Annotated in this window: 35 protein-coding genes and 1 tRNA gene; 23 read left to right on the forward strand and 13 right to left on the reverse strand. The window is 61.7% G+C overall.

Annotation, left to right across the window (positions count from 1 at the left end; translation table 11 throughout):
• The first annotated feature begins 119 nt into the window (after positions 1-119).
• Positions 120-320, forward strand: coding sequence for an AlpA family transcriptional regulator (locus DXY04_RS07080; RefSeq protein WP_115161548.1), 201 nt, complete (start codon positions 120-122; stop codon positions 318-320).
• A 157-nt stretch (positions 321-477) separates the two neighbouring features.
• Here the strand turns inward: DXY04_RS07080 and DXY04_RS07085 are convergent, their stop codons facing one another.
• Complete coding sequence (locus DXY04_RS07085) at positions 478-1,392, reverse strand: serine hydrolase (protein ID WP_115161549.1); 915 nt, start codon at positions 1,390-1,392, stop codon at positions 478-480.
• 17 nt (positions 1,393-1,409) lie between these two features.
• Between DXY04_RS07085 and DXY04_RS07090 the strand changes: the two genes are divergently transcribed.
• Both DXY04_RS07090 and DXY04_RS07095 read left to right on the forward strand, forming a co-directional pair.
• Entirely contained in the window at positions 1,410-2,138 is a 729-nt protein-coding gene (locus DXY04_RS07090; protein WP_115161550.1) for a C40 family peptidase, read from the forward strand.
• A gap of 60 nt (positions 2,139-2,198) precedes the next feature.
• Entirely contained in the window at positions 2,199-3,161 is a 963-nt protein-coding gene (locus tag DXY04_RS07095; RefSeq protein WP_115161551.1) for a glycosyltransferase family 2 protein, read from the forward strand.
• On the opposite strand, the gene DXY04_RS07100 is transcribed toward DXY04_RS07095, so the two are convergent.
• Complete coding sequence (locus tag DXY04_RS07100) at positions 3,119-3,586, reverse strand: HEAT repeat domain-containing protein (protein WP_115080413.1); 468 nt, start codon at positions 3,584-3,586, stop codon at positions 3,119-3,121. The genes DXY04_RS07095 and DXY04_RS07100 overlap by 43 nt on opposite strands.
• A 90-nt stretch (positions 3,587-3,676) precedes the next feature.
• On the opposite strand from DXY04_RS07100, the gene DXY04_RS07105 reads away from it, so the two are divergent.
• From DXY04_RS07105 to DXY04_RS07120, 4 genes are all read left to right on the forward strand, one after another.
• On the forward strand, positions 3,677-3,793 hold the full coding sequence (locus tag DXY04_RS07105; RefSeq protein WP_006851672.1) for a photosystem I reaction center subunit VIII: 117 nt from the start codon (positions 3,677-3,679) through the stop codon (positions 3,791-3,793).
• A gap of 43 nt (positions 3,794-3,836) precedes the next feature.
• Positions 3,837-4,328, forward strand: coding sequence for a photosystem I reaction center protein subunit XI (locus DXY04_RS07110; protein WP_011363361.1), 492 nt, complete (start codon positions 3,837-3,839; stop codon positions 4,326-4,328).
• A 108-nt stretch (positions 4,329-4,436) separates the two neighbouring features.
• Positions 4,437-7,553, forward strand: a complete 3,117-nt coding sequence (locus DXY04_RS07115) for an efflux RND transporter permease subunit (protein WP_115161552.1) — start codon at positions 4,437-4,439, stop codon at positions 7,551-7,553.
• Positions 7,554-7,594: 41 nt separating this feature from the next.
• Positions 7,595-8,551, forward strand: coding sequence for a cupin (locus tag DXY04_RS07120; protein WP_115161569.1), 957 nt, complete (start codon positions 7,595-7,597; stop codon positions 8,549-8,551).
• A gap of 11 nt (positions 8,552-8,562) precedes the next feature.
• Here the strand turns inward: DXY04_RS07120 and DXY04_RS07125 are convergent, their stop codons facing one another.
• The 3 genes from DXY04_RS07125 to psaA form a co-directional block, all read right to left on the reverse strand.
• The gene (locus DXY04_RS07125) at positions 8,563-9,282 is read right to left on the reverse strand and encodes a DUF3598 family protein (RefSeq protein ID WP_244278616.1); all 720 of its coding nucleotides are present in this window, start codon (positions 9,280-9,282) and stop codon (positions 8,563-8,565) included.
• Positions 9,283-9,459: 177 nt separating this feature from the next.
• Entirely contained in the window at positions 9,460-11,673 is a 2,214-nt protein-coding gene (psaB, locus tag DXY04_RS07130; RefSeq protein ID WP_114987216.1) for a photosystem I core protein PsaB, read from the reverse strand.
• A gap of 22 nt (positions 11,674-11,695) precedes the next feature.
• On the reverse strand, positions 11,696-13,999 hold the full coding sequence (psaA, locus tag DXY04_RS07135) for a photosystem I core protein PsaA (RefSeq protein ID WP_115010450.1): 2,304 nt from the start codon (positions 13,997-13,999) through the stop codon (positions 11,696-11,698).
• A gap of 404 nt (positions 14,000-14,403) precedes the next feature.
• On the opposite strand from psaA, the gene DXY04_RS07140 reads away from it, so the two are divergent.
• Together DXY04_RS07140 and cobJ are read left to right on the forward strand one after the other, a co-directional pair.
• The gene (locus tag DXY04_RS07140) at positions 14,404-15,747 is read left to right on the forward strand and encodes a hypothetical protein (protein ID WP_115161554.1); all 1,344 of its coding nucleotides are present in this window, start codon (positions 14,404-14,406) and stop codon (positions 15,745-15,747) included.
• 69 nt (positions 15,748-15,816) lie between these two features.
• Positions 15,817-17,556 (forward strand): precorrin-3B C(17)-methyltransferase, encoded by a 1,740-nt coding sequence (cobJ, locus tag DXY04_RS07145; protein WP_115161555.1) that lies wholly within the window; start codon positions 15,817-15,819, stop codon positions 17,554-17,556.
• A gap of 67 nt (positions 17,557-17,623) precedes the next feature.
• On the opposite strand, the gene DXY04_RS07150 is transcribed toward cobJ, so the two are convergent.
• A tRNA-Pro gene (locus DXY04_RS07150) sits at positions 17,624-17,697 on the reverse strand.
• Positions 17,698-17,783: 86 nt separating this feature from the next.
• On the opposite strand from DXY04_RS07150, the gene lipA reads away from it, so the two are divergent.
• Positions 17,784-18,653: a lipoyl synthase gene (gene lipA / locus DXY04_RS07155; RefSeq protein WP_114987206.1), complete on the forward strand. Its 870-nt coding sequence runs from the start codon at positions 17,784-17,786 to the stop codon at positions 18,651-18,653.
• Here the strand turns inward: lipA and DXY04_RS07160 are convergent.
• Together DXY04_RS07160 and gltB are read right to left on the reverse strand one after the other, a co-directional pair.
• On the reverse strand, positions 18,631-18,939 hold the full coding sequence (locus tag DXY04_RS07160) for a YciI family protein (protein ID WP_114987204.1): 309 nt from the start codon (positions 18,937-18,939) through the stop codon (positions 18,631-18,633). The genes lipA and DXY04_RS07160 overlap by 23 nt on opposite strands.
• Before the next feature lie 15 nt (positions 18,940-18,954).
• On the reverse strand, positions 18,955-23,556 hold the full coding sequence (gene gltB / locus DXY04_RS07165; protein WP_115161556.1) for a glutamate synthase large subunit: 4,602 nt from the start codon (positions 23,554-23,556) through the stop codon (positions 18,955-18,957).
• Positions 23,557-23,658: 102 nt separating this feature from the next.
• On the opposite strand from gltB, the gene DXY04_RS07170 reads away from it, so the two are divergent.
• From DXY04_RS07170 to DXY04_RS07210, 9 genes are all read left to right on the forward strand, one after another.
• Positions 23,659-25,344, forward strand: a complete 1,686-nt coding sequence (locus DXY04_RS07170) for a phosphodiester glycosidase family protein (protein ID WP_115161557.1) — start codon at positions 23,659-23,661, stop codon at positions 25,342-25,344.
• Positions 25,345-25,378: 34 nt separating this feature from the next.
• Positions 25,379-25,705: an iron-sulfur cluster assembly accessory protein gene (locus tag DXY04_RS07175; RefSeq protein WP_114987195.1), complete on the forward strand. Its 327-nt coding sequence runs from the start codon at positions 25,379-25,381 to the stop codon at positions 25,703-25,705.
• A gap of 72 nt (positions 25,706-25,777) precedes the next feature.
• Positions 25,778-26,152 carry a 30S ribosomal protein S12 gene (gene rpsL / locus DXY04_RS07180; protein ID WP_006850614.1) on the forward strand — a complete coding sequence of 125 codons (375 nt, stop codon included), beginning with the start codon at positions 25,778-25,780 and terminating at the stop codon, positions 26,150-26,152.
• 41 nt (positions 26,153-26,193) lie between these two features.
• Positions 26,194-26,664, forward strand: a complete 471-nt coding sequence (rpsG, locus tag DXY04_RS07185; RefSeq protein WP_006849937.1) for a 30S ribosomal protein S7 — start codon at positions 26,194-26,196, stop codon at positions 26,662-26,664.
• Positions 26,665-26,753: 89 nt separating this feature from the next.
• The gene (fusA, locus tag DXY04_RS07190) at positions 26,754-28,829 is read left to right on the forward strand and encodes an elongation factor G (protein WP_115161558.1); all 2,076 of its coding nucleotides are present in this window, start codon (positions 26,754-26,756) and stop codon (positions 28,827-28,829) included.
• Between the two features lie 43 nt (positions 28,830-28,872).
• Positions 28,873-30,072, forward strand: coding sequence for an elongation factor Tu (gene tuf / locus DXY04_RS07195; RefSeq protein WP_114987190.1), 1,200 nt, complete (start codon positions 28,873-28,875; stop codon positions 30,070-30,072).
• A gap of 121 nt (positions 30,073-30,193) precedes the next feature.
• On the forward strand, positions 30,194-30,514 hold the full coding sequence (rpsJ, locus tag DXY04_RS07200; RefSeq protein ID WP_011363346.1) for a 30S ribosomal protein S10: 321 nt from the start codon (positions 30,194-30,196) through the stop codon (positions 30,512-30,514).
• A 56-nt stretch (positions 30,515-30,570) separates the two neighbouring features.
• Positions 30,571-31,206, forward strand: a complete 636-nt coding sequence (locus tag DXY04_RS07205; protein WP_115010442.1) for an LON peptidase substrate-binding domain-containing protein — start codon at positions 30,571-30,573, stop codon at positions 31,204-31,206.
• A complete protein-coding gene (locus DXY04_RS07210) occupies positions 31,206-32,138 on the forward strand; it encodes a methyltransferase domain-containing protein (RefSeq protein ID WP_115161559.1) in 933 nt (310 codons plus the stop codon). Before DXY04_RS07205 ends, DXY04_RS07210 begins: the two co-directional genes overlap by 1 nt.
• A 3-nt stretch (positions 32,139-32,141) precedes the next feature.
• Here DXY04_RS07210 and pheA read toward each other — a convergent pair whose 3' ends face one another.
• Positions 32,142-32,984, reverse strand: a complete 843-nt coding sequence (pheA, locus tag DXY04_RS07215) for a prephenate dehydratase (RefSeq protein WP_115161560.1) — start codon at positions 32,982-32,984, stop codon at positions 32,142-32,144.
• 31 nt (positions 32,985-33,015) lie between these two features.
• Between pheA and DXY04_RS07220 the strand changes: the two genes are divergently transcribed.
• Positions 33,016-33,612: a DUF1997 domain-containing protein gene (locus DXY04_RS07220; RefSeq protein ID WP_115161561.1), complete on the forward strand. Its 597-nt coding sequence runs from the start codon at positions 33,016-33,018 to the stop codon at positions 33,610-33,612.
• Here the strand turns inward: DXY04_RS07220 and DXY04_RS07225 are convergent.
• From DXY04_RS07225 to DXY04_RS07235, 3 genes are all read right to left on the reverse strand, one after another.
• Positions 33,559-34,158, reverse strand: a complete 600-nt coding sequence (locus tag DXY04_RS07225; protein WP_115161562.1) for a ribonuclease HII — start codon at positions 34,156-34,158, stop codon at positions 33,559-33,561. The two genes, DXY04_RS07220 and DXY04_RS07225, sit on opposite strands and share 54 nt — an antisense overlap.
• Positions 34,159-34,163: 5 nt before the next feature.
• On the reverse strand, positions 34,164-36,104 hold the full coding sequence (locus DXY04_RS07230; protein WP_115161563.1) for an Rne/Rng family ribonuclease: 1,941 nt from the start codon (positions 36,102-36,104) through the stop codon (positions 34,164-34,166).
• A 257-nt stretch (positions 36,105-36,361) separates the two neighbouring features.
• Complete coding sequence (locus DXY04_RS07235) at positions 36,362-39,025, reverse strand: TIGR03960 family B12-binding radical SAM protein (RefSeq protein WP_115161564.1); 2,664 nt, start codon at positions 39,023-39,025, stop codon at positions 36,362-36,364.
• Between the two features lie 53 nt (positions 39,026-39,078).
• On the opposite strand from DXY04_RS07235, the gene DXY04_RS07240 reads away from it, so the two are divergent.
• Genes DXY04_RS07240 through DXY04_RS07250 form a run of 3 tightly spaced genes read left to right on the forward strand, consistent with a single transcriptional unit; the run spans position 39,079 to position 41,550 of the window.
• The gene (locus DXY04_RS07240) at positions 39,079-40,305 is read left to right on the forward strand and encodes an LL-diaminopimelate aminotransferase (RefSeq protein WP_115161565.1); all 1,227 of its coding nucleotides are present in this window, start codon (positions 39,079-39,081) and stop codon (positions 40,303-40,305) included.
• Positions 40,306-40,352: 47 nt separating this feature from the next.
• Positions 40,353-40,673: an ATP-dependent Clp protease adapter ClpS gene (clpS, locus tag DXY04_RS07245; RefSeq protein WP_115161566.1), complete on the forward strand. Its 321-nt coding sequence runs from the start codon at positions 40,353-40,355 to the stop codon at positions 40,671-40,673.
• Between the two features lie 4 nt (positions 40,674-40,677).
• Complete coding sequence (locus DXY04_RS07250; RefSeq protein ID WP_115161567.1) at positions 40,678-41,550, forward strand: CPBP family intramembrane glutamic endopeptidase; 873 nt, start codon at positions 40,678-40,680, stop codon at positions 41,548-41,550.
• Here DXY04_RS07250 and DXY04_RS07255 read toward each other — a convergent pair.
• Positions 41,490-43,079, reverse strand: a complete 1,590-nt coding sequence (locus DXY04_RS07255; protein WP_115161568.1) for a photosystem II high light acclimation radical SAM protein — start codon at positions 43,077-43,079, stop codon at positions 41,490-41,492. The two genes, DXY04_RS07250 and DXY04_RS07255, sit on opposite strands and share 61 nt — an antisense overlap.
• Positions 43,080-43,210 lie beyond the last annotated feature (131 nt).

Here is a 43,210-nt window from a genome sequence, read left to right on the forward strand (position 1 = left end):
TCGCTGACATGACCCAAGGCATCCTCTGAACCGACGAGCGCAGAGGGCTAAGAACAGCTACTCAGCTCTGGCTTCCCAAGGAGGAGAGCTCTGTCATCAGGGCTCTCCTTTCCTCTCTCATGCCATCAGGCGATCGAGCTCAACGCCGCTTCCTCCGTATCTCAGAGGTCATCCGTCGCGTCGGCGTCAGTCGCCCCACCATCTACCGATGGATGAGAGAGGGCACCTTCCCCAAGCAAATCTCCATTGGTGCGAACTCCGTCGTCTGGTTGGAGTCCGACATCACCAAGTGGATGGACCAACGCATCGGGGCGGGATGAACTCCTCTCATCCCGTCTCATCCGAGCGCAGACCCCGTGTTGGTGGATGTGTTGGTGGATTTGGGCAATAAAGGGGTCAAACCTGCCTCAAGGCGTCTCATACCAGTGCATTTCGGACCACTCCGAATGACTCCCTCTCCGTTCCAAGTCAATCAACTCAATCCACCAGCTCCTCTGATCTGGTGAACAGGTTGAGTTGCCGTGCCAGCTCCGGCAAAAGAGCTGCGTCCCTGGCGCGATCAGGCCCCGTGGTGAACACCACCAGCAAGCTGGGCAGCTGCTGTTCAGACGCCTGGAACCAGGCGGCGTCATGACGGGCCTGACTCATCCAGCCGGCCTTGCTCCACAGCAGAGCGTCCTCAGGTAGGCCTTCGCCGAGGAAGCCATCCACCTGGTTTTCAGGATCAGCGCGACGCTGCTTTTGATCGAGCGAGCGCCGCAACAGACCCTGCAGCCGACGACAGGCCGGTGGAGATACCACCGCACCGGTCATCACCGCCTCCAGCATCCGGGCTGTCGCAACCGTGGACAAGCCATTGCGGTTGCCGTTGTCGGCCCCATAGAACATTTTCTCCCGGCCATAGGGACCATCACCCCAGGTCTTCTGGCAGCAATTCACCGCCTCAAGTTCCGGCCAGGCCAGGCTCTGCAACCAGCCATTGATCAAGCGACGCTGCTGCGTCCAAAGCTCCCAGCGTTCGCCATGGAGGGCAGGGCCGCTGGTGGTGCCTGTGAGCAGATCCACCACAAGTCCCGTGGCATCGTTGCTGGAATCAGCGATCATGTCGCGCATCGCGCGCCGCAATTCGTCGCTCTCAGGGATCAGGTCCCGTTGCAGCCACTGCTCAACGGCGACGGCATAGAACAGCTTCACCACGCTGGCCGGATAGAGGATCCGGTCCTGGTTCCAGGAAGCACCACGGCCTTGACCCGCCTCCGGTGCAGCGTCGTCGTACAGCACCCAGGTGATCGCCAGGCTGTTGCGCAGCCCCGGGCGACCTTCGGCATCGAGCCCATCGAGGGCCGCCTCAAGCCGAGCCGCCATTGCGGGATCGGGACGGTAGAACGCCATAGCGATTCGATTGGGCCATGGCGACGTTAGGCACCCTGCTGGCCCCGGACCTGATTCAGACAGGCTCCAGTTGGCAGCTGTGCGCTGACGTGAATGGTTATTTGCGATCTGACGGCGCGAGTCTGACCACCCAGGCCTGTCATGGACGCCGTTTTCGCATTCTGGAGAGGCAGCCCAAGAGGATCGCTGTTCAGCTGCTGGAGGATGGCTACCGCTGCTGGCTCGAACTCGAGGCGGTTCTGGGGCGAGCTGAGCGATGCGCAGCCTGGCGACCGTCGCCGCTGAGCGCGACGGAGATTGAACGACGCCTGCCCAGCGTGCTCGCCTGGAGCGAAACCGCCCAGCAGCGCCCCAATGTCTACCTCTGGGGAGGCACCACAGAACCGGACATGGATTGTTCCGGTCTGATGCAGATGGCCTTCGCCAGCCAGGGCATTTGGATTCCGCGAGATGCCTATCAACAGGAGCGGTTCTGCCAACCTGTTGCAGCTCTGCCCGACGATCACAGCCTGCTGCGCCCTGGAGATCTGCTGTTTTTTGGCACACGGCGGCGTTGCACCCATGTGGGGATCCATCTCGGCGAGGGCCGCTACCGCCACAGCTCAGGCCAGGACCATGGGCGCAATGGGATCGGCATCGACAGCTTGCACAGCAGCGATCAAGACCCGGTGGCTTGCCACTACAGGGCTGAATTCCGCGGCGCAGGCCGTGTGGTGCGTTGCCATGACGGATCGCATCTCTCCTGACGCTGGCTGCCGGATGAACCGGGCCCCTGCTTAAGTTGAGCGACTCACAGCGCGACCGGCATGAGTACACCCCTGAATCTCTCGGTGGTGGTGCCACTGTTCAACGAGGAGGAAAGCCTGCCTCATCTGGTTGAGCAGCTTCTTTCAGCGCTGCGTCCAACCGATGAGGCGTTTGAGCTGGTTCTGGTCGACGACGGATCCAGCGACCGCACCGCGAACGTGCTGGCCAAGCTCAGCGCCGAAGTGCCCGAAGTGGTGGCTGTGCTGCTGCGCAAGAACTATGGCCAGACCGCAGCCATGGCGGCTGGGTTTGATGTGGCTGGCGGAGAGGTGATCGTCAGCCTCGATGGAGATCTGCAGAACGATCCCGCCGACATCCCCATGCTGCTGGCCAAACTGCGAGAGGGGTACGACCTCGTCAGTGGCTGGCGCCATCAGCGCCAGGACGCCGCCCTCCAGCGCAAACTTCCTTCCCGGATCGCCAACCGCTTGATCGGCCGGGTAACCGGTGTGCGGCTGCATGACTATGGCTGCTCCCTCAAGGCCTACCGCCGCGAGGTGCTCTCAGACATGCGGCTCTACGGGGAGCTGCATCGCTTTCTTCCCGCCCTGGCCTTCATCGAGGGTGCACGGATCACCGAAGTGAAGGTGAACCACCGGGCGCGTCAGTTCGGGAGCAGCAAGTACGGGATCGATCGCACCTTCCGTGTGCTGATGGATCTGCTCACCGTCTGGTTCATGAAGCGTTTTCTGACCCGGCCGATGTACGTGTTCGGCTTCGGGGGGCTGCTGGCCATCGCCGCCAGCCTGATCACCAGCACCTATCTCCTTGTGATCAAGGTGATGGGAGGCGACATTGCCAATCGCCCACTGCTCACCCTGGCGGTGGTGCTTGGCTTGGCTGGCATTCAATTGTTCTGCTTCGGACTGCTGGGCGAACTGCTGATCCGCACCTACCACGAAAGCCAGGATCGCCCGATTTATCGCATCCGCGAAACATTGCGCGGCGGCCTAGCCGGCTGACGGATCGGGGCAGCGGCCGGCGCGCCGCGGAACGGTGCGATCGCAGCGGCAGCTGCTTCCACCACACGCGCATCGCTGTCACGCAGGGCCTGGCGCAGCAGGGGCAGCGCCGAACGGTGTCCCCATCGGGCGGCCAAACGAACAGCGCGCAAACGCTCCTCGGGTCCAGCCTCCATATCAGCCTTGAGACGACGCTCCAGGGCAAGACGCTCCAAGGGACTGCTCGGCGCCGTCCAGGACTCCAGGGAAGCATCGGCGGATTCCCCATCAGCAGCGGGCTCAATCACCAGTTCCAACTGGGCACGATTGATCTGTGCGACACGGCTGGCATCCGTGCTGGAAAGCATCGGCTTCACCGGCTTCCTGCGCAACCAGAGCACCACCGTGAGCAGCACGACGGCACCGGGGAGGAGAACGTTCTGCATGCGGATTGAACTTTTATGTCGCCGTCGGGGCCTAAAGCAGGCCGTCAGAACGGTCCTACTTACAGTAGCTGCGAAGCTTTTGGCCTCGACATGACTGGAGATTTCGCTGCTGCCTGGCTGCCTGCGATTTTCGTGCCCATCACCGGAATCGTGTTCCCCGCAGTGTTCATCGTCCTTGTTGGTCGAGTGATCACCGCTGCCGAGTGACCGCGACCTGCGGACCGTTTCAACCCCTCAGCACTCGTACCTCATGACCGTCACTCCTGCTGCTGATCCCTGCGTCGGCAACCTTGCGACACCCGTCAACAGCGGCTATTTCATCAAGGGCCTGATCAACAACCTGCCCCTGTACCGCCCCGGAATTTCCCCAAACTTCCGGGGTCTGGAAACTGGTGCAGCCTTCGGTTATCTGCTCTACGGCCCCTTCACCATCTGTGGTCCCCTGCGTGCCACGGAGTACCAGCAAACCGCTGGTCTGCTGGCTGCCATTGGCGCCGTGCACATCCTCAGCCTGCTGTTCCTGCTCTACAACCAGCCCGGCAAGCAACCCAACATCCCCCCTGCAGATGTGACGGTTGAGAATCCCCCCGCCGACCTGTTCACCCGCACCGGTTGGGCTGACTTCACCAGTGGGTTCTGGCTGGGTGGTTGCGGCGGTGCCGTTTTCGCCTGGTTCCTCTGCAACACCGTTCACGTGCAGGAACTGTTCAAGATCGCTGCTGGTGTCTGGAGCGTCGGCTGAAGCAGTTCACTGAACCCTCTGACAAAAACTATTCATCCCCCGGTTGCCTGATTCCAGGCGATCGGGGGATTTTTCCTGGCAGGATTCATTCATATTTGAGACGCCCCGGTGCGGTCGATCTCCCAGCCGTTTCTTCGGCGGCCGGTTCTGACGGTCGTCTGCAGCCTGCTGATCCTTTTGGCGGGCTGCACGGCGTTGTTCGGCCTGGGACTGGAGGATCTTCCGCCCCTCGCTCCCACCCGCGTGAGTGTGAGCGCCAGCTTCCCGGCGGCTTCACCGGAGGTGGTGGAGCAGAGCGTGACCCGGGTGTTGGAACAACAGCTGAATGGCCTGGAAGGGGTCGAAAGCATCAGTTCAACCAGCAGGCAGGGCGGCGCCAGCATCTCGTTGCGCTTCAACGCGGGTGATCCCGAGCTGAATGCGATCAAGGTTCAGAACGAGGTGAACCTGGCCAGCCGCCGTCTGCCCCAGGCCGTGACGCGCCAGGGGCTCCAGGTGCGGCGCTCCTCGGAAGACCTGTTGACGATCCTGGGGTTCAGCCACCCGCCGGATCAATACGTCCCCACCTTTCTCACGGGCTGGCTGGACCAGACCCTTCGAGACGCGCTGCTCAGCACACCAGGCATCGGTGATGTGCGGATCTTCGGCAGCAGTGAACTCTCTTATCGCCTCTGGTTGGATCCGCAACGCCTCGAACAGACCAACCTCACCCTTGGCGATGTCAGCCGAGCCCTGGCTGAACAGAACGTTTTGGCTGCCGTTGGCAGCATCGGGGCTGCCCCAGTTCCAAAGGGCCAAGTGCTGAGCCTTCCGGTGGAAGCGGAAGGGCGTCTTCGCAGCCAATCGGATTTCGAGAATCTCGTCTTGCGCCGGTTCGAGAACGGCGGGCTGCTGCGCCTGAAGGATGTGGGACGGGTTGCCCTCGGCCAGCGCAACTACGGACGCGAGGCCATGAATCTGGCTGGCGAGCGTTCGGTGGCCGTGGGGATCTACCAGCGCGATGGGGCCAATGCCCTGGAGGTGAGCAGGGCGATCAAGCGCAAGCTGAAGCAGTTGGAAGCGAGCTTTCCCCCGGGCATCGAGGTCTCAATGATCGTGGATGTGGCCGACACGGTTCAGGCCAACCTCGATCGCACCTTCATCACCTTGCGCGATGCCGTGCTGCTGGTGCTGGTGGTGCTGGTGCTGTTTCTGGGCCGCTGGCGTCTCGCCCTGATCCCTGGCCTTGCCGTGCCGGTGGCGCTGGTGGGAAGCCTCAGCCTGGTGAAACTGAGCGGTTCCAATCTCAACAGCCTGATCCTGTTTGGCCTGGTGCTGGCCACCGGGATCGTTGTGGATGACGCCATCGTCGTGAGTGAAGACATTGCCGGACGCATCGAACGGGGCAGACCCCCCGAACAGGCGGCCGAAGACGCCATGGCTGAGCTGGCGACGGCCGTTGTGGCCACCTCATTGGTGCTGGCAGCCGTGTTCCTCCCCGTGCTGCTCATTCCTGGATCGATCGGACGCCTCTATCAACCGATCGCCCTGGCCATCAGCGGAGCGATCCTGTTCTCCACCCTGAATGCGCTCAGCTTCACCCCAATGGCTTGCGCCAGGGTGTTGGGCCCAGGGGGCGGCCGTCTTCCGGGGGCCATCGGCAAGCTCAGCAGTTGGCTTCGGCAGGGCATGCAAACCCTGCAATCTCAATACGCAAAACAACTCGAGCACTGGCTGCAGCACAAGCGACGCATCGGCCTTGTGCTGCTGAGCGGCCTTGTCATCACGGCCTCAGGCTTGGCGGTGATGCCAACGGCGTTCATCCCCGATGACGACCAAGGCCAGATCCGCGGCTACTTCACCCTCCCCGATGGCGCCAGCCTTGAGCGCAGCGTGGCCGTGATGGACGACATCCGACGTGTCGTCAGCGAAGAGCCCCTGGTGCGCACCGGCAACTTTTATGCCGGCAGCTCCTTCGGACAGAGCGGAGAAGACCGTGGCTCGTTTTACCTGCGCCTCCAGCCACTCAAGGATCGACCTGGCAAAGAGCAGAGCAGCAACGCCATCAAACGCCGTCTCAATCGCAAGATTCAGCAACGGGTTGGTGAGGCCAGGGTCGTGCTGATCACCCCACCAACCGTGCGGGGCTTCAGCAGTGAATCAGGACTTTCGCTGGAACTGCTGGACCGCAGCGGAGGGCAACTCAGCCTGGAGCAATTCGGCCAAGTCGCCCAGAATTTCATCCAGACGGCCAAGGCGACGGACCGATTTGAACGGGTGAGCTCCCGCTTTGATGCCAGCTTCCCCCGCTGGCGGCTGGAGCTCGACCGCGACCAACTTGCTGCTCTCGACCTCGACTACGGCGCAACCCTGCGGGAGATCGGCACCTCCTTCGGCGGCCGCTACATCGATGACACCTACGACGACGGTCGAATCCGCTCGATTGTTCTGCAACTGGAAGGCAGCGAGCGACGTCGGCCGGAAGATCTCACCGGGCTGATGGTGCGCAACCGCAGCGGTGAGCTGGTGTCGGTGGCCAGCGTGGCCAACCTGACTCGCGAGGAGGGCGTCAACAACATTCGCCACTACGGACTCAACCGGGCCATCCGGATCACGGCCATCCCGGCGCCAACGGTGAGCAGCGGTGAAGCCATCGATGCCCTCACCCAGGCCGGTGATCGCATTGGAGGCAGCAACATCGGCCTGGCCTTCACGGGCCTGGCTTTGGAGGAACAACGGGCTGGGCAGGTGACCTGGGTGCTGTTCGCCCTTGGCGTGACGGTGGTCTATCTGCTGCTGGCCGCTCTTTACGAGAGTTTTATTGACCCGTTGATCATCCTGCTCACGGTGCCGATGGCCCTGCTCGGAGCTCTGATCGGCTTGAAATTGCGAGGCCTTCCACTTGATGTTTACGGCCAGATGGGACTCCTGGTGCTGGTGAGCCTGGCGGCCAAGAACGGAATTCTGATCGTGGAATTCGCCAACCAGCGGATGGCGGCAGGCCTGGCCCTGCGCGAGGCCGTTGTGGATGCAGCCGTGAACCGGATGCGCCCAATCCTGCTGACAGCGGTCACATCCCTGGCGGGTTTCCTGCCCCTTCTGTTTGCCCAGGGCACGGGAGCCGCCAGCAGGGTCAGCATTGGCACCGTGGTGTTCAGCGGACTGCTGGTGGCCTCGTTGCTGTCCCTCTTCGCCGTCCCTGCCGTCTATCTGATGCTGAAACGCGAACGAAGGCCCACCGCGTAGGGTGCGATCTCGATCCAATGGTTCTGCTGCTGGAGGGAACGATGACCATCACCCCACGGGCGACAACGGCAACCAGTTCCCAGGCGCAGTTCTTCGATTACGCCTCAGCAGCCAATCCCCTGCAACAGGGGCTGATCAGCACGATCCCCTACCGCAGCTTTTCGGCCAGTTTTTTTGATCAAGCCGGAACGGCCCTGCAACCTCTTGATTTGAGTGCCGACTTGCACTGCGAAGGTCCGGCCACCGGTCCATCGCTCTGCGGCAACTTCATCCGTCTGGATCATGGATCCCTGCGCACCCATGCGGATGCGACCAGTCAGCTGTTCTTCGTGGCCCGAGGCCATGGGCAAACTGAAGCCTGCGGTCAGGTTTTTCACTGGAGCGAGGGAGACACGTTCGTGCTTCCGGCGGGCGGTGAAGCCATTCACAGCAGCGACACCCATGCAGGCCTGTATTGGGTGCACGATGCCCCCTTACTTCGTTATCTGGGGGTGAGCACCGTGAAACCGGTGTTCGAACCCTGCTTCTACAGCCATGAGGATGCTCGCGCGCAGTTGGATGCCATCGCCAGCAATCCCCGCGGAGCCAACGCCAATCGCGTGAGTGTGCTGTTGGGAAACAACGCCTTCCCTCAGACGCGCACCGTCACCCACACCCTCTGGGCCATGTTGGGAATCCTCCCCGCAGGCCAGGTGCAGCGGCCCCACCGACACCAGTCAATCGCCCTTGATTTTGCGGTGGCCTGCCAACCGGGTTGCTACACGATGATCGGCACCGAGCTGGATGAGAACGGAATGATCCGCAATGGGCACCGGGAAGACTGGGCAGCCGGCGCAGCCTTCGTAACCCCGCCGGGGTACTGGCACTCCCACCACAACGAATCCGGCGCCGACGCCTACGTGCTGCCCATTCAGGATGCCGGCCTGCACACCTATCTGCGCACTCTCGACATTGCCTTCAGCAACAGGGGCCGGGCTGACTTAAGCAACACCCCGTAGCCAACCCAGGCTCAACGGGTGAGCAATTGATGGTTCACCGAGCTGAGGGCACCGTGTTCTGAATAGCGACGTGAAATGCGCTCGAGTCGCATTGCACTCGACAGCCAAAGCGCTTCGATGTTGAAGGGCTGGTGCGGATCAATCTGGGCCGGCGCCAGAAAAGCGCCTCCATCCGGCAAAAAGATCCAGCGATCAAGATCGCCTGCGGCAAAACAGATGTTGTCCCCTGGCGAAGGGTGGTCGCAGCGCCAGTCGCCGATCAGCTGATCTGGCTCGAGGGGTGGACGTTCCAGGGCTGAACTTCCGGCGAGGAACTCACGGATCAGCACAATCCGATCCAATTGCCCCACACCATCCCAAAGCAGCACCAAGCGATGACGGCGTTGCTCATGCAAGAACCCGAACTCGGCATAGAGCTTGGTCCAGGTGGAGCGGTGCAGCGTCCCCCTTGAAAAACTGCCGGTGCCGAAGACCCCCATGTCGGGATCCAGCCGCGTGAAGCATTGAACGATCCGCTTTTCAGGCTCGCCGGTAGGCGGTTGATGGGGAGAACTCGATCCCGCTCCCTCAGGCCAGAGCAGCAGGGTCAGATTGAGTGGAACACCGGAGGGGGCCGGTTCGAGCGTGAGCAGGGAGGGCTGACGCTTGGTGCGTTGAAGTGTCCGATCCAGGCTGTCGAACCAGCCGCGCCACTCACCAACGTTGCGCTGCAGGTGCTCCCATTCGCCCACGTTCAGCCCGATCCCGATCGAGGCCTGAGGCTAGAGAAGGCCCCAAGCAAGACGAGAACAACAACGCGGTCCAACAGAACCACTGCGAAGCACAGACAACAAAAATCCCCACCCGGCGAACCGGATGGGGACGTTTGAAACGAGGAACGACTCGTCGCGGGTTAATTCAGGAAGGAATCAACCGAATTTCCCTGAAGTCGAGGCAATCAGGAAGGCGGCGTACGTCAGGACATAGCCAACCGTGAAGTGAGCCAAGCCGACGACACGGGCCTGAACAATGGACAGTGCCACAGGCTTGTCGCGGTAACCCATCATGTTGGCGATGGGGCTGCGCTGGTGAGCCCAGACGATGGTCTCGATCAGTTCCTGCCAGTAACCCCGCCAGGAGATCAGGAACATGAAGCCGGTGGCCCAAACCAGGTGTCCGAAGAGGAACATCCAAGCCCAGACGGCGAGGTTGTTGCTGCCGAACGGGTTGTAGCCATTGATCAACTGGGAGGAGTTGAGCCACAGGTAGTCGCGGAACCAGCCCATCAGGTAGGTGCTGGATTCGTTGAACTGGGCCACGTTGCCGGACCAGATGGCCAGGTGCTTCCAGTGCCAGTAGAAGGTCAGCCAACCCACGGTGTTCAGAGCCCAGAAGACAGCCAGGTAGAAGGCGTCCCAGGCAGAGATGTCGCAGGTGCCGCCACGGCCGGGGCCGTCGCAGGGGAAGGAGTAGCCGAAGTCCTTCTTGTCGGGCATCAGCTTGGAGCCTCGGGCATCCAGGGCACCCTTCACAAGGATCAGGGTGGTGGTGTGCAGACCCAAAGCAATGGCGTGGTGAACCAGGAAGTCACCAGGGCCGATGGGCAGGAACACATCGGTGTTGCCATTGATCGCGTCCAGCCAGTAGTGCTCACCAGGAATGTTCTGGGCAGCAAGGCTGGCGGAGCTGGATGCGTTGGAGAGCAGCACGTCCATTCCGTACATGGCCTTACCAGAGGCGGCCTGAACGAACTGGGCGAACACGGGCTCAACCAGGATCTGCTTCTCGGGGGTACCGAAGGCAACGACCACATCGTTGTGGACGTAGAGGCCGAGGGTGTGGAAACCGAGGAACAGGGAGACCCAGCTCAGGTGGCTGATGATCGCTTCCTTGTGCTCGAGCATCCGAGCCAGGACGTTGTCCTTGTTGGCTTCGGGGTCGTAGTCACGGATGAAGAAGATCGCACCGTGGGCGAAGGCACCACACATCAGCGCGATGGCGATGTACTGGTGGTGGGTATACAGGGCTGCCTGAGTCGTGTAGTCCTTCGCGATGAAGGCGTACGACGGCATCGAGTACATGTGCTGCGCCACGAGGCTGGTGACCACGCCGAGGGAGGCGAGAGCCAGACCGAGCTGGAAGTGCAGGCTGTTGTTGATGGTGTCGTAGAGACCCTTGTGACCAGCGCCGAGGTCACCGGGGGTGCCCTTCGGGGGGTTGTGGGTTTCGAGGATCTCCTTGATGGAGTGACCGATACCGAAGTTGGTCCGGTACATGTGGCCGGCGATCACGAAGAGGCAACCGATGGCCAGGTGGTGGTGGGCGATGTCCGTCAGCCAGAGGGCTTCTGTCTGAGGGTGGAACCCACCGAGGAAGGTGAGGATGGCTGTGCCGGCACCTTCGGAACTACCGAAGACCTGATTCAGAGAATCGGGGTTTTCGGCGTACACACCCCAGTTGCCGGTGAAGAAGGGTCCAAGACCGGCGGGGTGAGGCAGAACGTTGAGGAAGTTGTCCCAACCAACGTGCTGTCCGCGGGCTTCAGGGATCGCAACGTGAACCAGGTGACCGGTCCAGGCGATGGAGCTGAAGCCGAAGAGAACAGCCAGGTGGTGGTTCAGACGCGATTCAGCGTTTTTGAACCAGGCCAGGGAGGGACGGAACTTGGGCTGCAGGTGCAACCAGCCGGCGAAGAGGGCCCAAGCCGACAGGATCATCATGAAGATGGAACCCTGATACAGCTCGGCATTGGTCTTCATGCCGATTGTGTAGAACCAGTGATAAAGGCCTGAGTAGGCGATGTTCACCGGGGAGGAAGCGCCCGCTTGTGTGAAGGCGTCAATGGCGCCTTGACCGAAGTGGGGATCCCAGATTGCGTGAGCGATGGGGCGCACGTGCAGGGGGTCGGCGACCCACTGCTCGAAGTTGCCCTGCCAGGCGATGTGGAACAGGTTTCCCGAAACCCACAGGCCGATGATCGCGAGGTGACCGAAATGGGTGGAGAAGAGCTTCTGGTAGAGGCGCTCCTCCGTCATTCCGTCATGGCTCTCGAAGTCGTGAGCCGTGGCGATCCCGTACCAAATACGGCGGGTTGTCGGGTCCTGGGCCAGACCCTGGCTGAACGAAGGGAATTTCGTTGCCATTAGAGGGAGAGGTCAGGTGAGGTCAGCCGACCACAAGAATGTGGGCGTGGAAGAAGGCCCACGTGGTCGCAATTCCGCCCAAGAGGTAATGGGCAACACCCACGGCACGGCCTTGGATGATGGAAAGAGCACGGGGCTGGATGGCGGGAGCCACCTTCAGCTTGTTGTGAGCCCAGACGATGGACTCAATCAGTTCCTGCCAGTAGCCGCGGCCGCTGAAGAGGAACATCAGGCTGAAGGCGAACACGAAGTGGGCGCCGAGGAACATGATTCCGTAGGCGGCCGTGTTCGAGCCATAGCTGTTGATCACCTGAACGGCCTGAGCCCACAGGAAGTCACGCAGCCAGCCATTGATGGTGATGGCGCTTTGGGCAAAGTTGCCGTTGGTGATGTGCGCAACGGAACCGTCGGCATTCACCGTTCCCCAGATGTCGCTCTGCATCTTCCAGGAGAAGTGGAAGATCACAACAGACAGGGAGTTGTACATCCAGAACAGGCCCAGGAACACGTGGTCCCAAGCGGAAACCTGGCAGGTGCCACCACGACCAGGACCATCGCAGGAGAAGCGGAAGCCCAGGTTGGCCTTATCAGGGATGAGGCGTGAGCTACGGGCGTACAGGACACCCTTCAGCAGGATCAGCACCGTCACGTGAATCGTGAAGGCGTGGATGTGGTGAACCATGAAGTCGGCGGTGCCGAGCGGCATGGGAGCAGCGGCAACCTTGCCGCCGACGGCGACAACAGAACCGTTGAACACTTCGCTCACACCCGCGAGGGCGTTGGGAGCTGTGCTGCCAGCAGCTGCGGCGTGCACGTTCTGAATCCACTGAGCAAAGATCGGCTGAATGGAGATCGCCGAATCGCTGAACATGTCCTGGGGACGACCCAGGGCACGCATGGTGTCGTTGTGGATGTACAGGCCGAAGCTGTGGGCTCCGAGCCAGATGCAGACCCAGTTGAGGTGACTAATAATGGCGTCGCGAGCCTTGAGCACCCGATCCAGCACGTTGTCGATGTGCTTGGCGGGGTCGTAATCGCGAACCATGGCGATGGCGGCGTGAGCGCCGGCACCAACGATCAGGAAGCCGCCGATCCAGATGTGATGGGTGAAGAGCCCGATCTGGGTGGGGTAATCGATCGCTTGGTACGGATACGGAGGCATCGCGTACATGTGCTGAGCAACGATGATGCTCACTGAACCGCCGATGGCAAGGTTGACCGCCAGCTGGGCATGCCAGGAATTGGTCATGAAGTCGTAAAGACCGTCGTGACCGTTGGTGGCAGGGAACAGCAGGGGATCACCCTTCTGACCTTCGTGGATCTCCTTGATGGAGTGACCGATGCCCCAGTTGGTCCGGTACATGTGACCGGCAACAATGAACATCACGGCAATCGCCACATGGTGATGGGCGATGTCGGTCATCCAGAGGCTTCCCGTTACAGGATTCAAACCACCCTTAAAGGTGAGGAAATCGCTGTAGGCAGCCCAGTTGCCGGAGAAGAAGGCACCGACACCAGCACTGAAGCCGGGATACAGCTGCGCCAGCAAGTCCTGATTGAAGAACTCGTGGGGCAGCGGAATGTCTGCAGCCGAAGCGATGGTCTTGCCATTCAGCACCAGCGGTTGACCGGCGTCGATGGCATCCATCAACTTGGTTACAGGGGCAGACACGTGGATGACGTGACCAGCCCAGGACAGTGAACCGAGACCCAGCAGACCTGCCAGGTGGTGGTTCAGCATCGACTCAACGTTCTGGAACCACTCCAGCTTTGGCGCAGCCTTGTGGTAGTGGAAAACACCAGCGTTGAGCATGAGGCCGGCCATCACCAGGGCACCGATGGCCAGAGCCATGAGCTGGGTTTCGCTGGTGATGCCCCAGGCCCGCCACATCTGGAAGAGGCCTGAGGTGATTTGGATGCCTTGGAAACCGGCACCCATGTCGCCGTTGAGGACTTCTTGGCCGAAGACGGCCCAGACCTGCTGGGCGCTTGGCTTCACATGGGTGGGATCAGCAAGCCAACCGGAATAGTTGGAGAAGCGGGCGCCATGGAAGAAGGCACCGCTGAGCCAGATGAAGATGACGGCCAGGTGGCCGAAATGGGCGGAGAAGATCCGCCGAGAGACCTCTTGAAGGTCGCTCGTGTGAGCGTCGAAGTCGTGAGCGTTGGCGTGAAGGTTCCAAACCCAGGTGGTGGTTTTGGGACCTTTCGCGAGAGCTCGGTCGAAGTGTCCGGGCTTACCGAACAGCTCGAAGGTTGCTGGATTGTCAACCTTCTCGACCTGGCTTTTCGCGTCACTCCCACGCTCAGGTGGGCTGATGGTCATCGAGTCGTTCCTCGAGGGACGGGTTTCGAGGTGGTGGGCCACCCCTCCGAAGGGCCGAAGCCAATCGGGGCCCCGAACAAGGATTCGCAAGGAATCGGCGTTCGGGCGTCAGTACTGCAAAGGGGTCGAAACCCCTTGTCTGCACTGAAGCTGGGGCCCCAAAGAGGGGACCGCTGGCGGAAGCATAGGGGCGGAGAAGGGGGTTAAAGGGCCCTGAGTTACAAAGGTTCAATCCCGTGGCGAGCCAGTCAGCGACAGGCGTCTGCAGAAGGCTGAGAATCAGCGAAACAACAAAGATCTCAGGCAGTAAGCAATACAATTTCACGCATATTTCCTTCCTAAATAACTAAAACTCTGACAGTGAAGGGCGGATTGTTCAGAATGATTGGATCTGTTCATGCCCGATGCGTCGCCCTGGCCTGAAGTCGATATGGGCTGTTCTGCTGGCAGCAGTGCTGCTTCTTGGTGCCGGCTTACCTGTTCATGCGCGCCCTGGATTCTTCAATCGCGATGCAGGTTCCGCTGCCAAACCGCTGCCGAGTTCAGCCCCCAGCGGGAAGCTCCAGGAAGTGGCTCCTCCAGGGGCAGTGCAACAGCTGCGCCAGAACCTGCAACAGCACCGCCCCTCCCTGCGGCTGATCGATCCAAGCAACGACAGCATCGTTTCTTCTGACGCCCTTGAGCTGCGTTTCGAAATCGACGACTGGCCCCTAAGCAGCGACCCCGAATTGGGCCTGGGGCCCCATGTGGTGCTCCAAATCGACAACCGCGCTCCCCTACGACTGAGCGAAAGCGATGGAAACCGCCTGAAGGTCCGCATCGATGACCTGGAGGCGGGCAGTCACCGGTTCAGCGCCTGGGCCGCTTACCCCTGGGGAGAAGCCGTTCAAGCACCGGGAGCCTCAGTCCAGGGACGCGTGCACCTCTGGCAAAAACTGCAGGGCACACAACCCGAACGTGATGCCCCCTGGCTGGTCCCTGTCTCACCAGCCGGAGAGCAGGGCCTCCAACCCCTGTTGGTGGATTGGCTGATCTGGAACGCTCCGCTGCAAAACCTGCGGGAGGGCGATGGACGCTGGCGACTCCGCATCAGCATTGATGGGGACAGCTTTTTGGTTGATCACCAGGAAGCCCTTTGGCTCAAAGGATCGAACAGCTCAGGCAGCCACGACATTCAGATGGAACTGCTGAATGGGCTGGGCGAGCCAATTACACCTGTCTTCAACAATCAGCTGATTCATCTGAAAGCCCCATCCGGCGCCAAGCCGGGCTGGATGCGCCCACGCCTCACCGAAAGCCAGCTCGCGCGCTTGAGCGGCTCCCCTGAGCCTGACGTTGTGGAAGTGGTCGAATCCTCGCCAGAGCCTCCTCAAAAGACTGAGGAGAAAAAACAGGCGAAGACAGAACAGCCCCGAGACCTTCCTCAGGCTGAGCTCAAAGCCGAGGACGTCGTCAAGGACGAGGTTGAAACCAAGCCCGAGGCCACCCCCCAGCCCGCGGCACCAGAGGAAAACGAAGAGCAGGATCCTGAGCCACCCCTTGTTGAACAGCCGCTTGCTGAGCAGCCACCTGCTGAACAGCCATCCAAAGCAGAACCTGCTCGGCCCACTCCTCCCACTCCCTCCCCGAAGGAGCCGGCGGAGCCTCAGCAGCCAGCCGACGAGGAACCCAAGCTGAAGCCAAGCAGCAGCCTGGGAGGATCAGCCCGTGAGTTGCTCAACAGCGATGGGCGCTTGCGCAAGCCCTGATCCGGATTTCCTGCCCTGAACCCCACATCTGCCGCTCCCGCTCTGGGCCTAGGACTGAGCCCCAGCGCCATGCCGCTGTTGGAGCGTTTGCTGCTGCGCGGCCACATCGACCGGATCAAGCCAGCCGATCAAGACATCAGCACCGCCCTTGATGGGCACTGGAGGGCAGAGAACGTTGTTTTGTTCGTGGGCGCCGTAGGAGCAGTGACGCGCCTGATTGCAGCTCGGATCCAAGGCAAGGAGAAGGATCCAGCCGTTCTGGTGCTTGACCCGAAAGGAGAATTCATCATTCCGCTGTTGGGAAGCCATTCCGCAGGGGCCGAACAACGCGCCCGGGAAATCGCCATGGATCTCGGCGGGCAGGCGGTGATCACGGGCGCATGCGCCCATGAAGGACGTCTCCCCCTGGATGCCTTTGGGGAGGGCTGGGGCTGGAAACGCAGCGGATCGGTGGCCCATTGGCGCGATCTGATGGTGCGGCAATCCCAGGGATCCAGCATCAGCGTTCACCAGAGCAGTGGATCCACCACCTGGCGTGGCCCTGAAGGCCATCCCTTACTGCACAACATCGATCCCAAGGGTGTGCCAGACGCCGCTGATCTAGTGATCGGAGCGCGCCGTCGGGGTGATTGCCAGTGGCATCCAGCCACGCTCTGGATCGGCATCGGCTGTGAGCGCAACACCAGTGTTTCGCTGGTGGAGAAGGCCATTGCCGAGGCCTTGGCAACAGCAGGACTGGCGGAGGAGGCGATCGCCGGCATCGCCAGCGCAGCGCGGAAATCCGATGAACCGGCCCTGCAGCATCTGAGCCAGACCCGTGCATGGCCGTTCCGAACCTTTGCGGAGCAAGCACTTGCATCCATCGACGTGCCCAATCCCTCCGAAGTGGTGCGCCAGGAAATGGGGACTGCGTCGGTGGCTGAGGCAGCGGCCTTGCTGGCTGCGGGCGAACAAGGCCATCTGATCCAGCCCAAGCGAATCAGCCGTCCGGCAACAGGGGAGCAGGGTGCCGTGACGGTGGCCATTGCCGAGGCGGCCCTCCCCCACGCGCCAGAGAGGGGCGAACTGCACCTGGTGGGCAGTGGCCCAGGGGATCTGTCCCTGCTCAGCGGAGACGCCAAAGCGGCCCTCTCCCGTTGCTGCGCCTGGGTTGGCTACAGCCTCTACCTCGATCTTCTGGAGCCCCTGCGCCGGCCGGATCAGGTCCGATTCGATGGCCAGCTCACCCGGGAATGGGACCGCTGTGCCGAAGCGCTGCGCTTGGCCCAACAAGGGGCCAAGGTTGCTCTGATCTCCTCCGGCGACAGCGGCATCTACGGCATGGCGGGATTGGCTCTGGACCTGCTGCTTCAGCAACCCGAGCAGGAGAGGCCCAGCTTCGCGGTGCATCCCGGCATTTCAGCCTTCCAGCTGGCCGCCGCCCGGGCCGGAGCGCCACTGATGCATGACTTCTGCTGCGTAAGCCTCAGCGATCGCCTCACGCCATGGGCCGTGATTGAAAAGCGACTGGAGGCCGCCGCCGCTGGAGATTTTGTGCTCGCTCTGTACAACCCACGCTCCAAGGGCCGGGACTGGCAGCTGGGACACGCCAAGGAAATCCTGCTGAAACACCGCCCCCCCACAACCCCGGTGACGCTGGCGCGGCAGCTGGGCCGCGCAGAGGAATCCCGTGAGCTCACGAGCCTTGAGCGCTTGAAGCCGGAATCCGTGGACATGCTCACGCTGGTTCTGATCGGGAACAGCAGCAGCCGTGCAGAGGATGGCTGGATGGTGACGCCGCGGGGCTACCCCGGGGCGAGTCTCCAATGAGCGCCAAGTCTTTTTCGGCCTAGCTCAGGCCTCCATCAAGACCAGGCAATGCCATGCAAACCAAGAATCGGGATGACAGGATTCGAACCTGCGGCCCCTTCGTCCCGAACGAAGTGCGCTACCAAACTGCGCCACATCCCGGCTCTGCAATCTTAAAAGATCGCAGTGAAGCGAAATCCAGGCAGATCTCAGCAGCGACTAGGGTCATGGATTGAAGATGCTTCGCCGTGCTCAAGCCGGAGTGGTTGCGCGTTAAGGCTCCGCAGCGCGAGCGAATCGGCGCCGTGGCCGACCTGCTGCTGGACTTGAACCTGAACACGGTCTGCCAGGAGGCAAGTTGCCCCAACATCGGCGAATGCTTTGCAGGCGGCACCGCCACGTTTTTGATCATGGGGCCCGGCTGCACCCGCGCCTGCCCCTACTGCGACATCGACTTCGACAAGAGCGTGCGCGAGCTCGATCCCACCGAGCCACAACGGCTTGGGGAGGCAGTGGCCCGTCTGGGCCTCAAGCACGTGGTGATCACCTCAGTGAACCGCGACGATCTCGCCGATGGTGGAGCGTCCCAGTTCGTGGCCTGCATCGAACAGGTGAAGCAACGCTCACCGCTCACCACGATTGAGCTGCTGATCCCCGACTTCTGCGGCAACTGGGATGCCCTGGCAACGGTGATGGCCGCCGCCCCCCACGTGCTGAACCACAACATTGAAACGGTGCCGCGGATGTACCGCCTGGCGCGGCCCCAGGGCATCTATGAACGCTCCCTCGAGCTGCTGCAACGGGTGCGGGACCAATGGCCCAAGGCTTACAGCAAGTCGGGCCTGATGGTGGGGCTCGGGGAAACCGATGAAGAGGTGATCGAGACGCTCCGGGATCTGCGCAAACACAAGGTCGACATCGTCACCATCGGTCAGTACCTCTCACCTGGCCCCAAGCACCTGGCCGTCGACCGCTTTGTCACCCCGGAGCAATTCGAGACCTACAGAACAGTGGGAGAAAAGGAGCTGGGCTTCCTCCAGGTGGTAAGCACACCACTCACCCGCAGCAGCTACCACGCCGGCGAAGTGCAACGGCTCATGGCCAGCCATCCCCGCTGACGGGGATCCATTCCTGCACCTGCCAATCCACGAGGCCATCGCGGATCATCGGGTCGTTCTGCACCCACGCCAGGGCATCGGCATAGGACGACGCTTCAAAGATCAACAAACCCCCGCCGCCCGGACGCCGATCGCCATCCACCAGGTAGCCGCTGCGTAGACGGCGGCCTGCTGCAGCTTCCTCTGAAACCCAATGGCGGTGAGCCTCCAGGGTGGGTCTCCGCTGCTCAACGGAGAGAGCGGCGGCGACGGCCGTGAAGGTTTCGGTCTTGACGAACCAGGCCACGGACTGGGGACGGCGCTAGGCCGCAACAGCCTGCTTGTCAGCCAATCCCATCGCCTCCCGCTCACTGGGGGGGACCAACACCTTGAAGCGACCCTTCGCCACAGACCAATCGGCCAGGAGAGCAGCAGCCTTCTCACTTCCCGTGAGCGCCACATGCCGTTCCAGCAGACCCTTCAGCAGCGACTCCTGCTCATGGGTGGTGATGGTGCAGACCTCAACAATCTCAGGGTTCACCCGAGGAGCGACACGCCCCTCCTGATCCAGCAGGAAGGTCACTCCACCGGTCATACCAGCGCCGACATTGCGGCCGGTGCTGCCGAGAACAACGACGACGCCACCGGTCATGTACTCACAGCAGTGGTCACCAGCTCCCTCCACAACTGTGCGGGCGCCGCTGTTGCGAACACCGAAGCGCTCACCAGCCCGGCCATGGGCAAACAACTCACCGCCGGTGGCCCCGTAAAGACAGGTGTTGCCGAGGATCACCTGGTCACCGGGAGATGCACAACCGTCTGATGGCACCAGGGTGATGCAACCACTGTTCATGCCCTTGCCCACGTAGTCGTTGGCTTCGCCTTCCAGACGAACCTGCATGCCCTGCACCAGGAAGGCCCCGAAGCTCTGGCCTGCCGCACCCCGGAAGGTGAGATCGAGCTGTCCCTTGAAGCCGCGGTTGCCATGGCGCTGGGCGATTTCACCGGCCAGACGGGCACAAACACTGCGATCGGTGTTGATGATCTCGATGCTGCGGCTGATGGAACCGTGGTTCTCCAGGGCAGCCATCAGCTCAGCGTCAGCCAGGAGCTGATCCTCAAGGATCGGTCCATTGCCGTGGGCCTCGTCGCTGTGGCGAAGCCAGGAGCGATCTTCGGCACCGCTGATCGGGGCCAGCAGGCTGGAGAGATCCACACCCTTGGTCTTGGCCAGATCAACCGAGCGGGCCTGGAGCAGATCGGTGCGACCGATCAGCTCCTCGAGGCGGGTGACGCCGAGCAGGCTCATCAGCTGACGCACTTCCTCGGCGACGTACCAGAAGAAATTGACGACATGCTCAGGAATGCCGGTGAAACGCTTGCGCAGGTTCTCCTTCTGCGTGGCCACACCCACAGGGCAGTTGTTGGTGTGACAAACGCGAGCCATGACGCAGCCCTCGGCGATCATTGCGATCGAGCCGAAGCCGTATTCCTCCGCCCCCAGAAGGGCAGCGATCACCACATCCCAGCCTGTTTTCAAACCTCCGTCGGCGCGCAACAGAACCCGATCGCGCAAACCGTTTTCCACCAGGGAACGATGCACCTCGGTGAGGCCCAGTTCCCAGGGGCTGCCGGCGTGCTTGATCGAACTCAGGGGAGAGGCACCGGTGCCACCGTCGTGACCGGAGATCTGGATCACATCGGCGTTGGCCTTGGCCACACCCGCAGCGATGGTGCCAATCCCGATCTCGGCCACCAGCTTCACGCTCACGGGAGCAGCGGGATGCACCTGATGCAGGTCATGGATCAACTGCGCCAGGTCTTCAATCGAATAGATGTCGTGGTGTGGCGGCGGTGAAATCAAGGCCACACCTGGCTTGCTGTTGCGCAACCAGGCGATGTACTTGTCGACCTTGGGCCCTGGCAGCTGACCACCTTCCCCGGGCTTGGCGCCCTGGGCCACCTTGATCTCCAGCTGCTTGCCGCTGCGCAGGTATTCCGCCGTCACACCGAAACGACCTGAAGCCACCTGCTTGATTGCCGAGCAGGCGGTGTCCCCATTGCGCAAACCACCAATGCTGGGGAATGAAGCGGAACGGCCCTCGCCATCCACATCCTTGAGGATCTGGAAGCGGGCAGGGTCTTCGCCGCCTTCACCGCTGTTGCTCTTGCCGCCGATGCGATTCATCGCCACGGCCAACACTTCATGGGCTTCGCGGGACAAAGCGCCCAGGCTCATGCCGCCCGTGCAGAAGCGGGTGCAGATGCTCTCGACGCTCTCCACCTGATCCAGGGGCACTGGGATAGGAGCCAACTTGAACTCCAGCAGGTCCCGCAGGGCCATCACCGGTCGGTTCTCCAACAAGGCCTGGTAAGTGGAGAAGTGGTCGTAACCAGGGCCCTGAGCCACCGCCTTGTGGAGCGCCTTCGACAGCTCGGGATTGTTGCGGTGGTACTCAGCACCACTGCGGTACTGAACGAAGCCCATGAATTCGAGCTTGCTGCGGTTGAGCTCAGGGAAAGCCTTGGCGTGCATCGAGAGCGTTTCGTTCGCCAGCTCGGCCAACGTCATGCCGGCAACACGGCTGGTCGTTCCGGTGAAGGCGGACTCCACCACATCCGCTCCCAAGCCGATCGCTTCAAAGATCTGAGCGCCGTGGTAGCTGGCCAGCAATGAAATTCCGATCTTGGAGAGAATCTTGCGCAGGCCGTTCTCCAGCGACTCACGAACGTTGGCCTGGGCTTGATTGGCATCCAGGGCGGGCAACTTGCCCTGTTCGATCCGCTTCTTGGTCTTGGGGTGATCCAGCCAGTGGCGGGTGGTCTCCCAGGTGAGCCAGGGGCAGACGGCACTGGCGCCGTAACCGATCAGGCAGGCCATGTGATGGGTGCTCCAGCACTGGGCCGTATCCACCACCAGAGAGCACTGCAGCCGCAGCTTCTGGCGGAGCAGATGGTGATGAACAGCACCCACGGCCAGCAAGGCAGGCATCGCCACCGTTGTGGGGGTCAGCGGGGCAGCCGCCCCCGTGCCATCGACCCGGTCGGACAGCACCAGAACTTGGGCTCCGTCACGTACCGCCTGTTCCGCAACGCTGCACAGCGCCGCGATGGCCTGTTGCAGGCCTCCCGCACACGACTCCACAGCCACCTGGGTGGAGACCGTCTTGACGGGCAAACCCTGCTCACTGATGGCCGCCAGTTCCGCCTCGTTCAGAACGGGCGTCTCCAGATGGATGACGGAGGCAGCTTCCGGCTGGGGCTTCAGGGCGGGCCGGCGCTCACCCAGGTGCATCTCCAGACTCATCACCAGCTTTTCCCGCAGGGGATCGATCGGGGGGTTGGTGACCTGGGCGAAACGCTGCTTGAAGTAGTCGTAAAGAAGGTGGGGCTTGTCGGAGAGCACCGCCAGGGGGATGTCATCGCCCATGCAGTAGGTCGGCTCTTTGCCGAGGGCAGCCATGTCCTCGATGATCAGATCGAAGTCTTCGGCGGTGAACCCCATCGCGGTCTGCAACCGCAGCAGATCGAGTTCACCCACCTGCCGGTCCTGGGTCCAGGGCTGGGGGGCCACGCCGCGGCGATGCTTCTGCAGCCAATCGGCATAAGGGAAGCGCTGCGCCGCGTCTTCCTTCACCGACCAGTTGTCGAGCAACTCGCCGCGTTCAAGATCGACGGCCACCATCTGACCCGGGCCAAGACGACCTTTCTGAACAATCGTCTTGCCGCTGAGATCCACCACGCCGGTCTCCGATCCCATGATCACGAAGCCGTCAGCAGTGGTGCACCAACGCGCCGGACGCAGCCCATTGCGATCGAGCGTTGCACCCACTCGCTTGCCGTCGGCGAACACCAAAAGGGCCGGGCCGTCCCAGGGTTCCTGAATGCCCGCGTTGAATTCGTACATCGCCGTCACATCGGGACGGCTGTCGAGATCGGGCTGATTGCGAAACGCTTCGGGCACCAGTGTGATCAGGCTGTCGGTGATCGACCGCCCACTGCGCACCATCAATTCCAGAGTGGCGTCCAGGTTGGCGGAATCGCTGAAGGCAGGGTTCACCACCGGAATCAGGTCATCAGCCGCCTCACCCCAGACGTTCTCGAGGCTGGCTTCTGAAGCCTTGGCCCAGTTGAGGTTGCCCAGCAGCGTGTTGATTTCGCCGTTGTGCCCCAGAAGCCGCATCGGCTGAGCCAGGGGCCAGCGCGGCAGGGTGTTGGTGCTGAAACGGCGGTGATACACCGCAAAGCTCACCTCAAATCGTGGGTCCTGCAGGTCGGCGTAGAACTGCGCCAGCACCTCGGATCGCACCATTCCCTTGTAAACAACCGTCCGGCTGCTCAGGGAGGCGACATAAACATCCTGGGCCACCTCAGCACCCAGAGCGGCCCGCACACGGGCACCGATACGGCGCCGCAACCGCAGCAGCTGGCCATCAAAGCTTGCATCGTCGGCATCACCATTCAGCACCCACTGCTCGATCACGGGGGCTGTGGCACGAGCCAAAGGCCCGAGAACCGCAGGGTCGACAGGCACCGTTCGCCACCCCAGAGGCTGCAAGCCAAGGGCTTTGGCCTCTTCATCACACAGGCCCCGAACCTCAGCACGACGGCTGGCATCGGTCGGCATGAACATCATGCCGAGGCCCCGTGCTGCAGCCGCCTCGGGCCAGACGGCTTTCAGATACGACCAGGGAATTTCACACAACACCCCCGCGCCGTCTCCGGAGTCGCCATCTCCCCCGCAACCGCCACGGTGCTCCATGCATCCCAGACCACGCAGGGCCTGCTCCAGCACCCAGTGGCTGGCCTGCCCCTGGAGCTGGGCCAGGAAACCAACGCCACACGCATCCTTCTCGCCCGCAACAACCTCGGGTGCAGGGCTGTCGCAGTAAGGCCAGACAGCGGAACGGATGGCGTCAGACATAGGGAACTCAACCGGACGATCGCATGGGCCTGCAGCTTCGAGCTCTGCAGAATCCATCTCGAGGGACGATCCTAGGCAGGCGCCTCTCCGCCAAGGCATTTCATGCTGGCCTTTGCCCCACTGCCCGCGCCACCGCCTGAGCTTCGCCCTGTGCCGAACCAGAGCGGTGAGGAGGTGCTGATCGGGAGAGAGCGCAGCAAAGCGGTTTGGCTCTGGCGGGGCAGCGATACAGAACCGGAGGAACTTTGGCTGCCCTTGGAGGTTCTGGAATCCCGTCTGGGTTTCCGGCGGGTGTCCCGTCTCGATGGAGAAGCACTGGAATGGTTTGGTCGAACGGTCGCATTGACCGCATTGGCGACCCGTTCACTCGGTGATGAAGTCGGCCTCGAAGTGAGCGACTGGCTGGCCGCGACTGGCGTCCGCGCCCAAGTGAGGGAAAACACCCTGGAGCTTCGGCTGCCCCTACCAAAGGTGAACAACCTGCGCCGCGGCAAGGGTTCAACCGCCGATCGGTTGGTGCTGGACCTGAACGGTCCCGCCCTGGTGCAGCGCTTGAACGGCGACCTGTTGCTGGAGCTCAAGCTGTCGCGGACCCAGCAACGTCAACTCAAGGCATGGGGGCTCTCGCCACAGCTGCATCACCACGGCGGCCTTGTGCTGAAGGGACAAGCCACCAAGCTGAGGAGCCTGAGCCTGGCGTCCCCTTGGCGGGTGGTGCTGGATGGTGTGCAGACCGGTGGTCGCCGCCCGGTCCAGCGCGCACGTCTCCCCCTCCGCAACCCAGCCGTGGCCGAATGGCTGAGGCGGGGCTTCGTCCTGGAGCAACGCACCATCAAGGTGGGGGTGAAACCCATTCAGGTGTTCCGTGCCGGCGGACGGCTGAGCCGTCTCGGCATCACCCTTCAGCCTCTGGTCAAAGCCGAGCAGCAACAGGGTCTGCGTTTTCTGCCTCAGCTCTCCCAACCCGCCGGGGCACTGGTCGCAGTGAACGGAGGCTTTTTCAACCGGATCAACCAACTCCCCTTGGGGGCCGTGCGGCATCAGGGGGTCTGGCTGTCCGGTCCGATCCTGAACCGCGGTGTGATCGCTTGGGGATCCTCAGGGGATCTGCAGTTCGGCCGGCTGCGTCTGAATCAGACGCTGCAGGTGAACAACGCTCGCCGTTGGAGCCTCATGGCCCTCAACAGCGGCTACGTCCAGAAGGGGCTGAGCCTCTACACACCTGCATGGGGGCCCCGCTACCGGGCCCTGAGCGGCGAGGAGAAAGCACTGTTAATTCGCGGCGGCCGCGTCGAAGCAACGGTCGACAAGAACAGCCTGCAACGCGGCATCGCCATCCCCAAAGACGCTGAATTGGTGGTAGCCCGGGGACGCACGCCGCTGCCAGCACGGCCTGGTGATCGGATCCAGGTGACAGAAAGATCACTCTCCCCCCTCGCGCAACAACCCAATGTTCTGGGCGGCGGTCCACTGCTGATGCAGAACGGCAACGTGGTGCTGAATGGACGTCAGGAGGGTTTCAGCCCGGGCTTCATGAGCTTGGCGGCACCAAGAACGGTGGTGGCCCAGGGGCCGAGCGGTCAGTGGCTGATGACCTTGCGTGGCGCTGCCGGCAGTGATCCCACCCTTCTGGAAACAGCCCTGGCAGCCCAGCAACTGGGGCTGCGCGATGCCTTGAACATGGATGGCGGCAGCTCCACCACCCTCGTGGTGGCCGGACGCACCGTGATGAATGGCCGAAGCAGCACCCCGAGAGTCCACAACGGCCTGGGGCTCATCCCCCTCTAAGACCTGCGACAGTGGGGGCCCCGAAGAACTGAGCATGGCTGCCAATCTGCGGCTGACCGCTGCCGCTGCTGCCGAGCTTGGGCGACAGGCGGCCGTTGCGGGAACACCGGGGCAGATGCATCTCGATCTCACGCCCGGCGAGTGCGCACAACATGTGCTGCGCATCCGGGCAGGACATCTGGCTGGCGTTGCGATCGCAAGGGCCGATGGCGTGACCCTGCACGCCCCTGCAGAACAGCTCAAATTGCTTGAAGGCCTTTGCCTGGACTACCGCGGCGACCTCAGTGGTGGTGGTTTTCTGATCCGCAACAGCGATGGGGTTGAACCCTGTGCCTGCGGCAGTGCCTTCAGCCGCCTTTGAGGGGGGACCGTCACCCGGTATCGTGGTCGATTGTCGAATCAGGTCGGGAGTCCGACCGCTCACCGACCATCGATGCCAACCATCCAACAGCTGATCCGCACTGAGCGCTCACGCCTCAAGGCCAAGACCAAGTCCCCGGCTTTGAAGTCCTGCCCTGAGCGTCGCGGTGTTTGCACCCGCGTTTACACCTCAACGCCCAAAAAGCCGAATTCGGCGCTGCGCAAGGTGGCTCGTGTACGCCTGACCTCCGGCTTTGAGGTCACGGCCTACATCGGCGGTGTCGGTCACAACCTGCAGGAGCACTCGGTGGTGTTGATCCGCGGCGGTCGTGTCAAAGACCTCCCTGGCGTCCGCTACCACATCATCCGCGGAACCCTGGATACCGCTGGCGTGAAAGACCGGCGTCAGTCCCGCTCCAAGTACGGCGCCAAGGCTCCGAAGGAGTGATCACCGGTTTCTTCCCCATCCCCATCAAGTTCTGATCCCTAATGTCACGCCGCAACGCCGCTGAGAAGCGCCCGATTCTTCCCGACCCGCAGTTCAACAGCCGCCTCGCCACGATGATGGTGGTGCGCCTGATGCAGCACGGCAAGAAGTCGACAGCGCAACGGATCCTGTCCGACGCGTTCGGCCTGATCAACGAGCGCACCGGCGGAGATCCGCTCGAACTGTTCGAAACAGCTGTCAAGAACGCCACCCCCCTGGTGGAAGTGCGCGCCCGCCGTGTTGGTGGTGCCACCTATCAGGTGCCCATGGAAGTGCGCCAGGAGCGCGGCACCGCTATGGCTCTGCGCTGGCTGGTGAGCTTCTCCCGTGCCCGCAACGGCCGAAGCATGGCCCAGAAGTTGGCTGGCGAACTGATGGATGCCGCCAACGAGGCTGGCAACGCCGTTCGCAAGCGCGAAGAAACCCACAAGATGGCCGAAGCCAACAAGGCTTTCGCCCACTACCGCTACTGAGCCTCGCAGGCCAGGCATCAACACAGATGTTCATGGCTGGCCTGTAGAGTCTCTCCGCCTTTTCACGCCCCACCCCCGGAGAATTTCCTGTGGCCCGCGACTTCCCCCTGGAACGCGTCAGAAATATTGGTATCGCTGCTCACATCGATGCCGGCAAAACCACCACGACAGAACGGATCCTGTTCTATTCCGGTGTGGTTCACAAAATCGGCGAGGTGCATGACGGCGCCGCCGTGACCGACTGGATGGCCCAGGAACGGGAGCGTGGCATCACGATCACCGCAGCTGCCATTTCGACCTCCTGGCAGGACCATCGGATCAACATCATCGACACGCCTGGCCACGTGGACTTCACCATTGAGGTGGAGCGCTCTATGCGTGTGCTGGATGGTGTGATCGCCGTCTTCTGCGCCGTTGGTGGCGTTCAGCCCCAATCGGAAACCGTCTGGCGTCAGGCCGATCGCTATTCGGTTCCCCGGATGGTGTTCGTGAACAAGATGGACCGCACCGGTGCAGATTTCCTCAAGGTTCACGGCCAGATCAAGGATCGCCTCAAGGCCAACGCTGTTCCGATCCAGCTTCCGATCGGTGCTGAAGGTGAGCTGAGCGGCATCATCGATCTCGTTGCCAACAAGGCCTACATCTACAAGAATGATCTCGGCACCGACATCGAAGAAGCCGAGGTGCCGGCCGACATGGCCGATGAGGTGGCCGAATGGCGGAACACCTTGATGGAGACCATCGCCGAAACCGATGAGGCGCTAATCGAGAAGTTCCTCGAAACCGGCGAACTCAGCGTTGACGAGCTCAAGAAAGGCATCCGTGAGGGCGTGCTCAAGCACGGCCTGGTGCCCATGCTCTGCGGCTCCGCCTTCAAGAACAAAGGTGTGCAGCTGGTGCTCGACGCTGTGATCGACTACCTGCCTGCCCCCGTCGACGTTCCCCCCATCCAGGGTGTGCTCCCCGACGGCAGCGAAGCGGTGCGTCCGTCCGACGACAACGCCCCCTTCAGCGCCCTCGCCTTCAAGGTGATGGCAGATCCCTACGGCAAGCTCACCTTCGTTCGGATGTATTCCGGCATCCTCGAGAAGGGCAGCTACGTGCTCAACTCCACCAAAGGCGAGAAGGAGCGCATCTCCCGCCTCGTGGTGCTCAAGGCTGACGACCGTGAGGAAGTCGACGCACTGCGTGCCGGCGACCTCGGTGCGGTGCTCGGACTGAAGAACACCACCACGGGTGACACCCTCTGCACCCAGGACGATCCGATCGTTCTCGAGACCCTGTTCATCCCTGAACCGGTGATCTCCGTGGCTGTTGAGCCGAAGACCAAGGGCGACATGGAGAAGCTCTCCAAGGCCCTGGTTGCTCTGGCTGAAGAGGACCCCACCTTCCGAGTCAACACCGACTCCGAGACCGGCCAGACCGTGATCGCCGGCATGGGCGAACTCCACCTGGAAATCCTGGTGGACCGCATGCTGCGTGAGTTCAAGGTGGAAGCCAACATCGGCGCACCTCAGGTGTCCTACCGCGAAACCATCCGTGGTTCCGCAGGTGGCGAGGGCAAGTTCTCCCGTCAGACCGGTGGTAAGGGCCAGTACGGCCACGTTGTGATCGAGATGGAACCGGGCGAGCCCGGCTCCGGCTTCGAATTCGTCAACAAGATCGTGGGCGGTGTCGTTCCGAAGGAATACATCAAGCCCGCCGAGCAGGGCATGAAGGAGACCTGCGAATCCGGTGTGATCGCCGGATACCCCCTCATCGATGTGAAATGCACCCTGGTGCATGGCTCTTATCACGACGTCGACTCCTCGGAGATGGCGTTCAAGATCGCCGGATCCATGGCCTTCAAGGACGGCGTCAAGAAGTGCAACCCTGTGCTGCTTGAGCCGATGATGAAGGTCGAGGTCGAAGCTCCCGAGGATTTCCTCGGTTCGATCATCGGCGACCTGTCCTCCCGTCGAGGTCAGGTTGAGGGCCAGTCCGTCGAAGACGGCACGTCCAAAATCTCGGCCAAGGTGCCCCTTGCCGAGATGTTCGGTTACGCCACCGAGCTCCGCTCCATGACCCAGGGCCGGGGCATTTTCTCGATGGAATTCGACAATTACGCCGAAGTTCCTCGCAATGTGGCCGAGGCCATCATTTCCAAGAATCAGGGCAATTCCTGATCTCTAAACTCCTCCAAATCCAACCCTCGATTCTTAAACACCCATGGCACGCGAGAAGTTCGAAAGGAACAAGCCCCACGTCAACATCGGCACCATCGGCCACGTTGACCACGGCAAGACCACCCTCACCGCTGCGATCACCAACGTGCTCGCCAAGAAGGGTCAGGCTGAAGTTCAGAACTACGCCGACATCGACGGCGCCCCTGAAGAGCGTGAGCGCGGCATCACCATCAACACCGCTCACGTTGAGTACGAGACCGAGACTCGTCACTACGCCCACGTGGACTGCCCTGGCCACGCGGACTATGTGAAGAACATGATCACCGGTGCCGCTCAGATGGACGGCGCCATCCTGGTGTGTGCCGCCACCGACGGCCCCATGGCCCAGACCAAGGAGCACATCCTTCTGGCCAAGCAGGTGGGCGTTCCCGCTCTGGTGGTTGCACTCAACAAGTGCGACATGGTCGATGACGAAGAAATCATCGAACTGGTGGAGATGGAGATCCGCGAACTGCTCTCCAGCTACGACTTCCCCGGCGACGACATCCCCGTGGTTCAGGTCTCCGGCCTGAAGGCCATCGAGGGCGAGGCTGAGTGGGAAGCCAAGATCGAGGAACTGATGGCGGCTGTTGACGCCAGCATCCCTGAGCCTGAGCGGGAAGTGGACAAGCCCTTCCTGATGGCAGTGGAAGACGTCTTCTCCATCACCGGTCGCGGCACCGTGGCCACCGGCCGTATCGAGCGCGGCATCGTCAAGGTCGGCGAAGAGATCGAAATCGTCGGCATCAAGGACACCCGCAAGACCACCGTCACCGGTGTGGAAATGTTCCGCAAGCTGCTCGATGAGGGCATGGCTGGCGACAACGTTGGTCTGCTGCTGCGCGGCATCCAGAAGGAAGACATCGAGCGCGGCATGGTGCTCGTGAAGCCCGGTTCCATCACCCCTCACACCAAGTTCGAGGGTCAGGTGTACGTGCTCAAGAAGGAAGAAGGCGGCCGCCACACTCCCTTCTTCGCTGGCTACCGCCCGCAGTTCTACATCCGTACAACGGACGTGACCGGCCAAATCACTGCCTTCACCGCGGAAGACGGTTCCAACGTTGAAATGGTGATGCCTGGTGACAACATCCAGATGACCGGTGAGCTGATCTGCCCCGTCGCCATCGAGCAGGGCATGCGCTTCGCTATTCGCGAAGGCGGCCGCACCATCGGTGCTGGCGTGGTCTCCAAGATCATCGAGTGATCAGCACAAGCTGAACCACACGGCAGGAGATGGAGGGGCTCAGCCCCCCATCTCCTACATTTCTCAGAACCTCGACAACTGAAGTCCTGCTTCGATCTCGAAGCTTTTTCGCTCCCTTCCTATGTCCACTGCCATCGCTCAGCAGAAGATCCGCATCCGCCTGAAGGCGTTCGACCGCCGCATGCTCGATCTTTCTTGCGAGAAAATCATTGAAACGGCCGATAACACCGCTGCAACTGCAATCGGTCCGATCCCCCTGCCCACGAAACGCAAGATTTACTGCGTTCTGCGCTCTCCCCACGTGGACAAGGACTCCCGCGAGCACTTCGAGACCCGCACCCACCGTCGGATCATCGACATCTACAGCCCCTCGGCCAAAACCATCGATGCGCTGATGAAGCTTGATCTCCCCAGTGGTGTGGACATCGAAGTGAAGCTCTGATCCGTTCGATCAGAACTTCATTTTCCTAGGATTCAGTTGCCTACAACACGGCGTTCGTGTCCGATTTTTCTGTGAGGGAGCTTCCCCTGTTCCCCCTGCCGGACGTCGTGTTGTTCCCGCAGCAGCTCCTGCCGCTGCACATTTTTGAATCGCGTTATCGGATGCTTCTCCAGACGGTTCTGGAGACCGACAAGCGATTCGGCATCGTTCGCATCAACCCCGAGAACGGCGAAATGGCCGAAATCGGTTGCTGCGCTGAGGTGCTTCAGCACCAAACAACGGAAGACGGTCGCAGCTACATCGTTTCGCTGGGCCAACAGCGGTTCCGGCTGCTCAACATCACGCGGGAAACGCCCTACCGAACAGGGATGGTGAGCTGGCTGGAGGATGAGCCCGTGGCCGACACCGACCAGCTCAACAGCCTGCGGGACAAGGTGAGCGAAGCCTTGAATGACGTCGTTCAGCTGACCAGCAAACTGCAGAACCGAGAGGTGGAACTGCCTGACGATCTGCCTGATCTACCGCGGGAGCTCTCCTTCTGGATCAGCGCCCATCTGGATCAGGCCGCCTCGGAGCAACAGAGTCTTCTCGAACTAACCGACACCCACGAACGGTTGAGTCAGCAATTTGAAATGTTGGACCACACCCGACGCCAACTGGCGGCCCGCACTGTGTTGATGGATCTGAAGTGATGTTGGGATCTCTGTTAGTGGTAGCCGGCGCCGTTGGCGCCACCGGAGTTGCGCTGTGGCTTCGCCGTGACCGGCGCTACGAATCGTCGGAGAGTGTCGCCTCCGCCTACGACGCCTGGACGGAAGACCGCTTGCTGGAGCAGCTCTGGGGAGAGCATGTCCATCTCGGTCATTACGGGACCCCACCCGGCTCCTGCGACTTCCGCCAAGCCAAGGAAGCCTTCGTCCACGAGCTGGTGCGATGGAGCGGTCTGGACCAACTCCCCGCCGGTAGCCGGGTGCTGGATGTGGGGTGCGGCATCGGTGGCAGCGCCCGAATCCTGGCGCAGGATTACGGATTGGACGTTCTCGGCATCAGCATCAGTCCTGCCCAAGTGGAACGAGCCACACAACTCACCCCATCAGGCCTGAGCTGCCGCTTCCAGGTGATGGACGCCTTGGATCTTCAACTGCCCGATCAGAGCTTTGATGCGGTCTGGAGTGTGGAGGCCGGTCCCCACATGCCGGACAAGCAGCGTTATGCCGATGAGCTGTTGCGGGTGATGCGACCGGGGGGTCTGCTTGCAGTGGCCGACTGGAACCGCCGGGATCCATCTGACGGCGGCATGACGCGAACCGAACGCTGGGTGATGCGTCAGCTGCTCAACCAATGGGCCCACCCTGAATTCGCCAGCATCAAGGGGTTCCGCCAGAACCTCGACAACAGCGTGCACAACCGTGGCGAGATCATCACCGGTGACTGGACCCAGGCCACGCTCCCCTCATGGATTGACTCGATCATCGAGGGCGTCCGCCGTCCCTGGGCGGTGCTCAGCCTGGGACCGAAAGCTGTTCTGCAAGGCCTGAGAGAAACGCCGACGTTGCTGCTGATGCACTGGGCCTTCGCTACTGGTCTGATGCAATTCGGCGTCTTCCGGATCAGAAAGGGCTGATCCTCAACAGCCGCTCAAATCGCTGCTGGGGTAAGCACCGAAATGGGCGAGATGCTCACACAGAGGCTGCAACTGGGCGATCAGATCCTGCAGAGCCGTTGACGGAGCCGGCGGAAGATCCACATCCACAAAAAAGACGTATTCCCCCAGCTCCCGTTTGGACGGTCGCGATTCAATCCGACTCATGTTCAGGCCCCGCTCAGCCAAACAGGCCAAAGCCTCCAGCAAAGCTCCCGGCGCATTGCGATGCAGCGAGAACGCCAGACTGGCCACATCGCCATGCTCACTGCGCTGCCCACGACGCAACAGCAGAAAACGGGTGCGGTTGCCCGCAACATCGTTCACCGGGAACGCCAGCTGATCCAACCCGTGTTCCCGGGCAGCGGTCTGGGAGGCGATCGCAGCACGGAAGGGACTGCCCGCCACCATGCGAGCTGCTTCAGCCGTGGAAGATGTGGGCAGCTGCAAGGCGTCGGGCAGATACTGGGCCAACCAGCCACTGCACTGGGCCAGAGCCTGCGGGTGGGAGAGCACTTCGGTGACTTTGCTGAGCGGCCCACTCCCCAGCAGAGCGTGCTGAATCGGCAGCACCAAAGCCCTGCGGATACAAAGCTCCGGATGGGACCACAGCGCATCGAGGGTCGCTGTCACCCCCCCTTCAACCGAGTTCTCGATCGGGACAACGGCTGCATCACACTGCCCTCCGGCCAGCTGTTCCACCACCGATCGGAGCCCCACGCAGGGAACGAGCTGGACATCCTCGAGAGCGTCCTGTTCGATCAACACCCGGGCGGCCTGCTCGCCATAGGTCCCGACTGGGCCAAGGAATGCGAGACGTGTAGGCATCGAAGCCGCACTGGATGGACTCGATAAGATCATGCCGCGTCAGGTGATGACCATGCCCCTGGCCTTCGAAGCCAGTCAAAAGCTTGATCTGCCTGTCCGAACCGGAGCAGAGCGGCTTCCCAGTTACTTGCTGGAAGAGGAGCGCGTCCTCGGGGCCCTGCTGGACGCCAAACAGCTCACCCGCCTGCAGTCTGGGCACTACCGCTATGTGGTGACCAGCCTGCAGGTCTTCCAGCTCCACGTGAAACCCGTGGTGTCCCTCCAGATCCACATGGAAGGCGACACCTTGGTGATGCAGGCCCTCGACTGCGAACTGGAGGGTCTGGGGATTGTTGATGACTTCGCCCTGAACCTGGAAGCACGGCTGACGTCCACACCCGACGGACTTCAGGGACATGCCCATCTTTCGGTGAGCGTCAGCCAGCCATCGCTGCTCAAGCTGATCCCCAAGCGGGTGCTGGAATCAACGGGCGAATCAATCTTGAGTGGCATCCTCATTGGCATCAAAGCCCGGGTTGGCCAGCAATTGATCGACGACTACCGCAGCTGGTGCCGGGAAACCGACGGGCAAGGCTCAACCGAGCAGACGCCTCAAGAACGTGTGCCGATGCAGGGGCGTGGGGCCTGAGGCCATCAAGCTCTGACGATGTTGCGCCGTGCCGTAGCCCGCATGGCGCTCGAGGCCGTAACCAGGAAAGCGAGCCGATAAGCGCCGGATGAGTGCATCCCTGGCCTCCTTGGCCAGAACACTCGCCGCAGCAATGGCCGCTGATCGGCTGTCCCCTGCGATCACCGTACGCTGCGGGCCCTGCCACAGCCGAAGGGGAAGGTTGCCATCCACCAGCACGAGCCCAGGGCGCTGCGGCAATCGCTGCAGCGCCCGCAACATGGCGCGTTCCGTGGCAACGCGGATGCCGCAGGCGTCAATTTCGCGCGCTGACGCTTGGCCCAGACCGGATGCCACACACAGCGACTGGATCACCGGAACCAGAGCAGCCCGACGCTTGGCTGACAGTTTTTTGCTATCGGTCAGCCCTTCCCTCAACAGCTCTTCAGCAGCTGAGCCTTCGAGCACCACAGCAGCCGCAAACACAGGACCGAACAAGCAACCGCGACCGACTTCATCCACACCAGCCACGTCCCGCCCGAGGGGGAGGGAGTCCTGTGCGGTCATCCGACTCAGACCGTGGCGACAGCAGAGGAGCGGCGACGGCGACGGCGAGGCTCATCAGGCTCAGCTGTTTCCGCCACGGCCACAGGCTCGGGCTCAGCCGGTTCGCTGATGGGGGCAGGTTCTGGTTCGGTGATCGTCAGGTTGGTCACCGCCTCCAAGGGGGTGATCTCCACCATCAGGGGAGCCGACTCATCCGGGGCGGATGAGGTGACGACAACAGGCGTCTCAGCGGCAGGAGTCGCAGTGGGCTGACTCGCACCGTTGCGTGATCCTGAACGACCACCCCGTCCGCCACGACGACGGCGGCGTCCGGAACTGGCCGCCAATTGCTGACGCGCCGCCTCCAGCACCTCTTGCTCGTCCTCGCCAGGACGCACAACCCGGACCACTACGTTGTCGGATGCAGGGGGCTCCTCCAGCAACAGGGCAGGATTCAATCCCAGCCAACCAAACAGCTGCTGTTGCTCGTCGGTCATCGGGACGGCAACCAATTCAGGGTCCTGATGACGGGCGGTTGCGGGCTCCTGAGCCTCTTGGGTCGACACCTCAGGGGCAGTGGTGTCGGACGTCTCGACAGGAAGGACGGCATCCTGACTACCGCGCCCTCGACCACCGCGCCGCCGCCGGCCATTGCCACCGCTCTCTCCGGGCGCAACAACTTCGGCGCGGGCAGATGCCGCCGAGCGAACCAATCCTGTGGCCGTTGCCAGAGGTTGAAGCAGGTCTTTGCCGGGAAGAACGGCCACATGGCCCAGACCACCACAGCTGGGGCAAGCCCGACCGAACAGTTCATAGATGTTCTGCCCTTGACGCTTGCGGGTGAGTTCCACCAGGCCCAGTTCGCTGAGCTGTGCGATCTGCGGGCGGGCTGAGTCGTCACGGACGGCTGTCGTGAAATGCTCCAGCAGCTGGAGCTGATCACGACGGGAATCCATATCGATGAAGTCGATGATTATCACCCCACCGATGTTGCGAAGCTTGAGCTGGCGAGCGATTTCGATCGCCGCCTCACAGTTGGTCCACAGAACGGTTTCACGCGCATTGGCCGATCGTGTGAACGAGCCCGAGTTCACATCGATCACCGTGAGCGCTTCGGTGGGCTCAATGATCACGTAGCCACCGGACGGCAGATCAACCCGCGGCTTCAGCGCATCGCGGATGGCGGCATTGACCTTGTAGTGCTCCAGCAACTCGCTGGGTTCACTGTGAGCTTCCACCAGCACATTGCCGGCTTCGGCACCAAGGAAACTGCTCACACGGTTCACAGCGGCGGCATCGTCCACCACAACCCGGGCCAGATCCGGACCCATGTGGTCTCGCAGAATCCGATGGATGAAGTCTTCATCGCGGTTGAGCAGCACCGGCGGTGCAGCCGTTTCAGCGGCTTGCTGAATCGCCTCCCACTGGCGCAGCAAGGATTCCAGATCCTCAATCAACAGCTCTTCGCTGATGCCGTCGGCTTCCGTACGGATCAGCAGACCGGCTCCAGGCGGCTTGATCAGAACACCAAGGGCACGCAGTCGGTTCCGTTCTGCATCAGAACTGATGCGCCGGGAGATGTTGACCCCCTGGCCATGGGGCTGAAGCACCAGGTAGCGACCTGGCAGAGCAAGATTTCCCGTCAACCGTGGGCCTTTGGTGCCGGTCGGTTCTTTCATCACCTGAACCAGAACCTTCTGGCGAGGCTCCAGAAGTTCAGTGATCCCAGCCGAACCTTTCTTCAGACGCAGCGGCCCAAGATCGGTGACATGGATGAACCCGTTTTTCTCACTCTCACCGATATTGACGAAGGCGGCATCAATGCCTGGCAGAACATTTTCTACCGTTCCTAAATAGACATCTCCGATCTGATAGCGACCCTGCGCGACGATGAGTTCATCAACGCGTTCATCGGTCAGCACTGCTGCGATGCGCAGCTGCTCCGCGATGACAATTTGCTGGGGCATAACAGGACTGGTTGAGCCCGATTGAGGGCCAAATCCGTTGAGGAACCTGCCGGTTCTCCCTCACGGGTTGATGGAAAGATCTGAGCTGGTCAGCAAGACCAAAAGGTTGCGGAGCAAGAACACCTATGACTCAGGCTTGGGGGTTCCAAAAAAGACCGCCGTGCAAGCCGTGATGTGGACCTCGATATCCGTGTTGGATCAGACAAGACCGGAACAAGGTTGGTCCAGACGGACGAAACACCTGTTCTGTAGCCAAATTAGCACTGCGCACTGAGGAGCAGGGCCTCTCGCGCCAAGCATTGCACCTGCAAGGGCTGACCAACGGTCTCAGCCAGCCAGTGCTGAATCTGAGCAGGGCGCAAGCTTCGACCCATCTCATCCACCGCCGCTTCCAAGCGAAGCCGAACGGATCCATTGGCGTTCTGATCCGTCACCTGCAGCGCTTTCAACGCGGGGCGGCAATCCCGTTCCCGAGGGCGGCCCTTCTTATCGGTGTCGTGCCACACCAAGGTTGTGGCCTGCAGGAGCTGATCCACCGCCGCATTCCAATCCAATGACATCGGGTCCTGCTCCTGCGGCACAAGATCAAAACACCAAATAGCCCCCGTCAGTTCTTGCGAAAGGCTCTTGCCACTGACGGGAACCTCGGCTGCCGCCAGCAGCTGAATGCCCTCCGGCAGCAACGGCTGAAGCGTCTTACGGAAGTGGTTGGGATCCAGGGCCTCGGTGAATTCCAAATCCATCCACTCGCTCTGGGCCTCAGCACCGAGGGGAAGTGCCAAAGCGATCTGAACCCGCGGCAGTGGATGAAACCCACCGGTGAAGCTGATCGGAAGCGCACTGCGACGCAGGGCCCGCTCCAGCATGCGCATCAGATCAAGATGGCTGAGCAGCGCCATCGATCCCGTTTTGGCGAATTGCACCCGGATCCGGCACAGCCGGTCACTGGGCGGCGCCTGGGTCGGCACCTGGGTTGGCACCTCAGGAGCGGGAACCACCACGTTGTGCCCGAGATCCGGGCCGCACACCCCACAACTGCTGCAACCATCAAAGGAGCAGTCGGGCACAACCGCCGCTGCCAGAGCCCGTTGCAGATCGTCCGCGAGCCAGGCTTTGTCGATGCCGGTGTCGATGTGATCCCAGGGGAGTGGCTGAGCACAGAACGCTTTCAGATCCTCCCGATCCAGCGCAGCCACAGCACTCCACCCCCCCACCTCCATCTCCCGGTAACGCCCCTCCAGGCCGGCGTCCGCGATGGCTCCGGTCCAGGCGGCGTAGGTGCGATCCAGCGACTCAAACCAGGCATCCATGCCGGCACCAGCTCGCCAGGCCGCCTCGATCACCGGGGCAAGGCGCCGATCGCTGCGGCCCACAAAATCCTCCATGGCCGAAAGCCGCACATCGGTGAAATTCACCTTCACGCCGCGCAAACGCCTGAAGGCCTCCTTGAGCAGCACCTGGCGCCGCTCAAACTCAGCCGTGGAGACGCTGTGCCACTGAAAAGGGGTGTGGGGCTTGGGCGTGAAATTGCTAATCGTGATGTTCAGGTTCAGCCGACCCAGATCACGGCAGCGCTGCTGGAGCATCACGCAGGTCTCGGCAATGCCGAGAACATCGGCATCCGTCTCACCGGGGAGGCCGATCATGAAGTACAGCTTCACCTTGCGGTACCCGTTCTGCATGGCCGTGCGGATGCCATGCAGCAGGTCGTCATCGGTGAGGCCCTTGTTGACGATGTCGCGGAGTCGCTGTGTCCCGGCCTCCGGGGCGAAGGTGAGACCCGCTTTCCGCGTGCCGCCAAGGATGTGGGCAATGTCTTCATCGAAGCGATCCACCCGCTGGCTGGGCAGTTGAAGCGTGACGTTCTGATCCGCCAGGCGGTTGCGCAACTCCACCCCCACCGCCGGCAGCGCCAGATAGTCGCTGCAGCTCAAGGAGAGCAGCGAGAAATCGCTGTAGCCGGTTTGTTTCATGCCGGTCTCCACTGCCTCGATCACCGCTTCGGGTTCCACATCCCGAGCCGGTCGCGTCAACATTCCGGGCTGGCAGAAGCGACAACCCCGGGTGCAACCGCGGCGAATCTCCACCGTGAGACGGTCATGCACCGTTTCCACATGGGGCACGAGACCCATGGCGTAGTGGGGCATTGGCGTCGCCACACGGCGAAGAACCCGTGCCGGGACATCAGGATGAAGCGGCTCGAGGGTGACCCCATCGGCGCCCGTTCCGTAGAGCGCAGGCACGTAAACGCCGGGAACCTGGGCCAGATCCCGCAGCAATTGCGATCGCGTCAATCCATCCGCTTTGGCTTGCGCCACCACCAGACCGATTTCGGGCAACAGCTCCTCACCGTCACCCAGAGCGATGAAGTCGAAAAACGAGGCATAGGGCTCTGGATTGCTGGTGGCGGTGGGCCCACCAGCGAAAATCAGAGGAGGTGCTGCAGGATCACTCAGGGGCAAGTCGCCCCGATCAGCGGCGCGGATGGGCACCTGCGCCAGATCCAGCATCTCAAGGATGTTGGTGGCGCCGAGTTCGTAACTGAGACTGAAACCCAGGATGTCGAAGGCCGGCAAAGGCCGACGGCTTTCCACGGCAAACAACGCCTGGGAACGTTCCCGCAAGCGGCCTGCCAGATCAGCCGCTGGAAGATAGGCGCGATCACACAACTGCCCGGGGACGGCATTGAGGATCGAATAGAGAATGATGTGGCCCAGGTTGCTGGAGCCAACCTCATAGATCTCGGGGTAGGTGAGCGCCCAGCGAACCGACGCTGTCTGCCAGTCCCGTGGTTCAACCCCCAACTCATGCCCCATGTAGCGGGCCGGTTTATTGATGCCGCTGTCCACCAGGGCATGAAAATCAACCGGGTGATCCAGGGATGAGACGACCACGTCGGATGTCCTGACTCCTGAGGTCATCGTATGGAGCTGCCGACACGGCAGGATGCCCCGCAGAAATAGCTCCCGATTCCGTGGTTCAGGTCAACGGCAACTACCTCAAGCTCAAAGCGGGCTACCTGTTCCCTGAGATCGGTCGACGCGTCAAAGCATTCAGCAGCGCCAATCCCGAGGCAGCGCTGATCCGCCTGGGCATCGGTGATGTCACGGAACCCCTGCCGCTGGCCTGCCGTGAAGCCATGAAAACCGCCATCGATGCGATGGGCACCGCCGAAGGCTTCCATGGCTATGGCCCGGAACAGGGCTACGGCTGGCTGCGGGAGGCCATCGCCAAAAACGACTTCCAAGCCCGAGGGTGCGACATCAGTGCCGAGGAAATTTTTGTTTCCGACGGCTCCAAGTGCGACAGCAGCAACATCCTCGACATCCTCGGCGAGGGCAACAAGGTGGCCGTCACGGACCCCGTCTACCCGGTGTACGTGGACAGCAACGTGATGGCTGGCCGCACCGGGGAAGCCGGAGAGATCGGTCGCTACGCGGGACTGACCTACCTACCGATCAGCGCAGACAACGGCTTTGCAGCGCAGATTCCCAGTGAACCGGTCGACCTGATCTACCTCTGCTTCCCCAACAACCCCACCGGTGCCGTCGCCACCCGGGAACAACTCCAGGCCTGGGTGAACTACGCCCGCGCCAATGGCGCACTGATCCTCTTCGATGCTGCCTATGAGGCCTTCATCCAGGACCCTGAACTCCCCCACTCCATCTTCGAGATCGAAGGAGCACGGGACTGTGCCATCGAATTCCGTTCCTTCTCCAAAAACGCTGGCTTCACCGGCACCCGCTGTGCCTTCACCGTGGTGCCCAAAGGGCTGAAAGGCAAAGCGGCCAACGGCGAAGCGGTGGAACTCTGGGGACTGTGGAACCGACGTCAGAGCACCAAGTTCAACGGTGTGAGCTACATCATTCAGCGCGGAGCTGAGGCTGTTTACTCCGAAGCCGGTCAGGCCGAAGTGAAGGCCTTGGTGAGCTTCTACATGGAGAACGCCGCGATCATTCGTCGCGAACTCAGTGCTGCAGGCCTCACCGTCTATGGCGGCGAACACGCTCCCTACGTCTGGATCAAGACCCCTGAGGGCATGGATTCCTGGGGCTTCTTCGACCATCTGCTCAACAAAGCCAACGTGGTGGGCACACCCGGCAGCGGTTTCGGCGCCGCTGGCGAGGGGTATTTCCGCTTGTCGGCCTTCAACAGCCGGGCCAATGTGGATGAGGCCATGGCCCGCATCAAAGCCCTGTGAGCCGCTCCCCGTTCGCATTGCCTTTAGATTTCAATCGCTTCGGATCAATGGCCATGGCGGTGGACTCTCCCAGCCAAAAACCAGGTGGTGCAGCTGTTCTGGACAAAGCGCCGGAACGGGTTCGCAAGCGCTCGCCTCGCTACAAGGTGCTGCTGCACAACGATCCGGTGAACTCCATGGAATACGTGGTGGCCACCCTGCAGCAGGTTGTGCCTCAACTCAGCGAGCAGGACTGCATGGCCGTGATGCTGGAAGCCCACAACACTGGCGTGGGCTTGGTGATCGTCTGCGACATCGAACCGGCTGAGTTCTATTGCGAGACGCTGAAATCCAAAGGCTTGACCAGCTCCATCGAGCCTGAGAACTAGAGCGATGCAGCAACCGCTGAACAGGTTGCTCCTGCTTCAGCCAGTCTGGCTGCCCACGGTTTTGTTCATCCCTCTGCTCTATGCACTGGGCTGGCTTGCCGCTGTTCCGCTGACGCTGCTTGGCCTTCCAACGGATCAGCTCTCACTCACCGGAACGGTGCTGAGTTTTGTGCTGTTCCTCCTGGTGATGCCCCGATGGGCAGCCTTGCGGTGGTCCGAACTACGGCCTTGGGCGGCCCTGGGCATCCGCGGAGCCAAACCACAGGAACAACCCACGCCAGCAGCTGCTCTTCTCAAGGGTCTGCTCATTGCCGCAGGGCTGCTGATGGTGATCACGAGTGTTGTTCTGATCGATGGCTCGGGAAATTGGCGGGGCGAAGTGGATGCAACTCAGCTGACGAATGCCGTGTTGCTCTGCTTCGGCGTTGGCTTCGCAGAAGAATTGATTTTCCGCAGCTGGCTCTGGACGGAACTGCAAGAAATGATTGGCTCGCGTCGTGCAGCTCTGGCTCAAGCAAGCATCTTCAGCCTTGTGCACACACGCTTCAACCTGGGGCTGGGGGCCATGGGTGGCCTACTGATCGGCCTTTTTCTACTTGGAATGGTGCTGACCAGACAGCGTCAATCAGACCGGGGTTCACTTTGGGGCTGCATCGGTCTGCATGGCGGGCTTGTGGCTGGATGGTTTCTGCTTCAGAACGGCTTGCTTCAGCTATCGCCCAATGCCCCACCGTGGTTGGTGGGGCCAGGGGGCAATTCTCCGAACCCGCTGGGCGGACTCGTCGGAATCAGCAGCTTGCTGGTCCTGCTGCTGATTCAGCGCACAGCCGTTGCCAAAGCCTTACGGCCCTCTACCGGAGCACGAAGAGCGTCCTGAAGCGAAGCCACTCCGTAATCCCTTTCGAGGAGTGACATCACAGTGCGACCGAAATCCGCAGGATTGCGATCAAAAGCCTCAAGACACACGCGGCCAAAGGTGCTCCCCATCGGCTCGGGGTTCCAGAGAAGTTTTCGCGCCGTCCAAGGCATCATGCTCATCGGGTTGTAACCCGGCTTGATCAGACCCTGATCAAACCCGTACTGCTCAAGATGCGTGTGGGGCTGCAAACCGATGAAAAAGATCGCTGGCTCGACCAAATCAGCGCCAAAAATGGCCTCCAGCTCTCGGTGATAGGCCACGGTCTGGCGGATCGTTTCCGGTCGCTCATCGATCACATTGAAGGAGTAGTTGACCGACACGTGATCCCGGAAGCCCGCATCCGCCAGCATCCGGCAACTCTCCAGAACAGTGCGAAGGTTGTAGCCCATACGCATCTTGCGCACCAGCTCCTGTGAGCCGGACGTAATGCCGATCTCGAAATAGCTCATGCCCGTCTCCACCATGAGCTGAGCCAATTCGGGGTCCAAATTGTCGGCGCGGATGTAGGCGGCCCACCGAATACCGGTCAGCCCTTCAGCCTTGATCGCCCGCAGCAGTTCCTTGGCGTCTTCGATGTAGCGCCGCGCGGGTATGAATTGGGCATCGGTGAACCAGAAACCACGAACCCCACGGTCGTACAGCTGGCGCATCTCTTTCACCACCTCATCCACGGGGTTAAGGCGCACCTGCTTGCCTTCCACCACCGTGTAGACGCAGTAACAACAGTTGTGGGGGCAGCCGCGCTTGGTCTGAACTCCTACGTAAAAGTCACCGCCTTCGAGGTACCAGTCGAGTTGGGGCCATATCGAAGCGATGTAGTCGTAATTGCAGGCGGTTTTGGGCCGACTTTCCGGCTGCTCATGGATCAGGCCTGAACGCGGCTTCTCGCTAACCACGAAGCATCGTTCGCCCTCGAGGGAGTGACCCTGAATCAACTTCTCGAGCAGCGGCTCCCCCTCACCGATGGAGACCACCGTTCCTTTGGGGAGCGACTTGCCGAGTTGCTCGTAAAACACACTGACAGCTCCACCTCCCAGCACTGCTCTGGCCGTCGGCTGGTGGCGGCGTGCACGTTTCAAACCTTGACGCACCAGACGCTGGTTCCTGCGGAGCTCGCCGTAATGACTGCTCATTAACTGCAGCCCACCCAAGGCTCCATGCAGACGCTTCAGAGGGTTACGGGCGTAGAAGACCTCGAACGAATTCTGAAGAGGGTTGCCCCCCCGCCCATCGACCGGCGCATAGATCTGGATGTCTCTCCACGAGAACACCAGCAGCGTCGGCTGGAACTGGTCAACTGTGGCGTCCAGCACGCGATGGACATCCAGCACCGGCAGAGCAGCGAGATCCAGGATGCGCTGAGGCATCTCCGGGAAGCATTTGTGCAGATGGTCGGCGAGATAGATCGGCCCGATCGGAAAGATCGGATTGCAGGGCAGCCGCACCAGCAACACCCGTTCTTGTTGTGGTGCCACGTCAGCTGCCATGAGGCTTTCGGGACGCTAACAAGCGCTGCCGCCAAAGGGGCGTAGGGCCTCTTCACAACAACTTCATCAAGCCAGCGACACACAGCGCAAACTTCCGTTACACTCCCGATCAGGCAGGGCTCTCCTGCCCT

The sequence above is a fragment of the Synechococcus sp. UW86 genome (assembly GCF_900474085.1).
GTDB lineage: Bacteria > Cyanobacteriota > Cyanobacteriia > PCC-6307 > Cyanobiaceae > Parasynechococcus.

What these genes read in the sequence shown, in the direction of transcription:
- DXY04_RS07090 (WP_115161550.1), top strand. Translation starts at nt 1,410, where the DNA reads ATGGCGACGTTAGGCACCCTGCTGGCCCCGGACCTGATTCAGACAGGC.
- DXY04_RS07170 (WP_115161557.1), top strand. Translation starts at nt 23,659, where the DNA reads ATGCTGGCCTTTGCCCCACTGCCCGCGCCACCGCCTGAGCTTCGCCCT.
- DXY04_RS07230 (WP_115161563.1), bottom strand. Translation starts at nt 36,104, where the DNA reads ATGCCCCAGCAAATTGTCATCGCGGAGCAGCTGCGCATCGCAGCAGTG.
- DXY04_RS07220 (WP_115161561.1), top strand. Translation starts at nt 33,016, where the DNA reads ATGCCGCGTCAGGTGATGACCATGCCCCTGGCCTTCGAAGCCAGTCAA.
- DXY04_RS07100 (WP_115080413.1), bottom strand. Translation starts at nt 3,586, where the DNA reads ATGCAGAACGTTCTCCTCCCCGGTGCCGTCGTGCTGCTCACGGTGGTG.
- clpS (WP_115161566.1), top strand. Translation starts at nt 40,353, where the DNA reads ATGGCCATGGCGGTGGACTCTCCCAGCCAAAAACCAGGTGGTGCAGCT.
- DXY04_RS07175 (WP_114987195.1), top strand. Translation starts at nt 25,379, where the DNA reads ATGGCTGCCAATCTGCGGCTGACCGCTGCCGCTGCTGCCGAGCTTGGG.
- DXY04_RS07110 (WP_011363361.1), top strand. Translation starts at nt 3,837, where the DNA reads ATGACCGTCACTCCTGCTGCTGATCCCTGCGTCGGCAACCTTGCGACA.
- DXY04_RS07225 (WP_115161562.1), bottom strand. Translation starts at nt 34,158, where the DNA reads ATGACCGCACAGGACTCCCTCCCCCTCGGGCGGGACGTGGCTGGTGTG.
- DXY04_RS07250 (WP_115161567.1), top strand. Translation starts at nt 40,678, where the DNA reads ATGCAGCAACCGCTGAACAGGTTGCTCCTGCTTCAGCCAGTCTGGCTG.
- DXY04_RS07140 (WP_115161554.1), top strand. Translation starts at nt 14,404, where the DNA reads ATGCGTCGCCCTGGCCTGAAGTCGATATGGGCTGTTCTGCTGGCAGCA.
- DXY04_RS07095 (WP_115161551.1), top strand. Translation starts at nt 2,199, where the DNA reads ATGAGTACACCCCTGAATCTCTCGGTGGTGGTGCCACTGTTCAACGAG.
- cobJ (WP_115161555.1), top strand. Translation starts at nt 15,817, where the DNA reads ATGCCGCTGTTGGAGCGTTTGCTGCTGCGCGGCCACATCGACCGGATC.
- pheA (WP_115161560.1), bottom strand. Translation starts at nt 32,984, where the DNA reads ATGCCTACACGTCTCGCATTCCTTGGCCCAGTCGGGACCTATGGCGAG.
- DXY04_RS07235 (WP_115161564.1), bottom strand. Translation starts at nt 39,025, where the DNA reads ATGACCTCAGGAGTCAGGACATCCGACGTGGTCGTCTCATCCCTGGAT.
- rpsL (WP_006850614.1), top strand. Translation starts at nt 25,778, where the DNA reads ATGCCAACCATCCAACAGCTGATCCGCACTGAGCGCTCACGCCTCAAG.
- DXY04_RS07080 (WP_115161548.1), top strand. Translation starts at nt 120, where the DNA reads ATGCCATCAGGCGATCGAGCTCAACGCCGCTTCCTCCGTATCTCAGAG.
- gltB (WP_115161556.1), bottom strand. Translation starts at nt 23,556, where the DNA reads ATGTCTGACGCCATCCGTTCCGCTGTCTGGCCTTACTGCGACAGCCCT.
- rpsJ (WP_011363346.1), top strand. Translation starts at nt 30,194, where the DNA reads ATGTCCACTGCCATCGCTCAGCAGAAGATCCGCATCCGCCTGAAGGCG.
- rpsG (WP_006849937.1), top strand. Translation starts at nt 26,194, where the DNA reads ATGTCACGCCGCAACGCCGCTGAGAAGCGCCCGATTCTTCCCGACCCG.
- psaB (WP_114987216.1), bottom strand. Translation starts at nt 11,673, where the DNA reads ATGGCAACGAAATTCCCTTCGTTCAGCCAGGGTCTGGCCCAGGACCCG.
- DXY04_RS07210 (WP_115161559.1), top strand. Translation starts at nt 31,206, where the DNA reads ATGTTGGGATCTCTGTTAGTGGTAGCCGGCGCCGTTGGCGCCACCGGA.
- psaA (WP_115010450.1), bottom strand. Translation starts at nt 13,999, where the DNA reads ATGACCATCAGCCCACCTGAGCGTGGGAGTGACGCGAAAAGCCAGGTC.
- DXY04_RS07120 (WP_115161569.1), top strand. Translation starts at nt 7,595, where the DNA reads ATGACCATCACCCCACGGGCGACAACGGCAACCAGTTCCCAGGCGCAG.
- DXY04_RS07255 (WP_115161568.1), bottom strand. Translation starts at nt 43,079, where the DNA reads ATGGCAGCTGACGTGGCACCACAACAAGAACGGGTGTTGCTGGTGCGG.
- tuf (WP_114987190.1), top strand. Translation starts at nt 28,873, where the DNA reads ATGGCACGCGAGAAGTTCGAAAGGAACAAGCCCCACGTCAACATCGGC.
- DXY04_RS07085 (WP_115161549.1), bottom strand. Translation starts at nt 1,392, where the DNA reads ATGGCGTTCTACCGTCCCGATCCCGCAATGGCGGCTCGGCTTGAGGCG.
- DXY04_RS07105 (WP_006851672.1), top strand. Translation starts at nt 3,677, where the DNA reads ATGACTGGAGATTTCGCTGCTGCCTGGCTGCCTGCGATTTTCGTGCCC.